This window comes from Lachnoclostridium sp. An131 (assembly GCF_002160825.1).
In the GTDB taxonomy this organism is placed as follows: domain Bacteria; phylum Bacillota; class Clostridia; order Lachnospirales; family Lachnospiraceae; genus Laedolimicola.
The window spans coordinates 1-56,335 of record NZ_NFLI01000021.1 but is presented as its reverse complement, the minus strand read 5'-3'; the positions used below and the strand labels follow the sequence as shown (position 1 = coordinate 56,335).

Here is a 56,335-nt window from a genome sequence, read left to right as displayed (position 1 = left end):
TGTCAAGGGTGGCGTAAGCTGCCATCAAACATCATATCTGCAATTTTCAAGGTTCAATCTGAGCCTATTTCTTAGACTTCATTTTTTCATAACTCATTTGACACTACCTTTCTTTTATTTCTGCCAGGCGTTCTTTCGCCTGGCGGATTTTTAATTATGAAAAAGCTTCTGCGATCGCGGTAAATCTTCTTGCCCGCTCAGTCAGCTCCGCATAATTTCCTTCCGCGCGCAGCTTCTTGTCCACCAGCATGCTGCTGATACCCGCTCCTGCAAATCCAATCTCCAGGTACTGACGGAAGGTCTCCTCCGTCACACCTACTGTCGCGATGTATTTTACATGGTGAAGCGGCGCATAGATGTCCTTGCAGTACTTGAGTCCCAGGGTTCCTGCCGGAAACAGCTTGATAAAATCAGCCCCTGCCTCATCTGCCTCGCAGATTTCTGTCGGTGTCATCGCGCCCGGCATGGACACCAGCTCCTGCTCCAGCGTCTCCTCTACCACCGCTCTGGAGAAGTTTGGAGATACAATAAATTTTGCGCCGGCCTCCTTCGCGTTTCTTACCTGCTCCCGGTTCAGCACGGTTCCTACGCCCAGAAGCAGCTTTCCCTGAAATTTCGCATCCAGAGCTTCCACATTTTTTTTGATGGTATCCAGCGTATTCGGATCTGCGGGATCGTAAGTAATCTCGAACGCCCGGATTCCCCCTTCATACAGGGCCTCGCTTAGTCTCAGCAGCTCTTCCCCGTAGATGCCTCTTGTGATAACAATAATCTTATTTTTCTCAATCTTCTGAATTGTGTCTGATCTGCTCATACTCTTTCGCTCCTTTTTTGTCTGTGACCTGTTTTTACACTTCACTCTCTTGCTGCTCACTCTGTGACAATGCCTTTTGGCTCCTTCCCTGCTTCCATCAGATACAGGTCTTCCATAACCTTGCGGTTCATCTGATACATACAGGTCCGGTTGTAGATTGCACTGTGCGGAGTGATAATTACATGTGGAATTCCGCACAGGGGATGATCTGCCGGTATCGGCTCTACCGCAGCCGCATCTGCGGCGTAGGCGAAGATCTCTCTGTTCTTCACCGCCTCATAAACCGCCATTTCATCCACAATGGCGCCCCTGGCTGTATTGACGAGAATTGCGTCCCGTTTCATCAGCTTCAGCCTCCCGGCGTCTATCAGCTTTTCGGTAGAGGCGTTCAGGCTGCAGTGGACAGACACAAAATCTGCCTGGCTGAGAAGCTCTTCCAGAGATACCGGCTCATAGCCCATATTTCGAATCTTCCTGTCCTCCAGATATGGGTCATACACGATTACACGGTTGTTGAAGCCATATTTCATAATCTGTGCAAAACGGCCTCCGATGCTTCCCAGACCGATAATCCCCGTCACCGCATCCCGAATCTGGTACCCTACCAGCTCCTGGCGGTCTGTGTTCCAGTTTCCGCTTCTGGCCTTTCCGTCCGCCGTAATGATATTCTTGGCCGCCGCAAAGAGCAGGGCTGCCGCCTGCTCAGCCACCGCGTCGTTTTCTACCTCGTGGGGAATCGTGGTCGCATAGACTCCATGGAGGGCAGCGCTTTTGACATCTACGTTGTTATATCCGATGCCATGGCGGGCAATCAGCTTCACATCCTGGTTCAATGAAAAGAAGGTTTCCCCAAAATAGGGATGATTCCCGAGAAACACATACCGGAAACCGCGCAGCCTCTCTGCCAGCTCCTCCTGCGTCGTCTCCTCAGGAAGGAGCATTTTCTCCACCTCCACGCGAGCCTCAAGCTCCTCAAGATTCTCTGGGAATTCTCTTCCAAAGCTTGTAATATTGATAATTGCCAGCTTGTTCATCTCTCTACCTCATTTTATAAAAGGATCTCTGTCCGCCGCCCGCATTATCTAAAATGCTTTAATACATTTTCCGCTGATATTCTCGACATTTCGCGGACCGCTCCGTCCGTGACCGCTGCCATATGGGGCGTCAGCACCGTATTCTCACATTCAGACAGCTCAGCGTCCGTCGAGGGCTCATCCCAGAACACATCCGCCCCGTATCCGCCAAGCCTGTGTTCTTTGAGTGCCTCCAGAACCGCTTCCTTATCTACCAGCTCCGCTCTGGCTGTATTCACCAGAATCGCGGTATCCTTCATCATTCCCAGCGTTTCCCGGCCTATCAGGCCGCGGAAGGCTTCCACCGCCGGAAGATGCAGGCTGATAAAATCACAGCTCTGCAGTATGGAAGGAATATCTGCCTTTCTTACATGGAACTCTTCCATAAAATTCTCATCATAATATTGATCAAAAGCATAAATTTCACACTGAAATCCGGAAACTCTTCTCGCAACGCCCCGGCCGATAGCTCCCAGGCCGATGATTCCGACCTTGCTGTGAAAGAGATCCACTCCCTTTCTCTTCTTCCACACTCCTCTTCGGAAATCTGCGTCTGCCGCCGGGAGATTGTGCGCCAGGCTCAGCATCATAGCCACTGCGTGATCAGCCACCGCTTCACTGTTTGCATTTCTGGCTATCTCAAGAGCTATGCCGTGCCTTTTCAGAGATTCTATATCTACATGATCGCAGCCTACTCCGTACCGGGAAACCACCTTTAACTTCTTACAGGCGTCAATCACCCGGTCTGTCAGATTCTCTGTTCCAAGAATTACGGCATCCTTATCAGAAAGAAGCTCCATCAGCTCATCCTCATTCATAATCCTTCCATAAGGATTTCTCTGAATTTCGAAGCCCGCTTCCTCCAGTTCCTCGAAAACGCCTGGATCAGCGCTTCCAAATGAATTGGATGTAATTAACAACTTCATTTTCTAACCTCCCCTCCTTTTCCGTCATTTTTACCACAATGACTATATCACAAATGCTTTTTTACGTCAAAAAGCCCATTTTTACATAGTGTGTAACACTCTATTACATTCTTTTTCTGTTTTTCCCGTATATTTATTGACCTTTTCGCCCTATTTTTTTATAATTTAAGCAGCAAGTGTTTTTACCCCCCCCCTCAATTTTTACACGCTTATTCTGATCATTCTCATATTTGCCACAATATGGCACTAAATTTCCGGAGGATTTTATGGAAAACTATCGCAAAAGTACAATACTGGAAAAAATTATTGACTATACAAGGGCCTCTGTCCTTGACGGGAGCCTTTCGTTTGAGCAGTGCAACGCCCTGAACCTGGCTCTTGATCTGAAAATGGATCGGAGTAATGTCTCAAGAATTCTGAACCAGCTGTTTAACGAGCTTCTTCTTATTAAAATAAACGGACGGCCCACCATTTTCATTTCCCGCGATGTCCTTTCCGAAGAGTTCCCCTATGCCAAGATACCCCAGATCGTTCCCTCTCTGTCAGCTTTAAAAGAGCATCTGCACCCGGGCAGTACGGACGAGTACAAAGCCTCTGCCAAGGACTTTGATATCATTGGCAATCTGCCCAGAGAAGCGTTGAAGGAAACTGTAGACAAGCTGCTTCCCGTTCTCCTGTGTCCGCCCAGGGAGCCCCTGCTCTTCATTGTGACAGGAGAAAAGGGCTGCGGAAAGAAACACTTCTGCGAACAGCTCTTCCGTTATTCTCAGGACAAAAATATTTTTCCTCCGGGAAGCCGCAGCTTCACCTGTGCCTATCACGAAATCCAGCTGAACCTGCTTCGTTTTCTGGAGCAGCTCGATCCCCAGCAGACGGCCATGATCCTGATTGAGGTCCATGATGAGCTGCTGCCGGATACCATTTATTCTCTGAAGAATGACATTGCAAGCCTGTATAAAAATGCCGGCTGCAGGCCTCCGGCATTGTTTTTTCTGTTTGACAGGGAAATTTCCAATCTGCAGGAATTTTCCTCACTGACGCCATGCATCGTCCGCTTTCCCAGCCTGGACGAGCGTACTCCTCTGGAAAAGATTAAGCTGATTCTTACCTTTGTCCAGGAAGCCGCTGATTTCAACAATATACAGATCCACATGGGGAGCGATGTGATCGTCAGCCTGCTCAGCACCAACTATTCTTACAATATTTATGAACTGAAAAACGAAATCAATTACGCTCTTTCCCACTGCATCTATCTGTCCGGGAGCAGTCCCGTACATCTATCCCTGGAATCCTTTTCCGAAAATATTGTGCGTCCCAGGCACAAAAAGGATCTCCAGACCCGGGAGGCCGCACTGATTGTAGAGCAGTCTATCCCTGCATTCGTGGATTTTTATCCGCAGACCCCCTGCAGCGTTCTGGATTATCTGACCAACAGCCAGGTATCCTCGCTGATGGCCTTAAAACCGCGTCACTTTCTGCAGGACATTGCCCGGCGTGACGTTCTGGAGACGGACACCTCACTGGATGCCCAGCCCTTTACGGAGGAGCAGGCCTCACTTTTCCGTATCCAGTATCTGATCAAAACCGCTCTGGCCAAGACAGCTCTGCGTTTTGACACTGCCCTTTCACGGCGGCTGACCGAAATTCTGGACGCCATGGTGCGCGGAGCCTTTCATATTGAAAACGCGCCCCTGAAGACAGATTTTATCTGCAGCCTACCTGCTCTGGAGCCCGCAGACACCATTATTGACCGGATCGAGCTGCAGCATGCCAGAGAGTTTTCTGCCGAAAACAAGGCCTACATTCAGGCCTTTCTTCACTATGCGCTTCTCGGCCTGCAGAAGAGCACCATTGTATATGTCCTGGTGCTGCATCAGCCTCAAATGGCGCGCAATTACGCTCACTACATGAATTATGTTACGGAAACACGTTCCTTTTACACTCTGGATTACACAGAAGAGGATGCCGAAAGCTTTGACAGATACGCAAGAAGACAAATCAATCTTTTCCGGCAGCTGGATATGAGCAAGGAGTTTCTGATTTTGTGCGACAGGGAGCCTCTGACCTCGCTGGCTCAGCAGATCAGTGCTTCGGTCAATCTGGTCGCGCTGTCTCTCAACCCGGTAAATCTGTCCCTGCTGAATCGTATTTACACGGTCAGCCGCAGCCAGAATATCCACGCTGTCTCCATGTTCCGCAAGCTCCTGAATGAAAGAAAGAAGGAACAGGCAGAGCTCGAACGGGTCGTCTCCAGGTACCCGGACAACTACATTCTGTCCATTTTGGGCTCTCAGTTCGATTCCTTCTTTGAGTTGAACAATACTATTCTGGCCAATAAGCTTCTCTTCGATATTCTCAAGGATATCTGCAGCCGTCTGGGCCTGTTTACCAGCGCCCGCCTGGTTCTCGATTTTCTGCTGCACGGCAACTTCCTGATATCAAGAAGCATTCAGAAGCTTCCCCTTGCCGTCCGCTTTTCTGATAAGCTGCTGGAGCAGTACAGTATGGTATATGAGCTGGTAGAGAAAAAGCTGCTTCAGCCAAGAGAGCTCGGTTCTCTGAATATCAGCCGCCAGGAAATCTATGTGATTTTTCTGCTGCTTCTGGAATATCTGAACGAATAGAAAAGCCGGAGAAAAGCTGTGTAGTGGTTCAGCTTTTCTCCGGACAACAGAGGGTCGCAACACAATTTGTGTTCCTATATGTGGCAATTGCCACTTTTCATTTTTGATTATACACATTTTTGTCTAACTCTGCAATAAGTTTTTCTGTTTTTACTCATTTTTGTGTCTGTTATATTGAAATACACAAAATCCGTTTGACTTTTTATGCAGAATTGACTATCCTATATATAATAGAAAGCTAAAGGACGATTATTCATGAAGAAATTACGTGCAGGCGAGAGACAGACTCAGATTCTGGAGCTGCTGTCCCGCAATGGTTCAATGAAGGTGACAGAGCTGGCAGACTATTTCCAGGTATCGCGGGAAACGATCCGCCGCGATCTGACTGTTCTGCACCAAAAGGGCAGCATCCGCAAATGGTTCGGAGGCGCTCTTCCCAATTCCGAAAAAAATGAATATGATATCCAGGCAATTTCAGAACGCCCCTCTCCGCATTCTGCGGAAAAGATGCAGATCTGCCGGAAAGCCCTGTCCCTTCTTCCTCCGCAGGCCACGATTTTTCTGGATAACGGAAGCACAATCCTCTACCTGGCCCGTTACCTCTCACAGATGTCGGGCTATACCATCATTACGCCTTCCATTGCCTGCGTAAGCATTTGTGCATCCAGTTCCAATAAGATCATCGTCTGTCCCGGGGCCGTAGATCCGCTTACCGTCTCTGCTACAGGCTCCTACGCAGCTGATTTTCTGAATCTGCTGCGCACCGATTTTGCCTTTCTTTGCTGTTCCGGCTTCCGCTCCAACGACGGGCCCACCAGCAACGATCTGGATTACAGCCAGGTGAAGGCTGCCGCCCTGAAAAACACGCAGACCAGCATCGTGCTTTCAGACAGCAGCAAAGCAGGCTACTCTTCCCTTCTGCCCTTTGCCAAATGGGAAGAGATAGACTATCTCATCACGGATTCCGGACTTGACCAGGAGATCTATCAGTCTATCAGCTCCAGGACTCAGGTCATCTTTGCAGACAGATAAAGCATCTATTTTTCCCGGATTGTCAATCCTTTCCGCCCCCGACCGGGATCGTAATTCCTGTCAGATAGGACGCGTGATCTGAAATAAGATAGCAGATCACATCTGCCACCTCTGACAGATGCCCCGGCCGCCCCAGTGGAATGGATGTCTTATAATTCTTAAAAAACTGTTCCGGCTTTACGTCCGTTCCCATACCGCGTCCATATGCCTGCGCGCGGTATTTTTCATCGTTATTGGCAGGCGTACGGTCCAGAATTCCCGGTGCGATTCCGAGTACACGGATGCCGAATTTTCCAAGCTCCTTTCCCCAGGACTGTGTAAAGCTGTGCACCGCAGCCTTGGTAGCCGCATAGCAGCTGTGTCCGACCGATCCCCTCAATCCTGCCTCTGAGGACATATTTACGATGACTCCCTTCCCCTTCTCCAGCATTACACGCGTAACTGCCTGAGACACGAGGAAGGTTCCTTTTTCATTAATGCTTACCAGAAAGTCAAAATCCTCTTCGCTCAGCTCATATTCCGGCCTTTCCTTATAATAATCCACCAGAATTCTCGGACGTGTCACACCTGCGTTATTCACCAGCGCGTCTACCGTTCCAAACCGCTCCACCACCTGGGCTACAGCGGCCTCTACCTCACTTTTATTTCGGATGTCCAGCTTTATAAACATTGTATTGTCATCCAGGGCCTCTGGCTTCGGTTCTGCCATATCAAAAATCGCTGTTTTGGCCCCGCAGTTTTTCAAATCCTCCACAATCGCTTCTCCGATCCCCATGGAACCGCCCGTCACAATTACAATTCTCCCGGTTAAATCGATCCATTTCTTTTCCATTTTCCTTCCGCCTTTCCTGCTGCATACACTTTTGTGTAAATTACAACATTTTTTTGTACTTATATTATTCTATATGACCGATTATAACTTTAATTATTGGTAATTGCAACATTATCTTTTAATAATACCACATAACAAATTCTCTTCCACCCGCTTCAGAATCCCGTACAGCTCTGCCATATCCTGTTCCGAAATCTCCCCCCAAATCTGCTCGTCAAGCTCCCCGAAAATCTTCTGCACCTGCTTTGCCTTCTCCTGCCCCTTTTCTGTAAGACAAATCAGAAAGGAGCGCCTGCAGCCCGGATTAGTCTCACGCTTCAGGAGGCCTGCCTTCTGGAGCTTATCCAGGTTGCGCGACATGGTGGCGGTGTCACGCATGCACAGATCCGCCAGCTCCTTCTGGGTCATGGGGCCTTTTTCCAAAAGACACCGGAGCGTACGGGCCTGCCCCTCTCCCACGGTCAGCCCCAACTCCTGCAGCTTCGGCCCCAGGATCTTTTTCCGTTCCATATCCAGTCTGTGCAGAATCTCTCTGATTTCACCTTTTCTCATATTTTCATCTTAACCTGCTTTCTCTCTTTCCGTTGTTTCCGGATCACTCCAGCTCAAACTGCCCTGTATACAGCTGATAATAACGGCCCTTCTGCTCAAGCAGAGCCTCGTGATCGCCTCTCTCAATGATCTCCCCATGCTCCAGCACCATGATAGCTCTGGAATTGCGGACTGTAGACAGGCGGTGCGCAATCACAAACACGGTACGGCCATCCATAATCGCATCCATCCCTTTTTCTATCAGCCGCTCTGTTCGGGTGTCGATGGAGCTGGTCGCCTCATCGAGAATCAGCACCGGCGGCCGTGCCACGGCCGCCCTGGCTATGGCCAGCAGCTGGCGCTGGCCCTGGGACAGATTGCTTCCATCGCTGTGGAGCATGGTATCATACCCATCGGGCAGCCTGCGGATAAAGGAGTCCGCGTTGGCAATGCGGGCAGCCTCCCTTACCTCTTCATCGGAAGCGTCCAGCCTTCCATAGCGGATATTGTCCGCGATGGTTCCGGTAAAAAGATGAGTCTCCTGAATGACCATCGCCAGCGAATGGCGCAAATCCGCCTTCCGTATCCTGCGGATATCGATGCCGTCATAGGTGATTGTGCCCGACTGTATTTCATAAAACCGATTGATTAAATTGATAATCGTGGTTTTGCCGGCCCCTGTGGAACCCACAAACGCAATTTTCTGGCCAGGCTTCGCATAGAGAGAAATTCCGTTCAGGATCCTTTTCTCCGGCACATATCCAAAGACCACATTTTCAAAACGGACGTCCCCTTTCAGGGATACAAGCCGCGCCTCTGTTCCCTTCTCCGGCACCTTCCAGGCAAAATGCCCTGTGCGCTCCGGCGTCTCTACAAGAGCTCCCTTTTCCTCCCGTACATTGCAGAGCGTCACATCACCCTCGTCGCTCTCCGGCTCCGCTTCCATCAGATCAAAGATTCGCTCTGCGCCGGCCAGCGCGGTCAGCAGCAGGTTTACCTGCTGAGTAAACTGATTCAGGGGCATAGCGCTCTGGCGGACATAGACCAGGTAGGAAGCCAGGCTTCCGATATCCAGAAGGCCGGCTATTGCGTAAAGCCCGCCTACGCAGGCGGAAACCGCATAGTTCAGATAAGACAGGCTCACGATCGTCGGCACCTGCATGCCAGTGTAGGTCAGCGCGCTGGTCGCCTCCTTCCGGTAGCTTTCATTAAGCGCGCAGAAATTTTCAAAATCCTTTTTCTCATGGTTAAAAACCTTCTCCACCTTCTGCCCTGCCATCATTTCCTCGACAAAGCCATTGATCCTTCCCAGCTCTGCCTGCTGCCGCTGGAAATATTTCCGGCTCCTGCTTCCGTTAAACCGGATAAAGGCAAACATCACAGCCAGAAAGACAAGCACTATCAGGGACAGCCGCACACTTAAGACCATCATCATAACCACAGTTCCAAAAAGCATCAGGAAATTCTGAATGATCATCGCAAAGCTGTTGTTCATAGCCTCCTGCACTGTATCCACATCATTGGTGAAGCGGCTCATCAGCTCGCCGTGGGTATGCGCGTCGAAATATTTCAGCGGAAGCTTCTGAACATGCACAAACAAATCCCGCCGAATCTCCTGCACCACCGTCTGGGCCGATTTGATCATCAGCTGGTTATAGCCCAGCGTGGCCAAAGCGCCGCAGAGGTACATGCCCCCCATACGAACGACAGCCCGGACAAGCCCGGACATATCTCCCGGCATGATAAACCGGTTGATCACAGGCTTCAGAAGGTAAGTGCCCATCAGATTGGCTCCTGTGCTGATGCACACAAGCAGCCCTACCAGCAGAAACAGCCATTTATGGTGCCCCAGATAGCCCAGGAGATGAAGCAGTGTCTTTTTCGTGTTTTTCGGCCTTTTGTATCCCGTATACTTATACTGCGCCATTACAGCTCCACTCCTTCCTTCTGGGAATCATAAATCTGCCGGTAGATTTCGCTGCGCGCCAGAAGCTCCTCATGGGTTCCGGCATCACTTATTTTTCCGTCGTCAAGAATCACGATCTGATCCGCGTCCTTCACAGAGGAAATCCGCTGGGCAATGATAATCTTTGTCATAAAAGGCAGATATTCTGCCATCCTCTCCCGGATTCTGCGCTCCGTAGCCGTATCCACTGCGCTGGTAGAGTCGTCCAGAATCAGGACCTTCGGCTTTTTCAGAAGCGCTCTGGCGATGCAGATTCTCTGCTTCTGCCCGCCTGACACATTGACGCCGCCCTGACCCATCTCTGTCTCATAGCCCGCAGGCAGCCGCTCCAGAAATTCATCCACGCAGGCAATCCGGCAGACCTCCTCTACCTCTTCCATCGAGGCATCCTCTCTTCCCCATTTCAGATTGGAGAGCAGGCTGCCCGAAAACAGCGTGTTCTTCTGGAGCACCATGGCAATGGCATCACGCAGATGCTCCATCGGATACTCCTGAACCGGAATGTCATCTACCTTTACCGCACCCTCTTCCGCCTCATACAGCCGGGGAATCAGCTGCACCAGCGTAGACTTGGCGGCTCCTGTCTGCCCGATAATTCCCACCGTCTGTCCTGCCTGAATCCGCAGGTTGATATCAGAAAGCACATACTCCTTTGCTTCCTTCTTATATTTAAACCAGACATGCTCAAAGGAAATATCACCCCGCTCCACCTCGATATCCCTGGCCTGTTCGTCCGTGATGTCAATTTTCTCATCGATCACCTCCATAATGCGGACGCCCGAGGCCACCGACCGGGTCAGCATCAGAAACACATTGGAAATCATCATCAGAGAATTCAGGATCTGAAGCACATAGCTTAAAAATCCCGTCAGCTCTCCTACCTGCATATTCCCCGTCTGAATCAGCTCACCTCCAAAAAGCAGGATTCCCAGAATCGTACCGTACATGACGAACTGCATGGCCGGCATGTTGAGAGCTGCCAGCCGGAAGGCAGTCTCCGACTGAGTCCGCAGGTTCCGGTTGCCTTCCTCAAACTTGGCAATCTCATAATCCTCCCGGACACAGGCCTTGACCACGCGGATCGCTGTGAGATTTTCCTGAATAATGCGGTTCACCGTGTCGATAGCTCCCTGCATTTTGGAATACAAAGGCCTCACCTTCATGGTGATTACAAAGAGAGCTGCCGCCAGAACAGGAAGCGCCACAAAAAAGACAACCGCCAATGTATGGTTTATGGAAAAAGCCACAGCCGTGGCGGCCACCAGCATCACAGGCCCACGGCAAAAGGGACGCATCCCCATGGAAACCGCATTTTGAATATTCGTCACATCACTGGTAAGCCGGGTCACCAGGGAAGAAGAGCGGAAATGATCGATATTGGAAAACGAATAGTGCTGCAGCCTCTCATATTCGGCCCGGCGGAGCTCGGCTCCAAGCCCCTGCCCTGCAAGAGCCGCAAACCTGGCGCTTCCGGCGCCGAGAATCAGCGCAAGCACAGCACAGACCACCATCTGCGCTCCCTTGGTGTATATGTAGCCCGTATCGCCGGAAACCACGCCCACATCTACCAGATCCGCCATGAGCAGCGGAACCAGAAGCTCAAACACAGATTCCACTGTAATGCAGAGCATGGCAAGGGCCGCATATTTCGTATATTTCCCCATATAAGAAAACAGACGCACCAGCATATATGTACCTCCAATTGTTGTATGTGCAATAATTGTATTATCAATAATTTGATTTGTCAATCCTCCCTGAAAAAAGAATTGACAGAGGCAAAAGCCGTGCTATAATTGTTCTAAAAAGAATTGTTCTATTTAGAACAAAAGGAGGCTGTATGAATCAGCTAAGAGGTGTGCTTCTGCTCCACCGGAGAATTCAGAAGCTATATGATCTGCACATGGACGATATCCGCAAAAGCTTTTCTCTCTCCCGCATTGAGATCACGATTGTAAGCTTTCTGCACAACAATCCCGGCCTTGATACAGCCGGAGATATCGTAGAATACCGGATGCTCTCAAAGGGGAATGTCTCACAGAGCGTGGAAGCGCTGATTCAGAAGGGCTATCTGGAGCGCCTTCCGGATTCCGAAGACAGGCGGCGCATCCATCTCCTTCTGACCGATCAGGCCGCAGAAATCGTCCGGCAGATTGATGAGGTCAAGGCCGGCTTCTACCGGACGCTCACAGAAGGCCTCTCGCCTTCCGAGGTGGCGCAATATGCAGCTCTCACAGAAAAAATTACGAAAAATGTCCTGAACGGACTGGAAAGCAGGTGCAACTTAGATGAACAACAGCAAAAATGACAACAGTTTCCTGGGCACAGAACCGGTAGGCCGTCTCCTGATGCGTCTGGCTCTGCCTACCGTAGCCGCCCAGCTTATCAATATGCTTTACAACATTGTAGACCGTATTTACATCGGTCATATTCCGAATGTGGGGGCCACAGCCCTTACAGGCGTGGGCGTGTGCATGCCTCTGATCCTGATTGTATCGGCCTTTGCTGCCCTGATAAGCAATGGCGGAGCGCCCCGGGCTTCTATTTACATGGGTAAGGGAGATTACAAAACTGCAGAATCTGCACTGGGAAACTGCTTTGTAACCCAGATCATTATCTCCGTAATCCTGACCACCGTACTCCTCATATGGAACCATGATTTCCTGATGGCCTTCGGCGCCAGTGAAAATACCATCGGCTATGCCGTCGATTATATGAATATCTATGCCATAGGCACTATTTTTGTGCAGCTTACCCTTGGCATGAACGCCTTCATCACTGCCCAGGGCTTTGCCAAAACAGGAATGCTCTCCGTGCTGATCGGAGCAGTGGCAAACATCATTCTTGACCCCATTTTTATCTTCGGCTTCGGCATGGGCGTAGAAGGCGCTGCTCTGGCTACCATCATTTCTCAGGCCATGTCCTGCGCCTGGGTGCTGCTGTTCCTGGTCGGAAAGAAAACGGCCCTGCGCATCCGCCTCTGCTGCATGAAGCTGCAGCCCTCCATCATTCTTCCCTGCCTGGCACTGGGTGTGTCTACTTTTATCATGCAGGCCAGCGAAAGCGTAATCTCCGTCTGCTTCAATTCCTCCCTGCAGAGATACGGAGGAGACATTGCGGTAGGCGCCATGACCATTCTTTCCAGCGTCATGCAGTTTGCGATGCTTCCTCTTCAGGGATTGGGCCAGGGCGCGCAGCCCATCGTCAGCTACAACTACGGCGCGCGCAACGCAGAACGTGTGAAGAAAGCCTTCTTTCTCCTTCTGAAAAGCAGCCTCTGCTACTCCATCCTGCTCTGGCTGGGCGTTATGCTGTTCCCGGAGCTCTTCGCATCACTCTTCACCAATGACGCTGCTCTGATTTCGTTTACCGGAAGAGCCCTCCGCGTTTACCTGGCTGTCCTCTTCATCTTTGGCGTTCAGATGGCCTGCCAGATGACCTTTATCTCTCTGGGAAATGCAGTCATGTCTGCGCTGGCGGCTATCGTGCGGAAATTCATTCTTCTCCTTCCGCTGATTTACCTGATGCCAAGGCTTCTGCCGTCTGACAAGACCTTCGCTGTGTACCTGGCGGAACCGGTGGCAGATACAATTGCAGTAATCTTTACCGCGACCGCCTTCTTCTTCACCTTCCGGAAGGCGCTGGCGGAGCTGAAGAAACCGGCGTCAGAATAAGACCTGATGACGCAGGAATGCCGCGGAGCACCGAAACTCCGCGGCATTCTTATTTACTGTTACTGTCCCCCGCTGGGCGTATCCCCTTCCTTATACCAAATATCCAAATCCTGCGGCGCTTCCTCTAATGAAATCGCTTCTTTCTCCGGATACATGCAAGCACAGGAAACATAATAAAACCGCAGATCATGACACCCAGACCAGCAGATGAAATCCATTTTGTAGGATAGAAATGATAAATCACCAGTATCATCTCCGTTACGGTCCAGAGCATTACCAGGCCGGAAGAAAGCGCACACGACATCTCCATGCTGAACGGATTACTGCCAGGGCGTTTTTTCGAAAGACTGGTATGGGTAAACAGCGACAAAAATGCTAGCAGAAGAAGCGCCCACAGTATCCACTTCCCCGCAAAACCGTTCGGCTCCCCGCTGCTATTCCAATGTATAACAAGCTCCCCTTCGATCAAAAAGTTTCCTGCCAGCGTAAATACGACAGACAGTGCCAGCATAGCAAGCGAAACTATTCTCCATAATCTGACTGGCGGCAAATGAAACATTTCATTCTTCCTTCCATTTCTACTGTTCTTTCCTCCATTATGAATCCCCCGGCAGTCTCTTTCAAATCGTTTCTTTCTCTGGAAAAAACCGACTGATGACAATTCTGGTAAGTTTCATTTCTATTCCAAGCATAGATCGCTTGTTTTTGAGGGGAAATTATGATAAAACAACGCCATAAAGGAGGCGATCACATGTTAAATATCCGGCCCATCTCGGATCTGCGAAATCATTTTTCTGAGGTTGAAAATGACGTTCTATCGAAAGGCGAACCCGTTTTTCTCACAAAAAATGGCTATGGTTCCATGGTTCTGCTTAGTCTGGAACAGTACGAAGAATTGATAAACGATGCGGAGCTGGCGCTGGATGAAGCAGATCGTGCCGCTGACCTCTCTGACATCCGTTATACTTCCAGCGAGGTTTTCAGCCGGGTCAGGAGGCGCATTCATGAGCAGAAAGCATTATGAACTGAGATTTCTTCCGCTCTTTGAGCATGATCTCAATGAGATTGTAGACTATATTACTTACCGCTCTCTCCAAAATAAAAGAGCCAGAAACTGAAATTGTCAGCTTTTCTGATATCCCAGTGTCCGTGAGACGTCCGCAAGGTGAATTGCCGCTGCGCGGCAAGAGAGAGCGGCCTGGGCCGAACACCGGATACAGAAAAGCTGACACACTCAGTTCCCGGCTCTTTTATTTTTTTCTTATTCCAACTCAAACGCTCCCGTATAAAGCTGATAATACTGTCCCTTCTGGGCCAGAAGCTCTTCATGGGTGCCGCGCTCAATAATCCTTCCATGATCCAGCACAATAATCACATCCGAATTCTTGACCGTAGACAGGCGGTGTGCAATGACAAACACCGTTCTTCCCTCCATCAACGCGTCCATACCTCTCTGCACAATGGCCTCAGTGCGGGTATCGATGGAGGAGGTCGCCTCGTCCATGATCATAACAGGCGGGTCAGCCACTGCCGCCCGGGCAATGGAAATCAACTGCCGCTGCCCCTGGGACAGATTCGCCCCGTTTCCGGTCAGCATAGTCTGATACCCGTCCGGCAGACGCCGGATGAAATCATCTGCCCCGGCCAGCCTTGCAGCGCCGATACACTCCTCGTCCGGCGCGTCCAGCTTTCCATATCGGATATTCTCCATCACCGTTCCTGTAAACAGATTGACATCCTGCAGAACGATTCCCATAGAATGGCGCAGGTCAGCCTTTTTAATCTTGTTAATATTGATGCCGTCATAGCGGATCTTTCCATCTGCGATATCGTAAAAACGATTCAGCAGATTCGTAATCGTGGTCTTTCCTGCTCCGGTCGCCCCCACGAAAGCTACCTTCTGGCCAGGTTTCGCGTAAAGAGAGATATCGCGGAGTACCGGTTTATCGGGCACATACTCAAAATCCACATCAAACAGGCGCACATCTCCCTGCAGCCTTGTGTAGGTCACAGTGCCGTCCGCTTTATGGGGATGCTTCCAGGCCCAGATTCCGGTGCGCTCTGCGCATTCCGTCAGTGTTCCGTCGTCGTCCTCCTGTACGTTCACCAGTGTCACATAACCGTCGTCTGCCTCTGGCTGCTGATCCATCAGCGTAAAGATTCTCTCTGCGCCTGCAAGTCCCATAACTACGGAGTTAATCTGGTTGGACACCTGAAAGATGTTTCCTGAAAACTGCTTCGTCATGTTCAGGAAGGGAACCAGAATACTGATGCTGAAAGCCAGACCTGAAATACTGAAATTGGGGGCCTTCATTAAGAGCAGAAGCCCGCCGGTCACTGCCACCAGTACATAAAGGGCATTTCCCATATTGTTCAGAACAGGTCCCAGAATATTCGCATACCGGTTCGCCTGCTTTGCCACAGAGAAAAGCTCTTCATTCAGCTTGTCAAAATCAGCCTCTGTCTCTCTCTCGTGACAGAAAACCTTGACGACCTTCTCCCCGTTCATAATTTCTTCCACAAAGCCTTCTACCTTACCTACAGCCACCTGCTGCCGGAAGAAAAACCGGGCTGAGCCGCCGCCGATCCTGCGCACCGCAAGCAGCATTATAATCATTCCAAACACAATCACGACAGCCAGCCAAATGCTGTAATAAAGCATGATGCAGAAGACTGTCAGAACCATGATGGATGAAGTCAGAATCTGCGGAAAGCTCTGGGATATCATCTGCCGCAGCGTATCGATATCATTTGTATAATAGCTCATGATATCTCCATGGTTGTTCGTATCAAAATATTTGACCGGAAGCCGCTGCATACCGTTAAACATCTTCACACGCAGCTTTTTTAAGGTTCCCTGCGTCATAATCGCCATCAGCTGGTTAAAAGCCAGAGACGAGGTCAGCGACAGAATATAGAATACCGCCAAAATCGACACCAGCCGGAGAACCTGCCCTCCTACCAGGCTCCAGTCTCCCGTCTGCCAGCTTCGCTCCACAACCGCAATGACATTCTGCATAAAAACCGCAGGCACAGAGCTCACGACCGCGCTGAAAATGATACAGATGACTGTCACTGGCATCATAACCGGATAAAACTCCTTCATCGTCTTCAAAAGACGCAGGACGATGGATTTTTTCCCACTCTTTTTACTCATCTTTATCACCTGCCTTATTCTGGGACGTATAAATTTCACTGTAAATCTTGTTTCTTGACAGAAGCTCCTGATGAGTTCCCACATCATTGATGGTACCGCCCTCCATTACAATAATGCGGTCCGCATCTTCCACGGATGCCGTCCTCTGGGCAATAATAATCTTTGTGGTCTCCGGAATGTATTCACGAAGCGCTCTGCGGATACTTGCATCCGTCTTCGTGTCTACCGCGCTGGTAGAATCGTCCAGAATCAAAATCTTTGGCTTCTTCAAAAGAGCGCGGGCAATACAAAGCCTCTGCTTCTGTCCGCCGGACACATTTGCGCCGCCCTGCTCAATCCAGGTGTCGTATCCCTGCGGAAACTGAGATACAAACTCATCCGCGCAGGCCATCCTGCAGGCCTCGATCATCTCTTCGTCTGTGGCCTCCTTGTTGCCCCAGCGCAGATTATCCTTGATTGTTCCGGAAAACAGAATATTCTTCTGCAGCACGACAGCCACCTGGTTTCTGAGAGAATCCAGATCATACTGGCGTACATCCACGCCTCCTACCTTCACAGAGCCCTCTGTCACATCATACAGTCTCGAAATCAGCTGGATCAGGGAAGACTTGGAAGATCCTGTCCCTCCGATAATGCCGATCGTTTCACCAGACTTAATCTCCAGATTGATGTTTGCCAGCGCCATACGCTCTGCTTTCTTGGAATATTTGAAATTCACATGATCAAAGGTAATCGAACCGTCTGCCACCTCATACACCGGATTCTCGGGATTCTCCAGCGTACTCTTCTCTGTCAGAACCTCCACGATACGTTTTGCAGACTCATCTGCCATCGTGATCATTACAAACACCATGGACAGCATCATCAGGCTGTTCAGCATCATGAAATTATAGGTCAGAAGCGAGGAAAGCTGTCCCACATCCAAGTCAAGCCCCCGGGATGTAATGATTGTATAGGAGCCAAAGGAAAGCACAAATACCATAACCCCATAGATGCAGAACTGCATCATCGGGCCATTGAAGGCCAGGATTCTCTCTGCCCTCGTGAAATCTGCGCATACATCCTCCGCTGCCGTACCGAATTTCTTTTCCTCATAATCTTCACGGACAAAGGACTTCACCACCCGCATCGCCTTGATATTCTCCTGGATGGAGCTGTTCAGGTTATCGTATTTTTTAAATACCTTTTTAAACAACGGCATAGCCCTGCGTATTACAAGGATCAGGCCGGTTCCCAGAAACGGAATGGTCAGGAAGAAAATCCATGCCATCCTTCCGCCCATAATGAACGCCATCGTAAATGCAAAAATCAGCATCAGCGGCGCACGTACCGCTATACGGATAATCATCATATAGGCCAGCTGCACATTTGTGACATCTGTGGTCATACGGGTAACCAGTGACGACACCAGAAATTTGTCAATATTTTCAAACGAGTATCTCTGTACACTGTAAAACATATCCTTGCGGAGATTCTTGGCAAGTCCGCAGGATGCCTCAGCGCAGCTGAAGCCAGACATCATACCCAGGAAGAGAGACAGCAGCGCCATAACTACCAGGAGCGCGCCGTACTGAAAGATCACCGTCATACTGCAGCCTGCCTTGATCTGATTGACCAGCATGGCCATGATGAACGGAATAATACATTCCAGCACCACTTCAAGAGCCACCCAGATGGGAGTCATAATGGAGGCTTTTTTATATTCCCGGATACTTTTTGCAAGTTCTCTTATCATGTCCTTTCCTATTCCTCCTTTTCTTCAGGCAAAAAAATAGTGCTTATCCTCCTTCTAAAAGGGGATAAACATTTACTTATAAAAATTATATAGCATACGAAATAAAAATTCAAGAAGCATTTTTCGGAACCAGCGCTTTCCTGGACAAAAGGGAGCTTCAGAATAACAAATCTGAGGCTCCCTTCGTATTTTCTGCATTGTTTTTTGTCTGCAGCCTGCTGCTGTTACAGAACTACCGCTCCCAGCACAGCCACATTTCTGTCTGCCACGAGGCTCTTCTCCTTCTTAATCAGCTTTGTATAAGAAACGCCCCTTTTCTCCAGGAACAGCACGCCATCATAGCGATCGAGCTCTTCCAGGGCCGACGCCCGAAACACGATACGCTCATAAGCAGAAACCGTAATTCCCTCCAGCTCCGGCACAAGCCTGGTCCGGAAGGCCTCTGCCTCGTCTTTTGCAATGGTACCGGCGAGCATAATCCGTTTCATGCCGCCGTCCTTTGAAATGGCTGTTTTCAGATTTGCAGCCGCAATCTTCAGCTGCTCTTCATAGGTGATATCGGCGTACTCGCCTTCCTCTATGCGCTGAAGCCATCTGTCCAGGAAGCCAAAGATCCGTTTCTTTGCGGGGCTCTTCGTAATCTGTCCCAAGAGCGGCATGCCAAATTCTTCCCGGAAGCTCTCGGTGCTCTGCAGCTTTCCGCTCATCAGGTAAATCACCACCAGAATAAAGGCTGCCAGGAATGCGCCCAGGACAACTCCTATGACTGCAAACTTGACTCCCTCTCTTACCGGGCTCGCATAGGAAACTGCTTCGCCTACTACGATGGTTTCGCCTTCCTCTTCCACCACAGTCTCCAGCTCTGTCTGCATATTTTTAAGCTGCGTAAAGGTCGTTGTATAGCTGTTTAAAACTTCATTTTGATAAGACTGAATTCCTCTGTCTATGCGCTCTGTCTGAGACTCTGAGAGAAGCGTCAGCCCGTGGCTGCCGATCTGCTCCTGAAGCTGCGCGCCGTATGATTCAATGGCACGCTTTGCCGCTTCCATATAAGCCTCACAGCTTTCCTCACTGTCCGCAGTGATCTGAATCTGGAATACGTTCGGCTTGCTCTGGCCGACACCCACAATCTGAATCTGGGCGGATGCCTCCTCCCCGGAAAGCTCATAGCTTTCCTCTGTCACAGGCCGTTCCTTACTCTCAAAGGAAATCAGATACTGCAGCTCAGCCTCTGAGATGCCGCTGTCCTCCCCCATCATTTCCGCTGCCAGGCGTCCGTCTGTCGAGAAATCCTCATAAGCGCCGATCAGGCTGTTTCGCACATTCTCTCCCGCATCGCCGGTATCTAGATAGTAGCTTAAGCTTCCGGTCGCCAGATGATAGGGATCCAGCTTCATGATCACAGAGCTGTCAATATAATCCTTCAGCCCTTCCATCTCCTGCTGGAGATTCTCTATTGCCAGATTATAATATTCGATATTGGGATTGGAGATGATTTCTGTCTCCATCGTCTCTTCTCCCTCTTCCGCTGTATTCTGCGCCTCTCTCTTGGCCTGGTTGTCCCGCACCGTGGACTGATATTTGTAGGCTCCGGCCAGAACGCCCACGATCAGCATAGCCGCCACGATCCAGCGCCATTTCTTCAGGCAGAAAAACAGCAGCTCTGTCAGGCTGATTTCCTTTTCATAGGATTCCTGATATTCGTTCATATTTTCTTCCTCCTGATTTTACTCTTTTATCGTGTAAGTAGGCACGATCTCCTTCACCAGCTGTCTGATAGAAGCAGAATCATGCTCTGCTGCCTTTTTCAGCGCATCCAGCTGTTCACGGAATTTATCATCATCAAACTCTATGGGCTTCCCGATATGAATCAGCTTGTTTGCCGTCTCCTGGAGCCCTTCCTCACTCATCAGAAGCTCCTCATACAGCTTTTCTCCCGGACGCAGCCCTGTAAATTCAATGTCAATATCCTCATAGGGCTTGTACCCCGACAGACGGATCAGGTTCTCCGCCAGGTCAAGAATCTTCACCGGCTCTCCCATGTCCAGGACAAAGATCTCGCCGCCCTTGGCCAGAGCTCCCGCCTGAAGCACCAGAGACACAGCCTCCGGTATCGTCATAAAATACCGGATGATATCCGGATGGGTCACCGTCACAGGACCACCCTTTTCAATCTGTTTTTTGAAAAGAGGAATCACGCTTCCATTGCTTCCCAATACGTTTCCAAAGCGTACCGCCACAAACTCTGTCTTCGAATGGCGGTTCATCATCTGTATGATCATTTCACAGATGCGCTTGGAGGCTCCCATAATGTTTGTGGGGTTCACCGCCTTATCCGTAGAAATCAGCACAAAGCGCTTTACACCGTATCTGTCCGCGGCCAGGGCGGTCTTATACGTTCCGAATACGTTGTTTTTGATCGCCTCGTTCGGGCTGTCCTCCATCAGCGGCACATGCTTGTGGGCAGCTGCATGATAGACAATATCCGGACGGTATTTTTCAAATATTGAGTTCATCCGGTGTGTATTCCGGACAGAACCGATCAGAACGGTCAGATCCAGAGCCGGGAATTTATTTTTCAGCTCCTGCTGAATATCATACGCATTATTTTCATAGATATCAAAAATAATCAGCTGCTTCGGCTCATGTGCCGCCACCTGCCTGCAGAGCTCGCTTCCTATGGAACCGCCTCCTCCGGTGACAAGCACCACCTTTCCGGCCACATAACCCATGATTTCGTCCAGCTGGACACGGATGGGCTCCCGTCCAAGCAGATCCTCGATCTCTACTCTGCGCAGCTTTGAAATGCTGACCTCGCCCTTGATCATCTGATAAAGACCGGGCAGCACCTTCATCTCACAGCCTGTCTCCTTACAGATATTCAGAATATCCCTTACCTCGGACTGCGGCGCTGACGGCATCGCCACGATAATCTCTTCTATCTGCAGCTCCTTTGCCAGACGGACGATGTCTTCCCTGCCGCCCATAATTTTGATCCCGCGCAGATATTTTCCCTGCTTGGACGCATTGTCATCTATCACGCAGCAGATACGCTGATTGAGATATTCGCTGTTCTGAAATTCCTTAATGATCATGGCTCCGGCTTCTCCGCCGCCTACAATCATCGTATTTTTCTTCTGGTCCTTTTCACCGCCGAACAGCCGCCTCTCCTGCAGCATGCGCAGGATGCGGTAAGCAAAGCGTACCATTCCCACGCCCACAATCAGCAGCACATATTTCATCAGATAATAGCTGATCGGCATTCTCATTCTCAGAAGAGACATCCCTATGATCTGAAGGCCAATGCTGCAGGTGCAGGCTCCTATTACATTCAAAAGCTCCGTAGAGCTGGCAAACCGCCAGACGCTGCGGTAGAGCTTGAACAGAACGAACACCAGAAGCGTAACCACAAGATTCACCGGGAGATACAGCAGCTCATAGTCCACATACCGCATCTCCATATTGCTGAACCGGAAGTCATAGCGGATATATAAAGCCAGAAAGCCGGAAAGCGCAATCAGAAAGATATCCACAATCACCAGAAGGGCAATCCGGTTTCTGGGAGCATTCTTTTCAACAAATTTTTCCAGATTCATTTTTTCATCTCCATACATAAAATCAATTCATTATATCTCATTTATCCGGAAATGGCAACCGGCATTCCCGGTCATTTATTATTCAATTTCACCCTTTTTGCTGTCTGATATTCCATGTCTGTCTCGTATTTATTAACATGAAACTTCACAAAGCTGCTGAAAGGGAGGGGCTTTATGGAAAAAGAAAGGCTGCACGAGCTGTTTCGGTTCTCAGGTATTCTGCCTCACTATCAGGGGTATGAATATCTGGAAGAGGCGGTTCTGATGGCAGTTGAGAATCCGATGCGGCTGCAGAATATTCAGGAAGGAATATACCTTCCCATAGCCAGAAAGCATCATGTCAGCCAAAACAGTGTAGAAAAGGCCCTGCGGACTGTTCGTGATTCCATGATAAAACATGGAGGGCTGGCTCTCTTTTCTGAAATATCCGGCTATCAGGGCTGGACAGCGCGCACTCCTTATCCCAAGGAAATCATCTGCATCTTTGCCGATTATCTAACCCACCTTTCTTGACAGCCCTCCTCTTTCCACCTATAATTGTCGTGTACAAAATTTTCAGTCTTCACAGACAGACCATTCACAGATTTCGAAGGAGAGGCTTCTATTGGCAGACAGCCGGTATCGTTCCCTGAATGACGCTCTGAGAGAACGTTTTGGAGAAAAACTGTATAAACTGACCCTGAACGGGGGATGCACCTGTCCGAACCGGGATGGAACGCTTGGCACCCGCGGCTGCATTTTCTGCAGCGAAGGAGGATCCGGCGAGTTTGCTGCCAGTCCCCTGCTTTCCATACGGGAACAGATCGAGGACGGAAAGCGCCGTCTTTCCGGCAAACGACCGGTTCAAAGGTATATCGCCTATTTTCAGGCCTATACCAATACCTACGCGCCGGCAGAAAAGCTGCGCCGGATGTTCACAGAAGCCATATCCTGCCCGGAAATCGCCATCCTGTCTGTCGCTACCCGGCCCGACTGTCTCGGAGATGATGTGCTTTCTCTTCTCGAAGAGCTGAACCGCATCAAACCCGTCTGGGTAGAGCTGGGACTGCAGACTATCCATGAAAAAACCGCTGCTTTTATCCGGCGCGGTTATCCGCTTGCGGTCTTCCAGGAAGCCATGCAGGCCCTCCAGGAGCGGAAGATCGAGGCCATCGTCCATACGATCCTCGGGCTGCCCGGCGAGACGCCGGATATGATGCTGGATACCGTACGCTATGTAAACAGCACGGCGGCGTCAGGCATAAAGCTGCAGCTTCTGCATATATTGAAGAATACGGATCTGGCTGATTATTACGAACAGACCCATTTCCCGGTTTTATCCATGGAAGAATATGTGGATCTGGTCATCCGCTGTCTGGAAATCTGCCGTCCTGATCTGGTGATTCACCGCCTCACAGGCGACGGGCCGAAGGAGCTTCTGATCGCCCCTCTCTGGAGCCAGGCCAAACGGCAGGTGCTGAACGCCATCCACAGGGAGCTGAAGCAGAAGGATACCTGGCAGGGACGCCTTTATACTCCATGACAGGGGCTCCTTGCTGTGAAACGTGATAGAAAAGGAGAATTGTAATGGCAGATACCTTTACTCTGTACAAGCTGATTATTCTCTATATGCTGGACAAGGTCAGCTTTCCCTTAAGCAATGCCCAGCTCTCGGAATTTATCCTGGAAAAAGAATACACAGACTATTTTACAGTCCAGACGGCTCTGTCCGAACTGAACGAGACAGGCTTTCTAAGGATGAGCACTGTCCGCAATACCTCCCTATACCATATTACAGAAGAAGGACGCAAAACCCTGTCCTACTTTCAAAACCGGATCTCCTCTGATATCCGGGACGAAATCGATGCTTTTCTTGAGGAACACAGCTACGAGCTGCGCAACGAAATCTCTACGCCAGCTGATTTCTATCGGACCGAATCAGGCGAATACGCCGCCCGCTGCAGAGTCCTGGAAAAGGATTCCGTGCTTATCGATCTGACTCTGACCGTACCGGTCAGGGAACAGGCCGAAGCCATCTGCAGCCATTGGCGTGATAAGAGCCAGGCTCTTTACGCTTCTATTATCAAAGAGCTGTTATGAAGAGCTTGCTTTGAGCAGCATTCCTGCAAAGCTTCCGTATGCAGAGCTGTAAAAGTGAAAGAGGAGGGCGCCCTTTTAAACCGCTGCCGCGGCTTCGGTCGCCCTCTTTCCTTTGAAATTCCACAGTTTTCCCTATCTGTCTTTTCTATAGCGGTTCAGCCCCTCTGCAAGCGTCTTTACATCTCCTATCAGGTCATCAAAGGCCCCTGATTCATAGAGGCTGATCAGAATCATTCCCACAGGAACAGCAATGATCATGGCAACAATTCCGCCTATCTTATATCCAATAAACATGCAGAACAGCGTCGCCAGGGGATTCAGGCCGATCGTATCCCCTACTATCTTAGGCTGAATCAGCTGACGCACCAGCTGGCTTACCAGATAGATGATAATAAGCCCCACCGCAAATTCATAGTCGGCGCTCAAAATCTTCAGCACCGCCCAGGGAATCAGCACGGTCCCAGTGCCAAGGAAGGGCAGGAAATCCAAAAGCGCGATCAGAAGCGCAAACAGCACCGCATAATTGATTCTCAGAATTGCAAAGCCTGTCAGAAGAATCAGCGCCACCACGCCCATAATCTTGAACTGAGCCTTAAAATATCCCCCTACGGCCTTCCGGAATTTTCCCATGATAAACTGCCATTTTTGGCGGACTGTATCCGGCGTGTGCTCTCTTCCCCACTGCAGGATTTTTTCCCGCTCCGCAATGAAGAAATACGCGGAGAGTACTGCAAAAATCACATTAATCAGCGCATTTGGAATATTTCTGGCTATACTGCCTGCCGCGGCCACCGTAGGCGTTCCGATGGTTCCGATGATATCCCCCAGCGAATTTGTCAGAGAATCGATAAGCCTTGACAGACTTTCCGTCAGATTCGGAGGAAACCTGGACATAATACCCTGCAGATTATTCTCAGTCTCAGCCAGATCCTGAAGAAAGAAATTGTAAAGCTCCGGCAGGGTTCCGATAAACCCGTAAATTTCCCGCGCAATCCTGGAAATCGCGAAATAACCGCCGAATACTACCAGCGCAACTGCGCCGATGATAATCAGCATAGAGCTGTGCTTCCGGACAATCTTCATCCTTTTTTCCATAAAACGAACCAGAGGATTCGCTATCATGGCGATAATCCAGCCTATCACCAGAGGCATAAAAAACAGGATAAGCCTCGGAAGCAAAAGGCAGACCAGAAGCACCGACGCCAGAAACAATAAAATGTTTACGAGACTTTTCATGTACCTGCTGTTCATATTCTCACCTCGCAAAGGGCGGCGCAGGGATACAGCCGTTTCCGCTGCCCGATCCCGTTAATCTTCTGCCAGTATTTCGTCCATAACCGCCCAGATCTCGTCCCGTCCCTGCTTTGTAAGCGCCGAAAACGGAAGCATCCTGGTCCCCGGCTTTACTCCCAGTCCTGTCCGCAGAACCTTCAGCTGTTTTTCTATCTGGCTTCTCTTGATCTTGTCCAGCTTCGTCGCAATGATGATCGGGTCATAGCCCTGGTAAACAATCCACTCGTACATCCGGCGGTCATTTTCCGAAGGCTCGTGCCGGATATCGATCAGAAGAAAGACTGCCCGCAGCTGCTTCGAGCCATGAAGATACCGCTCAATGAGCTTTCCCCATTTTTCCCGAATCTCCTGGGACACCTTCGCATAGCCATACCCGGGAAGATCGACCAGATACATGGCGTCATTGATGTTGTAAAAATTGATGGTCTGCGTCTTTCCCGGCTGGGCCGAGGTCCTTGCCAGCGCCTTGCGGTTCATCAGGGCGTTGATAAGGGAGGATTTTCCCACATTTGATTTCCCCGCAAAGGCAATCTCCGGCAGGGTATTCTCCGGGAGACGGCTGGTTACGCCGCAGACCGTCTCCAGACTTACGTTTTTAATGTTCATGAAAGGCTACCTCTAATACATCCTTCATCTGCTCTGCGTACACAATACGCAGGCCCTTTTTGATCTCCGGTGAAATATCTTCCACATCCCGCTTATTCCGGGCAGGCACAATCACAGTTTTGATGCCGGCGTTCTTTGCAGCCAGAAGCTTCTCCTTCAGGCCGCCGATAGGAAGCACGCGCCCTCTCAGCGTAATCTCTCCTGTCATGGCTACCGACGCGTAGACCGGAATTCCCGTGATAGCAGACAGCATCGCTGTCGCCATCGTGATGCCTGCCGAAGGCCCGTCCTTGGGGACAGCCCCCTCTGGTATATGGATATGTATATCATGCTCCCGGAAGAACTTCTTTCCGATTCCATAATGTTCACTGACGGAACGGATGTAGCTTAAGCCTGTCCGGGCCGACTCCTTCATCACGTCGCCCAGCTGGCCGGTCAGAGAGATCTCTCCCCGTCCGGGCATGATATTGACCTCTATCTGGAGCGTATCGCCGCCCACGCTGGTCCAGGCCAGGCCGCGGACGATTCCCACCTCATCCGTCTCATTTGCCCTGTCATAAATATAACGCGCTTTGCCCAGATATTTCTCCAGATTATTCTCCGTAAGCTTTACGGATTTTTTGTCGTGCTCCAGAATTTCTCTGGCCGCCTTGCGGCAGACCTCACCGAGCTTTCTCTCCAGCTGGCGCACGCCGGCCTCCCGGGTGTAGCTGTGAATCAACTGCTCCAGCGCCTTCTGGCTGATGGAAAGCTGTCCATCCTTCAGGCCGTTTTTCTCCATCTGCTTGGCGATCAGGTGTTCGCGCGCGATATGTACCTTTTCATTTTCCGTATAGCTGCTGACCTCGATCAGCTCCATGCGGTCCAGCAGAGGCCGCGGGATCGTGTGCACGTCATTTGCCGTGGCGATAAAGAGCACCTCTGAGAGATCCAGCGGGATTTCCACATAGTGATCATGGAAACGGTTATTCTGCTCGGAATCCAGCACCTCCAGCAGGGCCGATGCCGTATCTCCCTTGTAATCGCTGCTGACCTTATCAATCTCATCCAGCAGCATCAGCGGATTCTTCACACCGGCCTGCCGCATACCGGCCGCGATGCGGCCTGGCATCGCACCCACATAGGTGCGCCGATGACCTCGAATCTCCGCCTCGTCCCGGACGCCGCCCAGAGAAATACGCACATACTTTTTATTCAGCGCTCTTGCGATAGACCGGGCAATGGAGGTCTTACCCGTTCCAGGCGGGCCTACAAGACAGATAATCGGGCTTCTCCCCTTCTTTGTCAGAATCCGAACAGCCAGGAACTCCAGTACTCTCTGCTTCACCCTCTCCATGCCGTAATGATCTTCATCCAGAATTTCCTCAGCCCTTTTTAAATCCGTGTTGTCCTTGGACGCCTTGTCCCAGGGCAGCTCCAGCAGCGTCTCGATGTAGCCACGGAGTACTGCGCTCTCCGAAGAATTATTTCCTATATTCTTAAACCGTGTGATCTCTTTTTCAATCTTTTCCTTAACTTCCCTGGATGCCTTCAGCTTTTTCAGCTCTTCCCGGAAATGATCGACATCGGATCCCGTGGTGTCCTCTCCCAGCTCCTCGCGGATCACCTTCAGCTGCTCCCGCAGCAGATATTCTCTCTGGTTTTTGTCCACGCGGGCCTTCACCTTTTCCTGGATCTCTCTCTTAAAGCGCAGAACCTCCATCTCCTTGTTCATCTGAACGCAGAGAAGCTCATAGCGCTCCGACAGCGCAGCCGCCTCCAGAAGCTTCTGCTTTTCCTCATAGTAAAGGGGCAGATTGACCATAATTTCCTTCATCAGCTTTTCCAGGTCATTCGTATCCGTGATCTGCCTCTCCAGATCCTTTCCTACCTTGCCGCTCTCCCGGCAGTACAGATGGAAGGTCTCAGACAGATTGCGCGCCATCGCCTCTTTCAGATCCGGTGCAATGCTCTCTGCCTCGTCTTCCTCCTCGAATCGGATGACCTCCGCCTCCAGAAATTCTCCGTCCTGCTCGAAATGCGACAGCTCCGCCCGTTCCAGCCCTTCCGCCAGTACGCGCACTACCTTGTGCGGCAGCTTAATCACCTGCTTCACTGCCGCAATCGTTCCTATCCGAAAAAGATCCTCCGGCCCGGGCTGTTCGGTCTGTACATCTCTCTGAGTTACCAGAAAAACCCTCTGCTCTCTCAGCATTGCCTGCTCGATGGCTTTCACCGAGCGCTCTCTGCTGACGTCAAAATGTATCACCATACCGGGGAGAATTGTCATTCCTCGAAGCGCTACCACAGGTAAAGTCTCAATCAGGTCTCTCACTTTACGCTCCTCCTGTCCTTTTTCCTTATCTCGTTCCCGGACAGGCAGTCCTGTCTCTTCTATAAACAATGAGATTCCAGGCTACGCCCGGAATCTCATTTCACTGCTCGTCGTTACAGGCCTGCCCGTTCCTTCTACGACTTCTTTTGTAATGATACAGCTCGTAATGCTGTCATCCGACGGAATCTCGTACATGCTGTCCATCATAATGCCTTCCATGATGGCACGCAGCCCTCTGGCGCCGGTCTTACGCTTCACGGTCTGCTCCGCGATAGCTTCAATGGCTTCCGGTTCAAAGGTGAGCTTCACGCCGTCCAGCTCAAACATTTTTTTATACTGTTTTACGATGGAGTTCTTCGGCTCCATCAGAATCCGAATCATATCATCCTTCGTCAGCGCGTCCAGAGCCACCGTCACCGGTACACGGCCCACAAACTCAGGAATCATGCCGAACTTCACCAGATCCTCCGGCAGCAGCTTGCGCAGGAGCTCTCCCACGTTGTCCTCCTCATTGGGCTTTCCAAGCTCTGCTCCGAAACCAATCGTCCGCTGATCCATACGGCGCTCGATGATCTTATCGAGTCCCTCAAAAGCACCTCCGCAGATGAAGAGAATATTGGTCGTGTCAATCTGAATCAGCTCCTGATGGGGATGCTTTCTTCCGCCCTGGGGCGGCACGGAAGCAATCGTTCCTTCCAGAATCTTCAAAAGAGCCTGCTGCACTCCCTCTCCGGATACGTCTCTGGTGATCGATGGATTCTCCGATTTTCGCGTGATCTTGTCAATCTCGTCGATATAAATAATGCCGTGCTGTGCACGCTCCACATCATAATCAGCCGCCTGAATGATCTTCAGCAGGATGTTTTCCACATCTTCGCCCACATAGCCTGCCTCTGTCAGAGAGGTAGCGTCCGCGATCGCAAAGGGCACATTCAGCAGACGCGCCAGCGTCTGTGCCAGCAGCGTCTTTCCGGAACCGGTCGGCCCGAGCATCAGAATATTGCTCTTCTGCAGCTCCACGTCAGAATTCTTCCTGTCATCCATGGCAAGAATCCGCTTATAATGGTTATACACCGCTACAGAAAGAACCTTCTTGGCATCCTCCTGGCCGATCACATAATCGTCCAGGAATTCCTTGATCTCCTTGGGCTTTAAGAGGTTGATCTCCTCCGGTCCGCGCTCCATCTCCTCCTGCTCGAATTCCTCTTCGATCAGTTCCGCACAGAGCTCCACGCACTCATCGCAGATATAGGTGCCGCTGGGCCCGGAGATCATCTTCCGTACCTGGTCCCCTGTCTTCCCGCAGAAGGAACACCTTATCTTGTCATCACTAATTCTGGCCATTTATAATCTTCCTTTATGCTCTCTTTGTTACAATGCTGTCGATCAGGCCATAGGCTACAGCTTCCTCTGCGCTCATGTAATTGTCGCGTTCAGTATCCGCCGCAATGACCTCCAGCGGCTGTCCTGTGTTGGCCGCCAGAATCTCGTTCAGCTTTTTCTTCGTTTTCAGAATATGATCGGCCACAATCTTGATATCTGTAGCCTGGCCCTGGGCTCCGCCGGAGGGCTGGTGAATCATAATCTCAGCGTTGGGCAGCGCCATACGCTTTCCCTTCGCTCCGCCTGCCAGCAGGAATGCTCCCATGCTGGCTGCCATGCCCATGCAGATCGTGGACACGTCGCACTTGATATACTGCATCGTATCGTAAATCGCCATACCTGCAGTCACGGAACCGCCCGGACTGTTGATATACAGGCTGATATCCTTGCCCGGATCCTCAGACTCCAGAAACAGGAGCTGGGATACCACCAGGCTTGCAGATACATCTGTTACTTCCTCCCCCAGAAAGATAATCCTGTCCTTGAGCAGGCGGGAATAAATATCATAGGAACGCTCTCCCCGGCTGGTCTGCTCAATGACATAAGGTACCAAACTCATATTCATCATGCTTATCATTTCCTTTCTGTCAGCTGCCAGAATCTCTCTCAAGCTCTTTATTTCTCGACAGCTGCGTCCACTATCAGCTCGATAGCCTTCTGAATCGCCAAATCCTCTCTGATGTTCTTCTTATCTGCATCGCTGAACAGCTCTTTCAGCTTCTCCACTTCCATCTTGTACTGCTCTGCCATGCGCGCGTACTCAGCCTCCAGCTCCTCGTCGGTCGCCTCCAGCTTCTCAGCGGCTGCGACTGCCTCAAGAACGAGGCGGCTCTGGATTCTCTTCAGGGCCTGGGGCTTGGACTGCTCTACCAGGGCGTCGACTGTAGAACCCGTGAACTGCATATACTGATCCATGGAAAGCCCCTGCATCTGAAGCCTCTGTGCAAACTCATCCACCATCTGCTCAGCCTGAGTCTTCACCATGGCATCCGGAATCTCCATCTTTGCGCCCTCGATAATTTTCTCGATTACAGCGTCTTCCTTCTTTGCCTTCGCAGCGTCCGCTTTCTTCTCTTCCAGCTTCTTACGCACGTCTGCCTTGTATTCCTCCAGTGTATTGAATTCAGAAACATCCTGTGCGAAATCATCGTCCAGCTCAGGAAGCTCCTTTACCTTAATCTCTTTCACTGTGCACTTAAACACCGCCGGCTTTCCTGCCAGCTCTTTTGCATGGTACTCCTCCGGGAAGGTTACGTTTACTTCCATCTCCTTGCCAAGCTCAGCGCCAATCAGCTGCTCCTCAAAGCCGGGGATAAATGCGCCGGAGCCGATGGTCAGCGGATAATCCGTTCCCTTACCGCCCTCAAACGGAACTCCGTCTACAAAGCCTTCAAAATCGATCACCGTCATATCGCCATCCTGTACCGGACGATCCTCTACCGTGATCGCTCTGGAATTATTCTCGCGCTCCTTGTCGATCTCTGCATTTACTTCCTCATCGGTCGCTGCAGTATCCTGCTTCTCCACCTCAATGCCCTTGTACTCGCCAAGCTCCACTTCCGGCTTTACAGCCACCTCAGCAGTAAAAATGAACGGTTTTCCCTTCTCAATCTGTACAATGCTGATCTCCGGGCGGGATACCAGCTCCAGCTCACACTCGTCCGCAGCCTTTTCATAAGCGGACGGGATCAGGTCATTCACCGCATCCTCATAAAAGAAGGAGGGGCCATACATCTTCTCGATAATCTGACGCGGCACCTTGCCCTTGCGGAAGCCCGGAATCGTAATCTGCTTTCTATTCTTCAGGTAAGCCTTCTGGATAGCGCCCTCAAGCTCCTCGGGCGATACCTCAATCGTAAGCTTTGCCATGTTCTTCTCTAATTTTTCAACCTGTAAACTCATTTTTCTATTTTCCTCCTTAAATGGTATACCTTATCAGGACTGCGCAGAACCGGTTCAAAAACAGCTCCCGCGATCTAAGTATGCTGAAAAAGCACATACTCGCAGTCATTGTAATAGTATAGCATGGGCCTTCTGTAAAAATCAAGTACTTGTGTACAAAAAACGCCAGAGTTTCCACCGGACTCTGACGTTTTCCCCCTGTCTCTGATATTCTCTCCCTTCCGCGTGCTGAGCTTTTCTCTGAAATCGTTTCCGTTCAGTTCCTTTGCTTTCCTTCTCTTGCCTCCAGAAGTACGGCCTTCAGCTGATTCTCGATTCCTGTCAGCTCGCTCTCTGCGCTCCGGCGGGCTGCGCTGCCCTCCTGCTGAATCTTGATCGTCTCTTCGATCGTCTCGATCAGATCGGTGTTTACCTTTTTGAGCGTTTCGATATCCACAATTCCTCTCTCAGATTCCTTCGCCACATCGATGGTATTCTGCTTCAGCAGCTCCGCATTTTTCTTCAAAAGCGCATTCGTGGCATCAGAAACCTCTCTCTGCATTTTCAGGGCACTCTTCTGCCGGCTCAGGCCCAGCGCAATCACAATCTGGCTCTTCCAGAGCGGAATCGTATTCAGAACCGCTGTCTGAATCTTGTCCACCAGCAGCTTGTCGTTATTCTGAATCAGCCGGATCTGCGGAGCTGTCTGAAGCGCAATCGTCCTGCTCAGCTTCAGATCATGGACCTTTTTCTCAAAACGGTTCACGGTGTCCTCGAAATCTGTCACCAGCTGGGCGCTCATAGGATCCCCCTTCGCCCGTGCCTGCTCACGCAGAGCCGGGATCGTCTCCCTGCGGATTTCGCTGATTTTCTCTTCTCCGGCCGTGATATAGACCTGAAGCTCCCGGAAATAATCCAGATTTTTTTCATATAGATTATCGAACATCCCGATATCCTTCAAAAGCTCCATCCGCGCCCTGTCCAGCTCTCCCTCGATACGGTCTATCTGCACCTCCAGCGTCTCATAGCGCTGCATGAATTTCCGCAGGCTGCGGGAGGCGTCCTTCAGAATCGGGAGCTTATCCAGAAAGCTTTCCTCCCCCAGCTTATCTACTCCCACATCCTTTACCTTTATCATCAGCTCCGACATCATGTCGCCCACATAGCCGCTGTCTTTGCTTCGGATCTGTGTCAGAATATTGTCGGCAAAATTCGAAATGTTTCTCTGGACCCCCACGCCGTATTGAATCGCGGCCTGAGAATCCATCAGATCAATGCTCTCCTTAATCTCATTGACCCGGTTCCGCTGCTCTGGCGTCAGCTCTTCGAGCTGTGTCTCAAGCTGCGCAGTGTTTTCTGTCTCTGCCGCCGGCACAGGCTGCATGCTTTTTCGCTGTGCCAGCGCTTCCAGGCTGATCTGTTCTGCCATAAGCTGTTATCTCCTTTTCCTGTCCCCAATTGGCAGAAGAAGCAGGCCTCCCGCCAGCTGTGAGGATTATTTTACTTACTCCAGCGCTTCTATGATGCGTTCCATCGTATCCGCATCCGGCATATTCATGACGCGGGTCACCTCATCTGCTACGCCGTCCACGCCAAACAGCTCCGTATCCGAAGCCGATCCGTTGATCCCTGTCCGGAACCCGTGGCGTTCCCATGCCATTTTCTGAACCTCTTCATCCATCAGTGCGTCAATTCCCGCCGCTCCCTGCTCGTCCAGAGCGATAAACACATGAGAGGACCAGACGGTAGGGCTCGGATACATGATCCGGATATCATCCCTGACCTGCTGCCAGGTATCCGGATTCTCCACGGCAAATTCCAGCAGCTGGTTCTCATAGCCTGCCACCAGAGGCTTAGCGCCGATCCCAGTCTTCAGAAACTGGTCAAACAAGTCGGAGGAGGAGCTTTCCATATACCCGAGATTGCGGAAAACAGTCTGAAGCCTTGGAAGGATTTCCTCCAGTGATTCCCCGTCCGCGGTGCCGCCGCAGAGCGTATTGGCCAGAAGCCCCGCAAACATATTTCCGGAATTAGATTTTGTAGGGTCCGTCGTCGCCACGGTCACATTCCCGTAAAGCTCCGGAAGCCCTATCCCTGCCCAGGAGGTTCCCTCTTCAATGCAGGCAGTCAGCTTCTCCATATCCACATAGCAGACTCCATCCTCTTCCCAGGCGATGCCCTCTGCCAGCAGTGCCTCTGTCACTGCCGCCCGCGCATAAAGTACGATCGGAGTATTCAGTACAATCTCACTTTTGAACGGATTTCCATACTGCGCCTCATAAATTTCCAGCGCCGTCTGGCTGGACGGAAACAGGAAATCCATTCCTGTATGATCCGTGGACACCATTTCGATGGAACCGGCCCGGGAATAATCTATCTCCAAATGGTATTTTCTCTGTATCAGCTCCTGTACCTCTTCATCCTCCAGGAGGCCTATTTTTTCCCCTCCCACATAGCCGGAAATCGCTGTGGTCTCCCGGCTTTTTCCAAACATTGTATAGGCCACCGCCAGGACGATTACAAGCAGGAGGATTCCCAGCCCTGTAAGCTTTGCCTTCACTTTTCACCCTCCATTTTCAATGTATTTTCCAGAAGGCTGATCTCTGCGTCCACATCCATCAGTTCTCCCTCCATAAACCTCGTAAACTGCTTTTCAAACACCTGGTTCAGCACAGGAAGAGCCTGCGCTGTCTTATTTACTGCCTCCGTCACCTCCGGCGTACGCAGTCCTGTCTCCTGAAGCTGGATATAGCGCTCCAGAAGTCCGGCTGCTGTGTCAAGATAATAGGTAAAGAAACGGCGCGCCATGCCGATTTTCTCCGGATTTTCCTGCAGATATGCCAGTATTCTTTTTCCTCCAGCCTCCAGGGCCTCCGCATCCTGTCTGGTTTTGATATTTGTGATTTCACGGGCCGCCTTTCCGATCTGCTTCAAATCCTTCTGCGCCTCGTTAAGGAGCCTTTGGAGCTCCTCGCCTCCCTGTATTCTTTCTATATCAATCCCACCGAGCCTTTTTCTTGGTTTTAAAAGGAGACAAAGCCCGAAATAAAGAATCACGGAGAGCGCAGCCGCCGCAAGGGGGCTCCATTGAAGCGGAAAAAACAGCAGCAGAAACACCACACAGGAAATCAGCGCTGAGACCAGTGTACTGATTGTATCCTTCATCAATTATATCCCTTCACCTTTCTAAACGCGTCGATGAGATCCTCCCTGCCGTCAAACACACGGGCATTCGTGGCCTCAGCCAGTTCCTCCAGCTGCTCCGGATCCGCGTCTCCAAACATAATCGAAAAAACCGGCACATCCACGCCTGCAGCCTCATAATGCTCCATAAACGTATCAAAGGAGCCGCCGGACATTCCGTCCGTCAAAAGGATAATGGCAGGCGTATATTGAGAAAGCTCGTAATTGGAAAGAACATTCAAAGCCTCATCCGCCGCGATATACATATCTGTTCCGGAGCCGGTCTCCTGCCCAGCCACCTTTTCATACAGAGCTTCGAGCTCCTCTCCTGCTCCCACAGCCGTATATTCTCCCAGAATCTGATCATCAAACAGAATCAGTACGTTCACCTCATCATTGGAAGCCTGCAGAAAATTCTTTTCCGCATTTTCCTGAATCAACAGCTGCTCCATCGCTGCCACCAGCTGCCGGTTTCCCTGTCCTGACATGCTTCCCGAATAATCCAGGCAGTAAATATTCAGGGACGGCTTTTTAAAATCTGTCTGATACAGATTCAGCGCCTCGAACAGCACATCTGTGGAGGGCATTCTCATCGTAGACAGCACACGGTCAGGCTGCAGCCCCCAGTCTGTCCGGAATACATCCCTGTTCTCCTCCGAAATTCCCGTATAGCCGGTGCGCCTTCCTGTTCTCTGGATCTCGTTCTGGACCTCCTCTGAAAGCAGATATTCCTGCAGCTTCAGAAAAGCCTCCTCCTTATCCTCATCTCCATCGTCCACATAGCCGAGCGGCGAATCCGCCAGTGTAAGGCCGTCATAAGGGTAAACCACATAGAGCGTCTCCTCTCCCCGGCTCTCGAGCTCTTCATTTGCCTGAATCATCAGGCATTCATAATTGACCATGGCGTCATAACCGCCATCCAGAAACATATCCTTCAGCCAGTCTGAGCTGCCGGAAGAACGGTTTACCCCAGACAGCAGCTCCCGGATATCCGCCTGCAGCTGCGGATCCTGCAAATCCTCTTCTGTAATCATGTCCGGATTGCCCAGCAGCGCGTAGAGAAAGCCGATATAGGCGCTTGCTCCGGAATTGGACTGGGTTGCGCTTGTCATGCAGAATTTCAGTTTTCCAGCTTCAATAGCGTCCAGAATGTCCCCGACCGATACCTCCCGGCCCACAAAGCCCAGTTCTTCAGCCAGGCTCTGGCGGATCCCGAAGACCACCGGTGTGACAGAAATGGATTCCGCATGCTTTACCCTGTGCTGTGTATCTCCTGCATTCAGCCAGAGACTGCTGGCAGGCCAAACCGCGTCGTACTCTATCTTCTCCTGTTCCAGTGCTCTCATGATATCCAGAGATCCCTGGTAAGTCATTTCAATCTGAATACCGTTTTTCTTTGCAAACTCCTCCAGAATCGGCTCCAGCTCCTGGTTTTCCGAACCAGAGACAATGCTCAAGGTCTGCCGTCCGGCGCCGAGCACCGTATCCGCCTCCTGACCGCTCTCCTCCTGTCCCCTCTGTCCAAGGCCGAAGAACGAACAGCCGGAAAGTCCCAGGGCTGCCAGCAGAGCCAGGCCGCATCCAATCGCAAGGCATCTTCTCTTCATCTGCATTTCTCCTGTCTGCGTCAATATTGGCGCTGTAATTATGATTAAGTCTATCACCAGTTTCTGTTTCCTATCTATCATGCGCCGGTAAAGGGGATGTAAATTTTATGTTATAGCTCTGTGCCAGACGCCGCCTGCTGAAAGCATATTCTGCCTCTTCCGCGCAGAAAAGCAGCCCCCGGTACGCATATTTTCACATACCGGGGGCTGTTCTCCGTGTTCGATTTCAGATTTTCTTTTTTATACTTACTTGCCGCTCATCTGCTGTTCCTGCTTCATGATCATTTTCTTAACCATTTCGCCACCGATGGAACCTGCCTGAGCAGAAGTCAAGTCGCCGTTATAGCCTTCCTTTAAAGGCACGCCCAGCTCGCTGGCAACCTCCTCCTTGAAGCGGTTCATTGCTGCCTTCGCTTCCGGAACTGCCATCTGGTTAGACTTGGACTGTTCTGTCATCTGTATCACCTCCATGCTCCTATTGTGCACATGAGCGTATGGAGATATGTTGGGAATGACTGGAACTTTCCTGCAAAAAGGATTTACGCCTTGACCGGTCCATGTCCGTACACGATGGATTCTCTGATTTCCTCTGCCTTCTGTGGACTGAACAGCTGGGAAATCAGGGAAAGGGCAAATGGAATTGCCGTACCCACGCCGCGGCTCGTGGTAATATTTCCATCCTCCACCACGCGGTCTGTCAGCACCTCTGCACCCGTCAGTCCATCCTCACAGCCCGGATAACAGGCCGCTTTTCTTCCATTTAAAAGTCCGGCTGCGCCAAGCACGGTAGGCGCTGCGCAGATGGCTGCCAGGCTCTTTCCGTTTTCATTAAATTCCTTCAAGAGCTCGATTAGGGGCTGGCATTCCTTCAGATGCAGCGTACCGGGCATGCCCCCGGGAAGCACCAGCAAATCCGTGTCTGAAAAATCCATTTCTGAAAACAGCCGGTCTGCTGTAATCACTATCCCGTGGCTTCCGGCCACCTCGCGCCGGCCGCCGACCGCTACCAGCGTAACCTCTGCGCCGGCTCTTCTTAAAAGATCTGCCGGGGTCATCGCCTCGACCTCTTCAAACCCTTCCGCGAGAAAAATACTTACTTTTTTCATCTCAAGGCCTCCTCTTTTCTGTCTATTTTTTTCATTATAACAAATATTCGTTGAATTATCCAGTATGATATGTTACCCTAAGCTGACAGGGAAACGGTCTGCTGCTTTTCCGCAAAGCTTTGAGGCCTGCAAAAGCAGCAAAAGAAATGAGAGGAGCTTTTTTATGGAAATCGAACGTAAATTTTTAGTCAAAGCCCTTCCTGAAAACCTGGAAAGCTATCCCTTTCACAGGCTGGAGCAGGCTTATCTCTGCACCGATCCGGTGGTCCGCGTACGGCGCAGCGACGACGAATATATTCTCACCTACAAATCCAAAGGCCTGATGAGCCGCGAGGAATACAACCTGCCCCTGACCGCAGAAGGCTACAGGCATCTGAAAGCGAAAGCAGACGGAAATATCATCTGCAAGCGCCGCTTTCTCATACCGCTGGAATCCGGGCTTACCATTGAACTCGATATTTTTGAGCCGCCATTCCAGGGATTGGTTCTGGCCGAAGTGGAATTTTCCTCGGAGGAAGAAGCCCTCGCATTTCTTCCGCCCGACTGGTTCGGAGAGGACGTCACCTGGTCTGCGGAATATCACAACAGTACCTTGAGCCAGAAAAAGCTGTAGCCTGTTTTGGTTGTTTTGTCATTCTAAAATGACATTTTCAGTATATATGCTATGTTTTCTTCCATCGCGCATATAACGGACTTGAAGCTGGTATAATAATGCCACATTTTGTGGAAGGAGCAAGCAGGATGCCTGAAATTAAGCTGGCTGCCAATATGCGCTGCCTGCGTGAAATTTATGATTATTCACAGGAAGATGTCAGCAGACTCATTCATGTGGCGCGCCAGACCTATTCCAACTACGAGAGAGGGAAGGGCCTTCCCGACACGCCGACTCTCCTGTACCTCTCGGAAGTATACCACCTGACTATCGACCAGCTTCTGTTTGGGGATTTCAGTAAGGTGCACACAAGAGACGATCTGATTCGTGAGCATGCAGCCATCACGCCGGAAGGCAGCCTGATTCGCCTGAACGGGTCTGAAGCAAGGATGGTTATGGATTACAAAAGCTTTCCTTCCAAAGAGCAGAAAGAGGTCCGGGAATTTGTCCGCTTCAAAAAATATCTGCTCACAAAGGAAAATTAAAAAGGTTATTTTCAGCAACGGAACCTTCTGTCCTGTCAAAAGCTGAAAATAACCTTCTTTGTTTTATACTTCGTAAACCACTTTCCCACCGCAGATCGTATATCTTACCCGGCCAGACAGCTTTTTCCCGAGAAATGGCGAATTTGCGGAACGGGAGTGAAAATGCTCCACAATCCATTCTTCATTCTCGTCAAAGAGCACCAGATCCGCAGGCGCTCCTACGGCAATCCCCGGATAGGGAAGCCCATAGAGACGCGCCGGATTCCGGCTCATTTTCTCTATCAGCTCCATCAGGCTCAAATGGCCCGGCTTTACAAGCTGCGTGACACCCAGGGCAAAAGCTGTCTCCAGGCCAATGATTCCACTGGGCGCCTCCGTCAGAGGCAGCTTCTTCTCCTCAGCGCTGTGAGGCGCATGATCTGTGGCAATCATATCGATCGTCCCATCCTTAAGGCCCTCTATGACTGCCAGCCTGTCCCTCTCTGTGCGCAGAGGCGGGTTCATCTTTGCAAGCGTTCCGTACTCCAGCACGGCGTCCTCCGTCAGAGTAAAGTGATGAGGCGCGGCCTCTGCCGTCACATGAGACCCTCTCCTTTTCGAACGCCTCACCGCCTCCACAGCCCCTGCTGTGCTGATATGCTGAATATTAACCCTGGCCCCCGTCTCCTCTGCCAGAAGACAGTCTCTCTCAACCATGGAAATTTCCGCTTCCGCAGGCGATCCTCCGATTCCCAGCTTTTCCGAGACCGCTCCCCGGTTGATCCCGTTGTCTGCGATCAGCGCAGGATCCTCTTCATGAAGGCTGACAGGCACGTCCAGCCGTGCCGCCCTCACAAAGGCCTCACGCAGAAGAACCGTATCCAGAATCGGTTTCCCATCGTCCGTAAAGCCGGCGGCTCCCAGACGGCGCAGCTCCTCCATATCCGTAAGCTCCTGTCCGTTCATTCCCTTCGTCACTGCAGCACAGGCCAGAACATGGATTCCCGTCTCTCTTCCCTTTTCCAGTATATAGGAAAGCGTCTCCGGATTATCTGCGACAGGCTTTGTGTTTGCCATGCAGATCACAGTCGTGAATCCGCCTGCTGCAGCGGCAGCAGCGCCTGTCCGGATCTCTTCCTTATACGTAAGCCCCGGATCCCGAAAATGTACATGAACATCTACAAATCCAGGCGCAAGCGTCAGCCCGGAGGCCTCCAGGATTCTGCCGCAGCTGCTTTCATCCAGCTGCTCTCCTATCGACGTTATCCTTCCATCTCGAATCAGAATATCTGCCGTCTCCTGCGTCCCTCTTAAGGGATCCAGAATTTTGGCTCCGCGAATACCGATCTCTGTCATTCCTCTACCTTTTCTTCCTGCTCTTCCTTTACCAGCGTCTTGTTCGCATATTCCACAAAGCTGTCTGTGGCGTCCTCCACACTGTATTCTTCATTCAAAATCTCTGCTTCCATCTGATACCAGTAAACGCGCATCTCTTCAAAGCCGTCTACTTTATTATAATAGGTTCCGCTATAAGGCATCAGCGCCTCATAGAGCTGAGCCTCCTCATTTCCCTCGTATACGTCGCCCATGGATGTCCGCACCGGGAAAGCCCCGCTGCGCACCACATTTTCCTTTGCCACATTTTCATCATTGCAGAGGAAATCTACCAGGTAACGGGAGGCCTGCAGCTTGTCCGCATCTCCATTTTCAAAAATGCAGAAGCCATTCAGCATGTACTCCAGAGAAGGGACCCCATCTGCGGAAGGATAGGGCATCACAACCACTTCGACGCCATTCTCCGCCAATGCTTCCGCGTTGCTGATTGCCTGCGGAAGGCTCCAGAGCAGGCAGTAGGAATTCTCCCCGCTTACAAAGGACGCAACCGCATCCGCGCCCGAGGAACCGGATCCGTTCAGAATCCATCCCTTTTCCATCCATTCCTTGATCTTGGTCAAAGCCTGGCGGTTCTCCTCACTGTCCATCGTATAAGCCGTCATCTCTTCATTCATCAGGCTTCCATCATACAGATTCGTGATAAAAGAACGGGTCGCATAATCCCCCGCGATTCCTGAGCAGTAGAGCATGCCGCTGTTGAACCCGGAAGCGTTCAGCCGCTCCAGCACCTGCTCAAAGGACTCTGTCGTCCAGGTGCAGGCGCCTTCCCTGTTCATCAGCTCTATCGCTCCAGATCCCTCTATCATATATCTGTTAAACGCCATCACATAATTCGAACCGCTCAAAGGATACATCACATAGCTGTCCCCGTTTGTGCAGGCGCTTAAAATTCCTTCGCTTACGATATCCGATGTCACCTCGTCCGTAAACATATCGCTGATATCCTCGAGAACTCCCGCCTTTGCGTAGGAGCTGATCCTGCCCGGCTCGTCCAGCAGCACATTGGGCAGCTCCCCTCCCTCTGACTCCAGAAGAGCCTGTATCTCGTCTGGTCCGTTCAGGTAATCCAGCACCTTAAGCTCCACCGTGATATTCGGATATTTCTTGTTAAATTCACGAATCAGAGCCTGCTCATAGGCTCCGTCTTCCTGTCCTTCATCCTGTACAAAAATCGGATACGTCCACCAGCTAATCGTGGCTTCCAGATCGGAAACCACCTCAGAAGCCTCTTCCTCCTGCGGCTGTACCTCTGTCACTTCTATTTTAACATCTTCATTTTCGTCACTCTGCGCGTCTCCCCCGCATCCTCCAAGCAGGACGGCAAACGCTCCTGTCAATGCAAGCGCCATCCATTTTTTCCAATCAGCCATGCCCAAAATTGCCTCCTTAGTCCCTCTACAGCCGCGCACAGAACCTGCTGATCCGTCCCGCGCTGACTTTATCACTATAACACAGATAATTACTGGGGACAAGAGGAAATCCCCGGTTTGCGGTTGACAAGCTTTTTCCTCATAGTATAAAATAGGTCCAGGTAAAATACGAGGGGAGTATCTAAAATGAAACCATTAGAAGGAAGAAAACGCCGCTTCGGCGACAGAAATGACGGCTTTCTGGTTAGAAATCTGGACCCAATGGGAAAGCTGATTCCATTTATCATGAAAAGCAAGGCTGACAGCTGGGTGCTGTTTGAGGATCGCATCGATATTACGCACACACAGGATTTTCTTCATAAGATGCGCAAGGGAGAAATTCCCGGACTGACTCTTTATCATATTATTTTCGCAGCTATCGTCCGCACATATTCCCAGGTACCCGAATTGAACCGCTTTGTCGCGCGAAGCAATATCTATGCCCGTAATGAAATGAAAGGCTCCATGGTCGTCATGAAGGGGATGCAGCGTGACAGCGAACGTACTACCATTATGCCGCGCTTTGAAATGGACGCCACGCTGAAGGAGGTCTCTGAGGAAATTCAGGCTCAGGCCAATCCCATCGACCGCACGAAAAAGGTAGCGGAGGACGAAAACCGGAACGATTTCGATAAGCTGGAGCTGGCATTAAGCCTGATTCCCAACTGGCTGATTTCCCTGGTCTTCGGTCTTCTGAAATTTCTGGACCGCCATGGCTGGATCCCTAAAAAAATCACAGATTTAAGCCCCTTTCACGCAAGCTTCTTTATCACAAACATGGGCTCCATCGGCATGCAGCCGGTCTACCACCACATCTACGAGTTTGGCACCATCTCCATCTTCGGAGCCATCGGCAGCAAGGAAACCGTCCACGAGCTGGATCGGAACGGCGTACTGCGCCGGAAAACCTACCTGAACATGAAATTTGTCGTGGACGAGCGTATCTGCGACGGCTTCATCTATGCGCTTGGATTCAAGCATATCAAGAGCGGTATCTCCAAGCCGGAGCAGCTGATGGAACGCCCCGAAAAGGTCGTGCATGACAAGATTGACAAAAAATAAGCTTTCTGCTATCTGGAAAAAGCGCCCTTATCAACACTAAGCTTGAAATTTGCCAGTAAGATTACCCTGAAGCAAACAACGATTCTCACTGAAGCCCAACGTACCGAAACAGAAACAATGTACCTTTGGATACCATTATACTGCAATCGGCAGGAGCTTGCGGCAGCGAGATGCGCCAATCCGGGAAAATAATTGAGAAAGCAAGCGCCGGGCGGGATTATTCCTGCCCGGTATTTATGTTCTATACGCAGTTATTCATCCTCAAAGACAGTCTCATTCCTTTCCGGGAAATCAAGAAGGCCGGCAACGGTCATATTCAGTCCTGCCGCAAGGCAGTGCAGAGTTCTGAGCGTAATATTCTTTGCCTTTCCCGTCATAATGTCTTGTATGGCTGTATGGCTTACGCCGGATAAAGTACAAAGCCTATTGACCGCTATATTTTCTTTTTCGCAGCTGCGAAATTGTGGAGCAGATTGCCATAGACACACAGAACAGTATGCCGTAAGATGGATTTATCAAGTGGATTTCGCAAAATTTACATGGCCTATTATGGATTATGTTTTGTATCCAAAGGGGGAATTGATAAATGGAAGAAAAAACAAAATCAAAAAGAAAAATTGCCACACAGGAAGACATCATGAAATTACTGGACGCTTGCTATGAAAAATGCTTAGATGGCATTCCCAAAGTCAGCCCAAGTGTGGCGGATCTGGCCGCTGATTACTTACATAAGCATAATAACAAAGAAGAAGCATGCAAAGCAATGCTTAGAAACCAGATTATAAAATGTACTACTTCAGGGGCGTTAAGCGGCTTAGGAGGATTTGTCAGCATGCCCGTTGCGATTCCTGCCAATATTGGAAGTGTATTATATGTCCAGATGAGAATGATTTCCTGCACTGCCTATATGGCTGATTATGATTTGAATAGCGATCAAACTCAGACATTCATTTATGCTTGTCTGGCAGGTGTTACGGTAAACGGACTATTAAAACAAGCAGGGATACAGTTTGGCGTCAAATTTGCCAATAGCTTGATTAAGAAAATTCCGGGCACTGTATTAACAAAAATTAATCAGAAGGTAGGGTTTCGATTTATTACTAAGTTTGGCTCAAAGGGTTTAGTGAATCTTGGCAAATTGGTTCCGGGAGTAGGTGCCGTGGTCGGCGGCGGACTTGATTTAGTCGAAACAAAAATTATAGCAAACAGAGCCTATAACTGGTTTTTCAAAGGTGATTTTTCATCTGAGCATGAGAAAGAAGAGGATCTCATTATCGATGTGGCGGAAACAGATTTTATAAATGCTGAACCAGAGGAGCAGCAAGAAAATGAATCCAAATGAATAAGTGCTGGGAATCCTTTACTCCTTCGCTACAGGGGGGATGCTGGACTCAAAATATGTATTACCAGGCACGATGATAAAAGTGGCAGCCTCGTTCCCGATGCCGCCACTTTTATAGATTCGTATTTCTAGCTATTAATCTCTATTTCCCCATCTAAGAAATCGGTTGTTCTCATAAGTCTACTATGCTCAAAAGATGATCCGAGCGCGATGGTATATTTTCCAGCATCCTTTTCCTTCCAGGCATTGCTGATTTACAATTTTTTCTTCATAACAAATGGAATCGGGCATGTCTACATACCTCCGTCACTTTGCAGAAATCTGATTCCATTATCTATATTTTCAAAATTCCGGCTTAAATCAGCAGCCATAATGTATTCCTCATCTGATTCTCCGATTATCATAAAGCCTGCTTTACGGTATAGCGTTACAGCATAATTATCCTTTTGAACAGATAAGGACAGCTTCGCGTGACCAGCAGTTTTCTCCTCTATCAGCATATGCTTAAGCAAAGCTGTACCTATCCCCCTGCCTCTGTATTCCTTCAGAACAGACATAGCAAGAGAAGGGGTACTCTCGTCTATATGCCCGTAATCCTTCATGATTCTTGCCCAAATCACCCCTACAGTCTTACCATCAATCTCCGCAGCCAAGGCTTTGTCATTTTTGTTTGTTCCAAAACCTGAAATATACACCTGTAATTCCGGGCGGTTCAAAATAGATTTGGGCGGCGGTTCAACGCCATCGGGAACAAAGATAGCTTCATATAAAAAATCACTGAGCAGACCATATTCTTCTTTACACATTTCTCTGACAACGAAATTCATATCTTTTCTTGTCTTCATTTCTTTCCCCCGTTTCTTTAGGGACAGAAAATGAGCAGCCCGGCCCGGCTGCCCACTCCATAAAATGTACTTATCAGCCCGCAGCAAATTTTTTTGTTGGTGTAGGTTGAAGTACGGGGATTCTAGTGCGGCTAACAGGACTCGAACCTGCACGGTCTCCCACTGGAACCTAAATCCAGCGCGTCTGCCAGTTCCGCCATAGCCGCTTAAATACGAGAACTATTGTACAACAGGCAGCCGCGGGCCGTCAAGCGTATAATTCCGGGATTTTCCGCACATACTTCCGCTATGATGAAAAACAAATTTATTCTGTGCGGACTTATCGGCTGGTGCCTGGAGATCTTCTGGACCGGCCTCATATCACTCCAGCGGCGGCAGATGAAGCTGGAAGGGCATTCCTCCATCTGGATGTTCCCGATTTACGGAATGGCAGCCTTCCTCGCCCCCATCTCACGCCTGCTCCGAAAGCAATGCGTCTGGGTACGCGGCGCTGTCTACACCGGCGCCATCTTCCTGACAGAATTCATTACGGGCAGCTTTCTGAAGCGGCGCGGCATGTGTCCCTGGGATTACAGCCGTGCGCGTTTTAACATTCACGGGGTAATCCGGCTGGACTATGCGCCTGTGTGGTTTCTGACAGGTCTTCTGTACGAACGGATTCTGTATAGAAAGCCGTGAACTTCATTTCTTCTTAAGAATTTGGACACAAAAGTTTTAAATTTTTCCCGGCTTTTTTCTGATATACTAATGTTGAGATAGAAACGATATTTATAATGGAAGAAAAAGACCTTCTTCCATGCCAGATAAAAAGCGGGGTACTGCAATGACAGAAGCAAAAATTTTAGTAGTAGATGACGAAAAAGAAATCGCCGACCTGATTGAATTATACCTGACAAACGAATCCTATGAGGTTCACAAATTCTACAATGGCTCAGATTCTCTGAAATGGCTTGAGTCAGAGACGCCGGACCTGGCTGTACTGGACGTCATGCTGCCGGACATGAGCGGCTTTACTATCTGCCAGAAAATCCGCGAAGCACACAATTTCCCAATCATTATGCTGACGGCCAAGGATGAAGAGATCGACAAAATCACCGGTCTTACCCTGGGCGCGGATGATTACATGACCAAGCCCTTTCGTCCGCTGGAGCTGATTGCCCGGGTGAAGGCGCAGCTTCGGCGCTTTACCAAATACAATACCGCTGCGAAGGAGGAGGAGCAGGACTGCATCTCTATTTCCGGCCTGGTCATTAACAAACGGGACCACACCTGCACCCTGGACGAAAAGCCTCTGTCCCTGACTCCCACGGAATTTTCCATTCTGTGGAGCCTCTGCAAGAACCGCGGTGAGGTCGTAAGCTCCGACCGGCTGTTCTACGACGTGTGGGGCGAAAAATATTACAGCAGCAACAACAATACGATCATGGTGCACATCCGGCATCTGCGGGAAAAGATGCACGACTCCAGTGAAAAACCAAAGTATATCAAGACTGTGTGGGGAGTGGGATATAAAATTGAGTAAGAAAAACATAAGAAGAAAAAGCAGCTATGTTCTGTTTGAGAGAAAAATGACGCGGAAAATGCTGTCTCTGGTCCTGATTTCCATCGGGGCCGTCTTTCTGCTCCGCGAACTGATCCGCGGACGTTTCGGAGACTCGGTGGTCGCCTTTCTGACCGGCGTATTCCATCTGGATTATTCCGACGCGCTGTACATTTATGAAGCCACCTTCCGCAACAACCTGGACAGCATTATCGCCGCGGCAATCATCATTGCCCTGATTATCGTATTCCGTTATTCCATCCGCTGGGTGACGGAATATTTTGATGAAATTTCGGCAGGCTGCGACTCCCTACTGGACGAAAAAACAGAGCTCATAACGCTGTCTCCGGAAATGAGCTTCCTGGAGCTGAAGCTGAACGAATCCAAAACCATTCTGGAAAAAAGGGAACGAGACGCCCGGGAGGCTGAACAGCGCAAAAACGATCTGGTCGTCTATCTGGCTCATGATATCCGCACCCCTCTGACCTCTGTCATCGGTTATCTGGAGCTTTTGAAGGAGGCCCCCGACCTTCCCCTGGAGCAGAGGGCCAAATACCTTTCCATCACGCTGGATAAGGCTTACCGCCTGGAACAGCTCATCAATGAGTTTTTCGAAATTACCCGTTTTAACCTACAGACGATCCCATTGAACCGGGAAAATATCCGTCTGTCCTATATGCTGATGCAGATGGCGGAAGAATTTTATCCTATCCTGACGCCCGGAGGAAAATCTGTGCATCTGGACGTGCCGGAGGATCTGATCCTCCCCGGCGATCCGGATAAGCTGGCCCGCGTTTTCAATAACATTCTGAAAAATGCCGCCGCTTACAGCTACCCGGATACAGTCATCGAAATCCGTGCCCGTCAGGAGAAAAGTATCATTCGCATTACCTTTACGAATCAGGGACCTCAAATCCCGCCCGAACAGCTGGAGACCATTTTCGAAAAATTCTACCGCCTGGACTCCGCCCGTTCCTCTGCCACCGGAGGGGCTGGCCTGGGTCTTGCGATTGCAAAAGAAATTGTCACAGCGCATCAGGGAACCATTTCTGCCAGAAGCGGCGAAGACGGCACCGTATTCACCATTGATCTCCCTGCAGTTTCGAAATAACTAAAAATATCACAAGATATTCTTAAGGCTCTCATCACGGAATCTATAGATTTCCTTTCTTTTTACCCGCTACAATAAAAATCATGGAAGGACCGGCATAAAGGCCGGCCCTTCCGGAAGCCGGATGACAAAACTGTCACAGAAAAGTCACGTTCCCGTCACCGGCACATCCTATACTGTATTTATAGCATTGCTGCACTTATAGCATGACAGTCCGGGATATTACAAAGCTGTCCTTTGGCGGCATTCAGAGAAAGGAAGTCTTTATTATGGAAATGAACACACCCAAAAATAAAACCGTGATTGCAATTCTTTTTGGCGGCTGCTCCACAGAGTATGAGGTCTCCCTGCAGTCTGCCTATTCCGTTATCTCCCATTTAAATCAGGAAAAATATGAGGCGCACCTCGTGGGTATTACCCGGGAAGGCACCTGGCTCTGCTATGAGGGCGATATTGACCGGATTCCGGAGGATACCTGGGCCTCCGCCGACTGCCGTCCCGCGATGCTTTCTCCGAACCGTACTGATCATGGACTCCTGATCATGCGGACCGGCGGAATGGAACTGATCCGGCTGGATGCAGTATTTCCGGTACTGCACGGCAAGAACGGCGAGGACGGAACTGTACAGGGCCTGTGTGAGCTGGCCGGCCTGCCTGTAGCAGGCTGCGGCATGGAAGCCTCCGCCCTATGCATGGACAAGCACCTGGCCCATACGCTGGTCAGCCTGGACGGCATAGAAGTCCCGAAATCTGTACTTTTCCGGCGGATGCCTACAGAGGCAGAGCAGTTCTCCATGACGGAGCATCTGCATTATCCTTTGTTTGTCAAACCGGTCAAGGCCGGCTCTTCCTTTGGCATCACCCGGATCGAAGCTCCGTCCGAGCTGGACGCAGCTATCACGCTGGCCTTTGCGCACGATGATTCTGTGCTGGTAGAGGAAGCCATCCCCGGCTTTGAGGTAGGCTGTGCTGTTCTCGGAAATGGCAGCCTGATTATCGGAGAAGTGGACGAAATAGAGCTCTCCTCCGGCTTCTTTGACTACACAGAAAAATATACGCTGAAGACCTCCCGGATTCACTGCCCTGCCCGTATCGACACAGAAACAGCCGAGCGGATCCGCGAGACAGCCGGACGCATTTACCGGATTCTGTCCTGCAAAGGCTTCGCACGCGTAGACATGTTTCTGACTCCGGACAGGCGGATTGTCTTCAATGAAGTAAACACCATTCCCGGCTTTACCACACACAGCCGCTATCCCAATATGCTGAAAAGCATCGGCATGACCTTTGAGGAGATTGTCGACGCCCTGATTCGGCTGGCGGTGGAGCCATGAAGACGATCACTCTGACCCGTCAGGCCCTGAACAGGGGCAGTCTGCTGCTGGTAAATGCCAGTCATCCTCTTCCTGAGAGTGTGGCTCCGGAGAGGCTGACTCCCTTTTTCGGCTCCGGCGTTCTCCTGGAGCGCCGAACCTCCCTGGTGCTGGAAAATCTGTTTGAGACTCTGGGGCTTGGCGCCTCCCTGATCCCTGTCAGCGGATACCGCACGTTAAACGAGCAGAAACAGATCTATGCGTCCTCCCTGGCTGAAAACGGAGAGGAATTTACCCGGAAATATGTGGCGCTGCCCGACTGCAGCGAGCATCAGACGGGACTTGCCATCGACCTGGCTCTCAACCAGGAGCCGTTGGATTTCATCCGCCCCTATTTCCCACGGGACGGCATCTGCGGGCGCTTCCGTGAAAAAATGATCTCCTATGGGTTCGTCGAGCGTTATCCGGAAGGGAAGGAGGATATCACCGGCATCGCCGCAGAGCCCTGGCATTTCCGCTATGTGGGCCTGCCTCACGCAGCTATCATGATGCTGAGAGGCTACTGCCTGGAAGAATATATTGACTATCTGAGCCTTTTTCCTGCAGAAGGCCCTCATCTGGAGATCAGCGTCCAAAACAAAAATTTTGAAATCTTTTACCAGAAACTGAGCGAGACTGACGGTTCCGTAACGCTGGAGCTTCCTTCCAGCCTGCCCTTCCAGGCGTCCGGCACCAATGCAGGCGGCTGCGTCGTCACGCTCTGGAGGTAACCATGACGAAAGCCTTGACCGCAAAAAAACAGACAGAAAAGCATATCTATCCTGGTATCAACGGATACAAGCTCCTGGCCGCCCTCTTTGTCATCATGATTCACACTTCCCCGCTGACTTCTGTAAGCCCGGAAGCAGACTTCGTGCTGACCCGGATCCTGGCCCGCACCGCCGTGCCCTTTTTCTTTATGGTAACCGGCTTTTTCGTACTGCCAAAGGCTCTTCGGGACACGCGCCGGGGACTCCGCTATCTGAAACGCATTGCCCTTATTTACCTCGTCTCGATGCTCCTCTATCTCCCCATAAATATCTACGCGGGACATTTCGAAGGCGTGGGCGCGGGCGGCATTGTGAAGATGATCCTGACTGACGGAACCTTTTACCATCTCTGGTATCTGCCGGCCCTGCTGCTGGGCTTCTGCCTTGTATGGGCAGGGCTTATGTATCTGCCGGCCAACGCCGTCCTTCTCATGACAGCCCTTTTATACCTGGCAGGCCTTCCCGGGGACAGCTACTACGGATTTCTCAGAGAGGGTTCGGCGCTTCAAACGATTTATAACGGAATTTTCCATGTCTCCAGCTATACACGGAACGGGCTTTTCTATGCTCCGGTATTTCTGGCCCTTGGATATGCAGTCTCCAGACAGTACACAAGCTCTTCGGATAAACCGACGCGCCGTCCTTCCTTTTCCTTTACCCTTGCAGGCTTCGGCGTCTGCTCCGCCCTGCTTTTGGCTGAGGGCATTACGCTTCGGATCCTGGAGGTACAGCGGCACGACAGCATGTATCTGGCCCTTGTTCCGCTGATGTATTTTCTATTTTGTATTCTGCTGGAGGGAAAGGGGCCGGATCCCTTGAAGCGGCTTCCAAAGGATCTGCCTCTTCTCGTATATCTGCTGCACCCGCTGTTTCTGATTCTGGTCAGAGGCTTCGCCGGAATCACCGGCCTTTCCATTTTCACCGATAACAGCGTGGTACATTTTCTCGCTGTAGCTGCCGCTTCCTTTGCAGGCTCCTGGCTCCTTGCCATGCTTTGGGCTTTTGCCAGGGCGCGTTTTCTTCCACGGCTGAAAACGCAGCTTTCCCGAAAAGGCAGCCGCACAAAACGACAGCGGAACAGACGGTCACAGGATACAGACAATGACAAGGAGGGGATAGTGTGATCACAAAGATCAATCCTGACGCGATGATTTTCCGGCTGATGCCGGAGCGGCGCGCCTGGAAGGAACTGAACTATGAAAATCTGAAATGGAATGTGGAAAGGCTCACGGAGCTTCTTCCGAAAGGCTGCACATTTATGGCTGTCGTGAAGGCTGACGCTTACGGACACGGCGCCATACCGGTCTCTTCCTACCTGAACCGCATCGGAATACGCGCTTTTGCCGTGGCCACGCTTCAGGAGGGTGTTAAGCTCCGCAAAGCCGGCATCCAGGGCGAAATTCTTATCATGGGCTATACGCCTCCCCAGGACGCCTATCTGCTTACTGCCAACGATCTGATTCAGACCGCCGTGGACTGCGCCCACGCAAGAGCCCTGAATGCCGCCGCTCCCTATCCGGTAAAGGTACATCTGAAAATCGATACCGGCATGCACCGGCTCGGCGAGCGGGCCGAGCATATTGAAGCGCTGGCTTCTCTGTTTGCGCTTCCCCGGCTCCGTATTCTCGGCATGTATTCCCATCTCTGCGCAGCCGACAGCCAGGACATTGATGATATTCTCTTCACACGCATGCAGATCTCATCCTTCCTGAGAACGGCAGAGCTGCTGCGGGAAAAGGGCTGTGATCCGGGGAAGCTACACCTGCAGAGCAGCTATGGCGTCCTGTGCTATCCGGATCTCCCTATGGACTATGCACGCTTCGGTATCGCAATGTACGGTGTTTTGAGCACTCCTGACGCTCCTCTTCTGGAACGGGTGCCTCTGCGTCCTGTGCTATCCCTTCACGCAAGGATTGCCTCTGTCCGGGAACTGAAGCCGGGAGAAACCGTAAGCTACGGACGCCATTTCCGCGCTGAAGCCCCCATGCGCATCGCTGCCGTCACCATCGGCTACGCCGACGGCCTGCCGCGCTGCCTCTCCGGCACAGAGCTTCCCGCACTCGTCCGCGGCCGCAGAACCCGGGTCATAGGAAATATCTGCATGGACCAGCTCATCATAGATGTAACGAATATTCCTGAGGCCCGCCCCGGCGACTGCGTCACCTTCCTGGGTTCTGACGGACATCAGACGCTGCGCGCGGAGGAGATGGCTGAAAAGGCAGGCACGATCACAAACGAACTGCTCTGCCGCCTGCATATCCGGGAAGAGTAGCATTGGTGTACCAAGTCAAAGCGATGTCTTGAAAACTACGGCCCCCACTATGATTCGCCCTCAAAAAGAGCCGGTGGAACTTTTCTTATCTGTTCCTTCCGGCTCTCTTTATAAAATATTTCTGTGTCCGCCTGCCGTACTTTCAGTATACAATGCCATATAATCTGACATTTCATCCTATTCTGACAGATAGACTTTCAGAAGCTCCACTGCTTTCTTGCGCTTCTTTTCATCGCAGTTTCCGAGATAAAAGAGAAGAATTTTCGAATCTTCAGATAACTCCGGTCTGTCACTCTCTCCGAAAATCATATAATCCAGCGTGATTCCTAAGCATCCTGCAATCTCAATCATTGTTTCCAGAGACATTCCACAGTATCCGCGCTCTATATCCGCGTAATATTTCTCTGCCTTCCCAATCTGCTCTGCCATCCTCTGCCGGGAAAGACCCAGTCTTTCCCGACAGCTTCGGATACGGGCTCCGGCTGCAGTTTTATTATATATAGGTTTTCTCTGCTGCATGCTTCAGCTCCTTCCTGTCTTCTCTTCTGCGTAAACCAAGCTGTTTTCCAATGCATAAAGAATGAAGAACTGCCGCAGGGAGAATTTCCCGTCCCTGCGGCAGTCCCGGCTTTCAGTCTGCTGTCCGGTTAATATCTGATTGCTTAGTCAGATATTTTCCTTTTAGCCTCTTTTCTTTTTGTAATATACCGTTCCAGCTGTTCCCAGCACTGCTGCCGCAATAATCAGCGTCACCACCGGAAGCAGAATATTGGTCTCATCTCCTGTCTGCGCAGACGTGGTCTGGGTCGGTGAGCTGGAGCTTCCGGAACTGCTTCCAGAACCGCTGTCTGAACTGCCGCCTGAACCAGAGCCCGGATCGGACGGAGTGGTAGGTGTCTCTGTTCCGCCAGCGGTTACTGTGTAGGTAACTTCAGGCTTCGGGAACTTCTCGCTGCCATTTCCTCCGTCTGTGGATTCATAGGTAAGCGTTGCATCCTCATTGGTCGGTACGGTATAGCTTCCCTCTGCAGTCTCCTTGTTCACCAGTTTCAGGGTATAGGTGAGCTCAAGAGGTTTCGCACTTTCAACCGGCACATTGATATCCCAGACAAACTGTTCACGAGAATCCCCGTTTGTGCCGTTCGGATAATAGGTCACGGAATACGAATACTCATTTCCGGTCTGTGTGCCAAAGTACACTGTGTTACCGAAAATAGTAGGAGCTAATATTTCTCCGCCTGCTGTCAGCTCGAAGTTGCCTACGCTAGCCAGGTCAAAGTTATTGCCAATGACGTCGGTGACGGTGCCGGACATGATTTCGTAGAGGATGGTGTTCTTTACATCATTGAACATACCCTCAATTTCATTATCAGAAATGACTTTCGAGCTTCCTCCCAGAGTATCCAGGCTTCCGATAAATTTAGAGCCCCATGGGAAGGACGCTGCATTGCCTGCATTGGCAGACGTCGTATCTGCATAAGCATAGGCATGATAACCCGCTTCCAGAATCTCTTTCCACACAGTTACTGCCTTATATACGGCAGCGTCATTCGCTCCAAAATGCTCGTCTGCAATTTCGCCGGGAATATAATCATTATTTTCCTGATAAAAGCCTGCATTTACATACGTCGAATTTTCCTGCTGGTATTTTTCATCTGCATTATACTGGCCTTCCTGGTACACATGCTGGTATGTTTCTATATCCTCCGCTATTTGTCCACCGTGATCCGCATACCACTGAGCAATATTATCAAACTCCGCATAATAGTTCTCCAAATCACCGTGATGGAACGGCATCATATCATTTCCAGCCTGAATTGCTTCGCATCCATTATCAATCTGCTCTGTATAAATGCTGTATGCGTCGCTGTCATTCTCTCCGCCCCACAGGTAGGTGATTCCGTCGGTTACCAGTACCAGATGATTATCTCCGCCCTTTTTAGCGTCAAGAAGCTCTTTCCCTACTGTCAGGCCCAGATAAATATTCGTTCCAGACTCGTTCTTTTTATTATTAATTGCATCTTTAATAACTGTTATATTCTCACTGTTCAGCACTGTCCACTCTTGAACAACTGTGGCAGACTTTTCAAAAGCTACAACAGCGACATTAATCACATTGCCTTTCTCCGCCTGTGCCAGCAGCGCTTCCAGCATTTTTCCTGCTTCCGCGCGGACGTTGGTACTGGTAGACTTGTCCAGTACAAACACTACGTTAGACTCTATTGTTTCCTGATCAGCTCCTACCGACAGCGTTACCTTTGTCTGATCCTGTGCATCCAGCTCTGTCGCCGTCTTATCTATCTTTACAGAATCCTCCGGTTCTCCCGGATCGGGATCCACCGGCTCTGTCGGCTCTTCTACTGTATAGGAAACTGTCGGCTTCGCAAATTCCTCCTGTGAAGATACCAAGTCTCCATTACTGTCAATCGCTCCCAATATCGCTTTGCTATTCGTATAAAGGCCTGGATATCCTTCACTGCCGTCCTCATCATACTGGCCGTAAGTACCGGGTGCAGCCTTCGGATTTACCAGCCATACAGAATAAGTCAATGAAACAGGCTCAAACTCAGAAACCGGCACGTTCATAGTCCATACAAAATGTTCATTCGCCAGTCTATCATTTTCCTCATATTCCAAAATATAATCATATCCGTTTTCGCTGCCGTTCGGCGCAAAACCATATTGATTCTCTCCGAGCGGAACCGCTTCGTAGGTCGTTTCACCAACTGTCATAGAAAGGGCCGAAGCCTCATTGACAAAATCGAAATTGTAGTCATTCTCTACATAGCCCATATAGTCCGCAACAAAGCTTCCGGTGCCAAGCAGATAGTAGATCTCATTTTGAATATCAGTAAAGTCGATATCCTGTCCACCTCCAAGAGCCTTTATGAAAGACGGTCCCCAGGGATTGCTTGCTGCTGACGGAGTTTCTGCAGTCATGGCATAACAATGATACCCGGCGTGGACAGCTCCCATGTATGCCTCATATGTCAGATATAAAGCTTTATCCACAGACGTAGCATGTTCTGTACGTTCAGACCAAGGTATATATTCTGAATATTCTTCACCATAAGAATATTCGTATTTTCCCCCATCTGCTTCTATCTGTTGTTTGATTGAACTCAACCAGCTTCTCCAATCTTCAGGAATATATGTGCCACTTCCATATTTGGAATTCCAATTCTCTGGACCACCAAATGTTCCTGCACCACTTGTTACAGGCTCGCCATTTTCCATTGCAACGGCTGTAGCATGTTCTCCATACATGTATGTAATTCCATCACTTATAAATATAAGATATTTACGATTGGCTTTAACACTACTGTCAGAGTCCAGCATAGCTTTACCAGCCAGCAAACCTGCATGTGTATTTGTTCCGTCACTCTGTGTATAATTTATAGCCGTTAATATAGTATCTAAATTTTCTTTATCTAATTCTGTTAATTCCAGAACTCTATTGGCTTCTTTGTTAAAAACCACAACTCCAACTTTTACCTTTGCCTGTGTCTTTTCAACCTGAGCATTCAATTGTTTGAGTAATTCTTGTGCCTGCTCTCTTAAATCTGTGCTGGTAGATTTGTCAAGCACAAATACGACATCTGAAACTAACTGCTCATCCGACGCAGGCAAAGACAGTGTCACCTGAGATTCAAAATTCTCATCCAGCTCTGTAGCTGTCTTAGATTTCGACTTTTCCCAATGAACATCCTCAGGAAGTTCAATATCGTCAGAACTTCCCTCTGTATAAAAGTCTATTCCATTCACAGCATCCAAAGCTTCCGCTTTCTCTTCCTCTGTAATTTCTTCTGCATCTGCCGCAGCTTCTGGCGTCTCCTCTGACTCATCCGGCTTTTCCAATGTAGGATTTTCTGTTCCCAGTTGAGCGCCACCCTCTCCCTCTGGAGTTACAGGATTGCCTTCCTGTGTGTTCATACCGTCTGAAACATTTTCATTTTCTGATTTCTTGCTGTCATCCAACTCGTTTGTCGTGTTCATACCATCTGGAATTTCCTCTACTTTAGAGGTGTTTTCCCCGGATGGCATCATAGTCTCGTCAACCGGCTTTACTTCTTGTGCTAAATTTGCTTCTTCAGCCCCCTCCGCATCCCCTTCAGGATTCGGCACATCTGTGGCTACCTCCACTTCCGGCTCTTCCACTATCTCACTCGCACTCGCACTCAGCGGCGCAGACGACAACAGGCACACCACCATTGCCAGTGTCAGCAGACCGGCCAGCGGACGTTTCCACGCCCTGCTTGCTTTCTTTTTCATTTTCACAACTCTCCTTCTTTGTGCTTTGTCAGGTTCCGAAAATGAGGCACGAAAGTACTACATAATGGTGATTATGTTGTACGTTTTAAACGCAGAGTCGTAAGAACAATATGACATGAGGGAAATATGCTGCCTGCAAAAGCTGCTGCATGGTTTTATCGGGATAAATAGCTTCCAGATACAGGAAGCCAAAACAAAAAGACGCATACAGTCTGTACTGTATGTGGATAGGGCCGGGCAGGTCTTTGACCGGTTGTTTTTTTATACATTTTTTTACATTTTTCTGATTCTCCGAATTTTCCTGCCCTTTTTCTCAAAAATACGTTAAAAAACACCGAATAACCTTCGTTATAGCTGTTGATTTCTTAGAAAGGAAATGGTAAACTATGTATAGTCAAATTTCGGGAAACGCACCTGGTACAACATAATCACCATTATGT

At 50.2% G+C, this 56,335-nt stretch carries 49 protein-coding genes and 1 tRNA gene; 19 read left to right on the top strand and 31 right to left on the bottom strand.

All coding sequences use genetic code 11. The features are described from left to right. Nucleotides 1-154: 154 nt before the first annotated feature. The 3 genes from B5E77_RS15120 to B5E77_RS15110 are packed head-to-tail and all read right to left on the bottom strand — an operon-like array spanning nucleotide 155 to nucleotide 2,813. Complete coding sequence (locus B5E77_RS15120; RefSeq protein ID WP_087166187.1) at nucleotides 155-814, bottom strand: bifunctional 4-hydroxy-2-oxoglutarate aldolase/2-dehydro-3-deoxy-phosphogluconate aldolase; 660 nt, start codon at nucleotides 812-814, stop codon at nucleotides 155-157. 56 nt (nucleotides 815-870) lie between these two features. Then, the gene (locus B5E77_RS15115; protein WP_087166186.1) at nucleotides 871-1,848 is read right to left on the bottom strand and encodes an NAD(P)-dependent oxidoreductase; all 978 of its coding nucleotides are present in this window, start codon (nucleotides 1,846-1,848) and stop codon (nucleotides 871-873) included. Nucleotides 1,849-1,892: 44 nt separating this feature from the next. After that, the gene (locus tag B5E77_RS15110) at nucleotides 1,893-2,813 is read right to left on the bottom strand and encodes a phosphoglycerate dehydrogenase (RefSeq protein ID WP_087166185.1); all 921 of its coding nucleotides are present in this window, start codon (nucleotides 2,811-2,813) and stop codon (nucleotides 1,893-1,895) included. 266 nt (nucleotides 2,814-3,079) lie between these two features. Between B5E77_RS15110 and B5E77_RS15105 the strand changes: the two genes are divergently transcribed. Then, nucleotides 3,080-5,437 (top strand): hypothetical protein, encoded by a 2,358-nt coding sequence (locus B5E77_RS15105; RefSeq protein WP_087166184.1) that lies wholly within the window; start codon nucleotides 3,080-3,082, stop codon nucleotides 5,435-5,437. 255 nt (nucleotides 5,438-5,692) lie between these two features. Beyond that, complete coding sequence (locus B5E77_RS15100; RefSeq protein WP_087166183.1) at nucleotides 5,693-6,469, top strand: DeoR/GlpR family DNA-binding transcription regulator; 777 nt, start codon at nucleotides 5,693-5,695, stop codon at nucleotides 6,467-6,469. A 22-nt stretch (nucleotides 6,470-6,491) separates the two neighbouring features. On the opposite strand, the gene B5E77_RS15095 is transcribed toward B5E77_RS15100, so the two are convergent. The 4 genes from B5E77_RS15095 to B5E77_RS15080 all read right to left on the bottom strand — a co-directional run bounded on the left by B5E77_RS15095 (nucleotide 6,492) and on the right by B5E77_RS15080 (nucleotide 11,483). Next, on the bottom strand, nucleotides 6,492-7,301 hold the full coding sequence (locus tag B5E77_RS15095; RefSeq protein WP_087166182.1) for a sorbitol-6-phosphate dehydrogenase subunit: 810 nt from the start codon (nucleotides 7,299-7,301) through the stop codon (nucleotides 6,492-6,494). Nucleotides 7,302-7,412: 111 nt separating this feature from the next. Continuing rightward, complete coding sequence (locus tag B5E77_RS15090) at nucleotides 7,413-7,853, bottom strand: MarR family winged helix-turn-helix transcriptional regulator (RefSeq protein ID WP_087166181.1); 441 nt, start codon at nucleotides 7,851-7,853, stop codon at nucleotides 7,413-7,415. 43 nt (nucleotides 7,854-7,896) lie between these two features. After that, the gene (locus B5E77_RS15085; protein WP_087166180.1) at nucleotides 7,897-9,759 is read right to left on the bottom strand and encodes an ABC transporter ATP-binding protein; all 1,863 of its coding nucleotides are present in this window, start codon (nucleotides 9,757-9,759) and stop codon (nucleotides 7,897-7,899) included. Then, nucleotides 9,759-11,483 carry an ABC transporter ATP-binding protein gene (locus tag B5E77_RS15080; protein ID WP_442911342.1) on the bottom strand — a complete coding sequence of 575 codons (1,725 nt, stop codon included), beginning with the start codon at nucleotides 11,481-11,483 and terminating at the stop codon, nucleotides 9,759-9,761. The genes B5E77_RS15085 and B5E77_RS15080 overlap by 1 nt, the downstream gene beginning before the upstream one ends. A gap of 152 nt (nucleotides 11,484-11,635) precedes the next feature. Here B5E77_RS15080 and B5E77_RS15075 point away from each other — a divergent pair, with 152 nt between their 5' ends. Both B5E77_RS15075 and B5E77_RS15070 read left to right on the top strand, forming a co-directional pair. Then, entirely contained in the window at nucleotides 11,636-12,103 is a 468-nt protein-coding gene (locus B5E77_RS15075; RefSeq protein ID WP_087166178.1) for a MarR family winged helix-turn-helix transcriptional regulator, read from the top strand. Next, nucleotides 12,084-13,469 (top strand): MATE family efflux transporter, encoded by a 1,386-nt coding sequence (locus B5E77_RS15070; protein WP_087166177.1) that lies wholly within the window; start codon nucleotides 12,084-12,086, stop codon nucleotides 13,467-13,469. The genes B5E77_RS15075 and B5E77_RS15070 overlap by 20 nt, the downstream gene beginning before the upstream one ends. Nucleotides 13,470-13,593: 124 nt before the next feature. On the opposite strand, the gene B5E77_RS15065 is transcribed toward B5E77_RS15070, so the two are convergent. Then, nucleotides 13,594-14,028 (bottom strand): DUF1648 domain-containing protein, encoded by a 435-nt coding sequence (locus B5E77_RS15065; protein ID WP_143468649.1) that lies wholly within the window; start codon nucleotides 14,026-14,028, stop codon nucleotides 13,594-13,596. 192 nt (nucleotides 14,029-14,220) lie between these two features. Here B5E77_RS15065 and B5E77_RS15060 point away from each other — a divergent pair, with 192 nt between their 5' ends. After that, nucleotides 14,221-14,493, top strand: a complete 273-nt coding sequence (locus B5E77_RS15060) for a type II toxin-antitoxin system Phd/YefM family antitoxin (protein WP_087166175.1) — start codon at nucleotides 14,221-14,223, stop codon at nucleotides 14,491-14,493. Between the two features lie 237 nt (nucleotides 14,494-14,730). Here B5E77_RS15060 and B5E77_RS15055 read toward each other — a convergent pair whose 3' ends face one another. The 4 genes from B5E77_RS15055 to B5E77_RS15040 all read right to left on the bottom strand — a co-directional run bounded on the left by B5E77_RS15055 (nucleotide 14,731) and on the right by B5E77_RS15040 (nucleotide 21,957). After that, entirely contained in the window at nucleotides 14,731-16,626 is a 1,896-nt protein-coding gene (locus B5E77_RS15055; protein ID WP_204248071.1) for an ABC transporter ATP-binding protein, read from the bottom strand. After that, nucleotides 16,619-18,361 carry an ABC transporter ATP-binding protein gene (locus B5E77_RS15050; RefSeq protein ID WP_087166174.1) on the bottom strand — a complete coding sequence of 581 codons (1,743 nt, stop codon included), beginning with the start codon at nucleotides 18,359-18,361 and terminating at the stop codon, nucleotides 16,619-16,621. The genes B5E77_RS15055 and B5E77_RS15050 overlap by 8 nt, the downstream gene beginning before the upstream one ends. A 224-nt stretch (nucleotides 18,362-18,585) precedes the next feature. Beyond that, nucleotides 18,586-20,070, bottom strand: a complete 1,485-nt coding sequence (locus B5E77_RS15045; protein ID WP_087166173.1) for a hypothetical protein — start codon at nucleotides 20,068-20,070, stop codon at nucleotides 18,586-18,588. A gap of 18 nt (nucleotides 20,071-20,088) precedes the next feature. Then, nucleotides 20,089-21,957 (bottom strand): polysaccharide biosynthesis protein, encoded by a 1,869-nt coding sequence (locus B5E77_RS15040; RefSeq protein ID WP_087166172.1) that lies wholly within the window; start codon nucleotides 21,955-21,957, stop codon nucleotides 20,089-20,091. A gap of 174 nt (nucleotides 21,958-22,131) precedes the next feature. On the opposite strand from B5E77_RS15040, the gene B5E77_RS15035 reads away from it, so the two are divergent. From B5E77_RS15035 to B5E77_RS15025, 3 genes are all read left to right on the top strand, one after another. Further along, nucleotides 22,132-22,470, top strand: a complete 339-nt coding sequence (locus tag B5E77_RS15035; protein ID WP_087166171.1) for a sporulation initiation factor Spo0A C-terminal domain-containing protein — start codon at nucleotides 22,132-22,134, stop codon at nucleotides 22,468-22,470. A 91-nt stretch (nucleotides 22,471-22,561) separates the two neighbouring features. Next, the gene (locus B5E77_RS15030) at nucleotides 22,562-23,479 is read left to right on the top strand and encodes a TIGR01212 family radical SAM protein (protein ID WP_087166170.1); all 918 of its coding nucleotides are present in this window, start codon (nucleotides 22,562-22,564) and stop codon (nucleotides 23,477-23,479) included. A 44-nt stretch (nucleotides 23,480-23,523) separates the two neighbouring features. Next, the gene (locus tag B5E77_RS15025; RefSeq protein WP_087166169.1) at nucleotides 23,524-24,036 is read left to right on the top strand and encodes a DUF4364 family protein; all 513 of its coding nucleotides are present in this window, start codon (nucleotides 23,524-23,526) and stop codon (nucleotides 24,034-24,036) included. A gap of 132 nt (nucleotides 24,037-24,168) precedes the next feature. On the opposite strand, the gene ytvI is transcribed toward B5E77_RS15025, so the two are convergent. From ytvI to B5E77_RS14965, 12 genes are all read right to left on the bottom strand, one after another. After that, on the bottom strand, nucleotides 24,169-25,287 hold the full coding sequence (gene ytvI / locus B5E77_RS15020) for a sporulation integral membrane protein YtvI (protein ID WP_087166168.1): 1,119 nt from the start codon (nucleotides 25,285-25,287) through the stop codon (nucleotides 24,169-24,171). Between the two features lie 57 nt (nucleotides 25,288-25,344). Further along, complete coding sequence (gene yihA, locus B5E77_RS15015) at nucleotides 25,345-25,935, bottom strand: ribosome biogenesis GTP-binding protein YihA/YsxC (protein WP_087166167.1); 591 nt, start codon at nucleotides 25,933-25,935, stop codon at nucleotides 25,345-25,347. Next, nucleotides 25,925-28,249, bottom strand: coding sequence for an endopeptidase La (lon, locus tag B5E77_RS15010; protein WP_087166197.1), 2,325 nt, complete (start codon nucleotides 28,247-28,249; stop codon nucleotides 25,925-25,927). The genes yihA and lon overlap by 11 nt, the downstream gene beginning before the upstream one ends. Before the next feature lie 81 nt (nucleotides 28,250-28,330). Then, nucleotides 28,331-29,593 (bottom strand): ATP-dependent Clp protease ATP-binding subunit ClpX, encoded by a 1,263-nt coding sequence (clpX, locus tag B5E77_RS15005; protein WP_087166166.1) that lies wholly within the window; start codon nucleotides 29,591-29,593, stop codon nucleotides 28,331-28,333. 13 nt (nucleotides 29,594-29,606) lie between these two features. After that, on the bottom strand, nucleotides 29,607-30,200 hold the full coding sequence (gene clpP, locus B5E77_RS15000) for an ATP-dependent Clp endopeptidase proteolytic subunit ClpP (RefSeq protein WP_275532771.1): 594 nt from the start codon (nucleotides 30,198-30,200) through the stop codon (nucleotides 29,607-29,609). Between the two features lie 47 nt (nucleotides 30,201-30,247). Continuing rightward, nucleotides 30,248-31,534 (bottom strand): trigger factor, encoded by a 1,287-nt coding sequence (tig, locus tag B5E77_RS14995; protein WP_087166165.1) that lies wholly within the window; start codon nucleotides 31,532-31,534, stop codon nucleotides 30,248-30,250. Between the two features lie 256 nt (nucleotides 31,535-31,790). After that, nucleotides 31,791-32,942, bottom strand: a complete 1,152-nt coding sequence (locus tag B5E77_RS14990) for a toxic anion resistance protein (RefSeq protein ID WP_087166164.1) — start codon at nucleotides 32,940-32,942, stop codon at nucleotides 31,791-31,793. A gap of 75 nt (nucleotides 32,943-33,017) precedes the next feature. Continuing rightward, nucleotides 33,018-34,073 carry a substrate-binding domain-containing protein gene (locus tag B5E77_RS14985; protein ID WP_087166163.1) on the bottom strand — a complete coding sequence of 352 codons (1,056 nt, stop codon included), beginning with the start codon at nucleotides 34,071-34,073 and terminating at the stop codon, nucleotides 33,018-33,020. After that, a complete protein-coding gene (locus tag B5E77_RS14980) occupies nucleotides 34,070-34,678 on the bottom strand; it encodes a 5-bromo-4-chloroindolyl phosphate hydrolysis family protein (protein ID WP_087166162.1) in 609 nt (202 codons plus the stop codon). The genes B5E77_RS14985 and B5E77_RS14980 overlap by 4 nt, the downstream gene beginning before the upstream one ends. Then, nucleotides 34,678-36,303 carry a VWA domain-containing protein gene (locus tag B5E77_RS14975; RefSeq protein WP_162609718.1) on the bottom strand — a complete coding sequence of 542 codons (1,626 nt, stop codon included), beginning with the start codon at nucleotides 36,301-36,303 and terminating at the stop codon, nucleotides 34,678-34,680. The genes B5E77_RS14980 and B5E77_RS14975 overlap by 1 nt, the downstream gene beginning before the upstream one ends. 246 nt (nucleotides 36,304-36,549) lie before the next feature. Then, the gene (locus B5E77_RS14970; protein WP_330394716.1) at nucleotides 36,550-36,759 is read right to left on the bottom strand and encodes an alpha/beta-type small acid-soluble spore protein; all 210 of its coding nucleotides are present in this window, start codon (nucleotides 36,757-36,759) and stop codon (nucleotides 36,550-36,552) included. A gap of 83 nt (nucleotides 36,760-36,842) precedes the next feature. Beyond that, nucleotides 36,843-37,409: a DJ-1 family glyoxalase III gene (locus B5E77_RS14965; RefSeq protein WP_087166160.1), complete on the bottom strand. Its 567-nt coding sequence runs from the start codon at nucleotides 37,407-37,409 to the stop codon at nucleotides 36,843-36,845. 163 nt (nucleotides 37,410-37,572) lie between these two features. Here B5E77_RS14965 and B5E77_RS14960 point away from each other — a divergent pair, with 163 nt between their 5' ends. Together B5E77_RS14960 and B5E77_RS14955 are read left to right on the top strand one after the other, a co-directional pair. After that, complete coding sequence (locus B5E77_RS14960; RefSeq protein WP_087166194.1) at nucleotides 37,573-38,022, top strand: CYTH domain-containing protein; 450 nt, start codon at nucleotides 37,573-37,575, stop codon at nucleotides 38,020-38,022. 128 nt (nucleotides 38,023-38,150) lie between these two features. Further along, on the top strand, nucleotides 38,151-38,546 hold the full coding sequence (locus B5E77_RS14955) for a helix-turn-helix transcriptional regulator (RefSeq protein ID WP_162609717.1): 396 nt from the start codon (nucleotides 38,151-38,153) through the stop codon (nucleotides 38,544-38,546). A 63-nt stretch (nucleotides 38,547-38,609) separates the two neighbouring features. On the opposite strand, the gene B5E77_RS14950 is transcribed toward B5E77_RS14955, so the two are convergent. Both B5E77_RS14950 and B5E77_RS14945 read right to left on the bottom strand, forming a co-directional pair. Then, the gene (locus B5E77_RS14950) at nucleotides 38,610-39,881 is read right to left on the bottom strand and encodes a dihydroorotase (protein ID WP_204248070.1); all 1,272 of its coding nucleotides are present in this window, start codon (nucleotides 39,879-39,881) and stop codon (nucleotides 38,610-38,612) included. After that, a complete protein-coding gene (locus B5E77_RS14945; protein WP_087166158.1) occupies nucleotides 39,878-41,290 on the bottom strand; it encodes an ABC transporter substrate-binding protein in 1,413 nt (470 codons plus the stop codon). The genes B5E77_RS14950 and B5E77_RS14945 overlap by 4 nt, the downstream gene beginning before the upstream one ends. Nucleotides 41,291-41,476: 186 nt before the next feature. On the opposite strand from B5E77_RS14945, the gene B5E77_RS14940 reads away from it, so the two are divergent. After that, on the top strand, nucleotides 41,477-42,391 hold the full coding sequence (locus tag B5E77_RS14940; protein WP_087166157.1) for a 2-oxo acid dehydrogenase subunit E2: 915 nt from the start codon (nucleotides 41,477-41,479) through the stop codon (nucleotides 42,389-42,391). Nucleotides 42,392-42,642: 251 nt separating this feature from the next. On the opposite strand, the gene B5E77_RS17720 is transcribed toward B5E77_RS14940, so the two are convergent. After that, the gene (locus B5E77_RS17720) at nucleotides 42,643-42,879 is read right to left on the bottom strand and encodes a helix-turn-helix domain-containing protein (protein ID WP_087166156.1); all 237 of its coding nucleotides are present in this window, start codon (nucleotides 42,877-42,879) and stop codon (nucleotides 42,643-42,645) included. 98 nt (nucleotides 42,880-42,977) lie between these two features. Between B5E77_RS17720 and B5E77_RS14930 the strand changes: the two genes are divergently transcribed. Continuing rightward, nucleotides 42,978-43,733 (top strand): EcsC family protein, encoded by a 756-nt coding sequence (locus B5E77_RS14930; protein WP_087166155.1) that lies wholly within the window; start codon nucleotides 42,978-42,980, stop codon nucleotides 43,731-43,733. 293 nt (nucleotides 43,734-44,026) lie between these two features. Here the strand turns inward: B5E77_RS14930 and B5E77_RS14925 are convergent, their stop codons facing one another. Both B5E77_RS14925 and B5E77_RS14920 read right to left on the bottom strand, forming a co-directional pair. Further along, nucleotides 44,027-44,560, bottom strand: coding sequence for a GNAT family N-acetyltransferase (locus B5E77_RS14925; protein ID WP_087166192.1), 534 nt, complete (start codon nucleotides 44,558-44,560; stop codon nucleotides 44,027-44,029). Between the two features lie 144 nt (nucleotides 44,561-44,704). Continuing rightward, nucleotides 44,705-44,784: transfer RNA gene (locus B5E77_RS14920), tRNA-Leu, on the bottom strand. Between the two features lie 82 nt (nucleotides 44,785-44,866). Here B5E77_RS14920 and B5E77_RS14915 point away from each other — a divergent pair. The 7 genes from B5E77_RS14915 to vanT all read left to right on the top strand — a co-directional run bounded on the left by B5E77_RS14915 (nucleotide 44,867) and on the right by vanT (nucleotide 51,623). Then, complete coding sequence (locus B5E77_RS14915) at nucleotides 44,867-45,256, top strand: putative ABC transporter permease (RefSeq protein ID WP_330394714.1); 390 nt, start codon at nucleotides 44,867-44,869, stop codon at nucleotides 45,254-45,256. A 145-nt stretch (nucleotides 45,257-45,401) separates the two neighbouring features. Beyond that, nucleotides 45,402-46,100, top strand: coding sequence for a VanR-ABDEGLN family response regulator transcription factor (gene vanR, locus B5E77_RS14910; RefSeq protein ID WP_087166154.1), 699 nt, complete (start codon nucleotides 45,402-45,404; stop codon nucleotides 46,098-46,100). Nucleotides 46,101-46,146: 46 nt separating this feature from the next. Continuing rightward, nucleotides 46,147-47,229, top strand: coding sequence for a sensor histidine kinase (locus tag B5E77_RS14905; protein ID WP_442911341.1), 1,083 nt, complete (start codon nucleotides 46,147-46,149; stop codon nucleotides 47,227-47,229). Between the two features lie 275 nt (nucleotides 47,230-47,504). Beyond that, complete coding sequence (vanG, locus tag B5E77_RS14900) at nucleotides 47,505-48,563, top strand: D-alanine--D-serine ligase VanG (protein ID WP_087166189.1); 1,059 nt, start codon at nucleotides 47,505-47,507, stop codon at nucleotides 48,561-48,563. Further along, complete coding sequence (locus B5E77_RS14895; protein ID WP_087166153.1) at nucleotides 48,560-49,312, top strand: M15 family metallopeptidase; 753 nt, start codon at nucleotides 48,560-48,562, stop codon at nucleotides 49,310-49,312. Before vanG ends, B5E77_RS14895 begins: the two co-directional genes overlap by 4 nt. A 2-nt stretch (nucleotides 49,313-49,314) precedes the next feature. Continuing rightward, entirely contained in the window at nucleotides 49,315-50,475 is a 1,161-nt protein-coding gene (locus B5E77_RS14890) for an acyltransferase (RefSeq protein ID WP_087166152.1), read from the top strand. After that, the gene (gene vanT, locus B5E77_RS14885; RefSeq protein ID WP_204248069.1) at nucleotides 50,472-51,623 is read left to right on the top strand and encodes a serine racemase VanT catalytic subunit; all 1,152 of its coding nucleotides are present in this window, start codon (nucleotides 50,472-50,474) and stop codon (nucleotides 51,621-51,623) included. The genes B5E77_RS14890 and vanT overlap by 4 nt, the downstream gene beginning before the upstream one ends. 177 nt (nucleotides 51,624-51,800) lie before the next feature. Here the strand turns inward: vanT and B5E77_RS14880 are convergent, their stop codons facing one another. Together B5E77_RS14880 and B5E77_RS14875 are read right to left on the bottom strand one after the other, a co-directional pair. Continuing rightward, nucleotides 51,801-52,142, bottom strand: coding sequence for a helix-turn-helix domain-containing protein (locus tag B5E77_RS14880; protein ID WP_087166151.1), 342 nt, complete (start codon nucleotides 52,140-52,142; stop codon nucleotides 51,801-51,803). Nucleotides 52,143-52,304: 162 nt separating this feature from the next. Next, the gene (locus tag B5E77_RS14875) at nucleotides 52,305-55,895 is read right to left on the bottom strand and encodes a vWA domain-containing protein (protein ID WP_087166150.1); all 3,591 of its coding nucleotides are present in this window, start codon (nucleotides 55,893-55,895) and stop codon (nucleotides 52,305-52,307) included. Nucleotides 55,896-56,335: the final 440 nt, after the last annotated feature.

Coding starts and splice junctions, on each gene's coding strand:
- B5E77_RS15120 (WP_087166187.1), bottom strand. CDS start 814: ATGAGCAGATCAGACACAATTCAGAAGATTGAGAAAAATAAGATTATT.
- B5E77_RS15115 (WP_087166186.1), bottom strand. CDS start 1,848: ATGAACAAGCTGGCAATTATCAATATTACAAGCTTTGGAAGAGAATTC.
- B5E77_RS15110 (WP_087166185.1), bottom strand. CDS start 2,813: ATGAAGTTGTTAATTACATCCAATTCATTTGGAAGCGCTGATCCAGGC.
- B5E77_RS15105 (WP_087166184.1), top strand. CDS start 3,080: ATGGAAAACTATCGCAAAAGTACAATACTGGAAAAAATTATTGACTAT.
- B5E77_RS15100 (WP_087166183.1), top strand. CDS start 5,693: ATGAAGAAATTACGTGCAGGCGAGAGACAGACTCAGATTCTGGAGCTG.
- B5E77_RS15095 (WP_087166182.1), bottom strand. CDS start 7,301: ATGGAAAAGAAATGGATCGATTTAACCGGGAGAATTGTAATTGTGACG.
- B5E77_RS15090 (WP_087166181.1), bottom strand. CDS start 7,853: ATGAGAAAAGGTGAAATCAGAGAGATTCTGCACAGACTGGATATGGAA.
- B5E77_RS15085 (WP_087166180.1), bottom strand. CDS start 9,759: ATGGCGCAGTATAAGTATACGGGATACAAAAGGCCGAAAAACACGAAA.
- B5E77_RS15075 (WP_087166178.1), top strand. CDS start 11,636: ATGAATCAGCTAAGAGGTGTGCTTCTGCTCCACCGGAGAATTCAGAAG.
- B5E77_RS15070 (WP_087166177.1), top strand. CDS start 12,084: ATGAACAACAGCAAAAATGACAACAGTTTCCTGGGCACAGAACCGGTA.
- B5E77_RS15065 (WP_143468649.1), bottom strand. CDS start 14,028: ATGTTTCATTTGCCGCCAGTCAGATTATGGAGAATAGTTTCGCTTGCT.
- B5E77_RS15060 (WP_087166175.1), top strand. CDS start 14,221: ATGTTAAATATCCGGCCCATCTCGGATCTGCGAAATCATTTTTCTGAG.
- B5E77_RS15055 (WP_204248071.1), bottom strand. CDS start 16,626: ATGAGTAAAAAGAGTGGGAAAAAATCCATCGTCCTGCGTCTTTTGAAG.
- B5E77_RS15050 (WP_087166174.1), bottom strand. CDS start 18,361: ATGATAAGAGAACTTGCAAAAAGTATCCGGGAATATAAAAAAGCCTCC.
- B5E77_RS15045 (WP_087166173.1), bottom strand. CDS start 20,070: ATGAACGAATATCAGGAATCCTATGAAAAGGAAATCAGCCTGACAGAG.
- B5E77_RS15040 (WP_087166172.1), bottom strand. CDS start 21,957: ATGAATCTGGAAAAATTTGTTGAAAAGAATGCTCCCAGAAACCGGATT.
- B5E77_RS15035 (WP_087166171.1), top strand. CDS start 22,132: ATGGAAAAAGAAAGGCTGCACGAGCTGTTTCGGTTCTCAGGTATTCTG.
- B5E77_RS15025 (WP_087166169.1), top strand. CDS start 23,524: ATGGCAGATACCTTTACTCTGTACAAGCTGATTATTCTCTATATGCTG.
- ytvI (WP_087166168.1), bottom strand. CDS start 25,287: ATGAACAGCAGGTACATGAAAAGTCTCGTAAACATTTTATTGTTTCTG.
- yihA (WP_087166167.1), bottom strand. CDS start 25,935: ATGAACATTAAAAACGTAAGTCTGGAGACGGTCTGCGGCGTAACCAGC.
- clpX (WP_087166166.1), bottom strand. CDS start 29,593: ATGGCCAGAATTAGTGATGACAAGATAAGGTGTTCCTTCTGCGGGAAG.
- clpP (WP_275532771.1), bottom strand. CDS start 30,200: ATGATGAATATGAGTTTGGTACCTTATGTCATTGAGCAGACCAGCCGG.
- tig (WP_087166165.1), bottom strand. CDS start 31,534: ATGAGTTTACAGGTTGAAAAATTAGAGAAGAACATGGCAAAGCTTACG.
- B5E77_RS14990 (WP_087166164.1), bottom strand. CDS start 32,942: ATGGCAGAACAGATCAGCCTGGAAGCGCTGGCACAGCGAAAAAGCATG.
- B5E77_RS14980 (WP_087166162.1), bottom strand. CDS start 34,678: ATGAAGGATACAATCAGTACACTGGTCTCAGCGCTGATTTCCTGTGTG.
- B5E77_RS14975 (WP_162609718.1), bottom strand. CDS start 36,303: ATGAAGAGAAGATGCCTTGCGATTGGATGCGGCCTGGCTCTGCTGGCA.
- B5E77_RS14970 (WP_330394716.1), bottom strand. CDS start 36,759: ATGACAGAACAGTCCAAGTCTAACCAGATGGCAGTTCCGGAAGCGAAG.
- B5E77_RS14965 (WP_087166160.1), bottom strand. CDS start 37,409: ATGAAAAAAGTAAGTATTTTTCTCGCGGAAGGGTTTGAAGAGGTCGAG.
- B5E77_RS14960 (WP_087166194.1), top strand. CDS start 37,573: ATGGAAATCGAACGTAAATTTTTAGTCAAAGCCCTTCCTGAAAACCTG.
- B5E77_RS14955 (WP_162609717.1), top strand. CDS start 38,151: ATGCCTGAAATTAAGCTGGCTGCCAATATGCGCTGCCTGCGTGAAATT.
- B5E77_RS14950 (WP_204248070.1), bottom strand. CDS start 39,881: ATGACAGAGATCGGTATTCGCGGAGCCAAAATTCTGGATCCCTTAAGA.
- B5E77_RS14945 (WP_087166158.1), bottom strand. CDS start 41,290: ATGGCTGATTGGAAAAAATGGATGGCGCTTGCATTGACAGGAGCGTTT.
- B5E77_RS14940 (WP_087166157.1), top strand. CDS start 41,477: ATGAAACCATTAGAAGGAAGAAAACGCCGCTTCGGCGACAGAAATGAC.
- B5E77_RS14930 (WP_087166155.1), top strand. CDS start 42,978: ATGGAAGAAAAAACAAAATCAAAAAGAAAAATTGCCACACAGGAAGAC.
- B5E77_RS14925 (WP_087166192.1), bottom strand. CDS start 44,560: ATGAATTTCGTTGTCAGAGAAATGTGTAAAGAAGAATATGGTCTGCTC.
- B5E77_RS14915 (WP_330394714.1), top strand. CDS start 44,867: ATGATGAAAAACAAATTTATTCTGTGCGGACTTATCGGCTGGTGCCTG.
- vanR (WP_087166154.1), top strand. CDS start 45,402: ATGACAGAAGCAAAAATTTTAGTAGTAGATGACGAAAAAGAAATCGCC.
- B5E77_RS14905 (WP_442911341.1), top strand. CDS start 46,147: ATGACGCGGAAAATGCTGTCTCTGGTCCTGATTTCCATCGGGGCCGTC.
- vanG (WP_087166189.1), top strand. CDS start 47,505: ATGAACACACCCAAAAATAAAACCGTGATTGCAATTCTTTTTGGCGGC.
- B5E77_RS14895 (WP_087166153.1), top strand. CDS start 48,560: ATGAAGACGATCACTCTGACCCGTCAGGCCCTGAACAGGGGCAGTCTG.
- B5E77_RS14890 (WP_087166152.1), top strand. CDS start 49,315: ATGACGAAAGCCTTGACCGCAAAAAAACAGACAGAAAAGCATATCTAT.
- B5E77_RS14880 (WP_087166151.1), bottom strand. CDS start 52,142: ATGCAGCAGAGAAAACCTATATATAATAAAACTGCAGCCGGAGCCCGT.
- B5E77_RS14875 (WP_087166150.1), bottom strand. CDS start 55,895: ATGAAAAAGAAAGCAAGCAGGGCGTGGAAACGTCCGCTGGCCGGTCTG.